Below are 57057 nucleotides of genomic sequence, written 5' to 3'. Positions count from 1 at the left end.
TCTCCCAGCCCACCATCAGCACCCACATCCGCAACCTAGAGGAGGAGCTGGGTACCTGCCTTATCATCCGCACCAAGCGGAGCGTGGACGTGACTCCCAGAGGCCAGGAGCTCTACGAGTGCGCCTGCACCATTCTCAGCCTGCGGGACAACCTGATCCGCCGCTGGGCCTCCAACGAGAGCAGTATCATCCAGCTGGGGGCCTCCACCATCCCCTCGGCCTACATTCTCCCGGAAATTCTCCCCGCCTACGGCCAGGAACACCCGGAGAGCTACTTCATCATCCACCAGAACGACAGCCGGGGCGTGGCCGAGGGTATCCTCAACGGCAGCTTTGACCTGGGAATGATCGGCATGAAGTACGACCACGAGGACCTGAACTGCATCCCCTTCTACCGGGACCGGATGGTGCTCATCACCCCGGTCAACCCCCATTTCCTGGCGCTGAAGGAGCAGGACTCCCCCCTCCCCCAGCTGCTCCGGGAGCCCATCATCCTCCGGGAGCAGGGCAGCGGCAGCAAAAAGAGCGCCGAGTTCTTTCTGGACAGCATGGGGATTGCCGAGGAAGAGCTGAAGGTCACCGCCCGCATCAACGACCAGGAGTCCATCAAAAACCTGGTGGCCGGCGGGCTGGGCGTGTCCATCATCTCCGAGCGGGCCGCCCACAACTTTGTGCTGGAGAACCGGGTGCTCCTCTTCGATCTGCCCGACAGCGTCTCCCAGCGGTACCTCTATTTTGTCATGAAGCGGAATTATGTCCTCGGTGAACATATCAAGGCCTTCATCTCTCATGTACAGCGGTACTACGCCCTGAACGGCGCGCTCTGAGTACCGCCCTCAGCACAGCACCCCCATCCCGGTGAACACTGCGGTTCATCAGGATGGGGGTGCTCTGTTCTGCTTTCGGTCAGTTCATGTTGGCAAAGCGCTCCACCGCCTTGGTGAAGCTGGCGATGGTCTTGTCCGCGTCCCCGTGCTCAATGCCGTCCCGGACGCAGTGCTTGATGTGTCCCTCCAGCACCACCTGTCCCACCCGGTGAAGGGCCGACTTGGCGGCGTTGATCTGGGCCAGCACGTCCTCACAGGGGATATCCTCATCCACCATGCGGTCAATGGCCTGCACCTGACCGAGAATCTTTTTCAGGCGGCGGTGCAGATTTTCCGCGTCCATGCACTGTCTCATATGCGTACCTCCCTATACCCGTACTGGTATTTTCCCCTATTATCCAATGATTCCGCCCCACTGTCAAGGCCGGATGTTCTCTCCCAGCCTCGGCGGAATTTTTTCCAGTTCCCCTCTTGACAAATCAAGTTAGCTGTTGTAAACTCAATCCGTTCCAACGGTTAGCACAAGCTAATCTTTGTTTTGAATGAACCTAACAGCCGGGAGGAGCGTTTATGATGCCGCTTACAATGGTAAAAGCCGGTGAGACGGTCACCATCCGGAAAATCACCGGGAAGGATGAAATCCGCCTGCATCTGGCGGAGCTGGGCTTTGTTGTGGACGGTACGGTCACGGTGGTCAGTGAAATCGCCGGCAACCTGATTCTTCGGGTCAAGGACAGCCGGGTTGCCCTGGACAAGACCATGGCCAACCGAATCATGATTTGAGAGGAGCAGGGATATGAGAACACTCAGGGACGCAAAGGTGGGCGATACCGTCACCGTCGCCAAGCTTCACGGCGAGGGCGCCGTCAAGCGCCGCATTATGGACATGGGTATCACCAAGGGGGTGGCCATCCACGTGCGGAAGGTGGCTCCGCTGGGGGACCCCATGGAGCTGAATGTGCGGGGCTATGAGCTGAGCGTGCGCAAGGCGGACGCGGAGATGATTGAAATCCAGTGATGTGTGTTGTCTGAGCACCGGCGGCGAAGGCCGCCTGTTTTTCGGCAGTATAGTTAGCATATGCTAATGGAAAGGGAGTAACAAGATGGAGTACAAAATCGCGCTGGCGGGCAACCCGAACTGCGGCAAAACCACGCTGTTCAACGCCCTGACCGGCTCCAGTCAGTATGTGGGCAACTGGCCCGGCGTCACCGTGGAGAAGAAGGAGGGCAAGCTGAAGGGCCACAAGGATGTGGTCATTCAGGACCTGCCCGGTATCTATTCCCTCTCCCCCTACACCCTGGAGGAGGTGGTGGCCCGGAGCTACCTGGTGGGTGAGAAGCCGGACGCCATCCTCAACATCGTGGACGGCACCAACATCGAGCGCAACCTGTACCTCACCACCCAGCTCATCGAGCTGGGCATCCCGGTGGTGGTGGCGGTGAACATGATCGACCTGGTCCGCAAGAACGGCGACAAGATCGACCTGGACCGGCTGGCCAATGCCCTGGGCTGCCAGGTGGTGGAGATGAGCGCCCTGAAGGGCGAGGGCGGCATGGCCGCTGCGGAAAAGGCCCTGGAGCTGGCCAAATCCCACCAGTCCGGCGAGCTGCCCCACGTGTTCACCGGCAGCGTGGAGCACGCCATTGCCCACATTGAGGAGTCCATCCAGGGCAAGGTGGACGACCGGTATCTCCGCTGGTACGCCATCAAGGTCTTTGAGCGGGACGAGAAGGTTCTGGAGCAGCTGGGTCTGTCCCCTGAGCTGAAAAAGCACCTGGAGCTCCACATCACCGACTGCGAGCACGAGCTGGACGACGACGCTGAGAGCATCATCACCAACCAGCGCTACGCCTACATCAGCTCCGTGGTGGACAAGGCGGTGAAGAAGAAGCACGCCGCCCATAGCCTGACTGTGTCCGACAAAATTGATAGAGTGGTGACCAACCGCATCGCCGCTCTGCCCATCTTTGTGGCGGTGATGGTGCTGGTGTACTCCCTGGCCATGGGCAGCTGGACCGTGTCCATCGGCACCCGCCTCACCGACTGGGCCAACGACGGCCTGTTCGGCGACGGCTGGTTCCTCCCCTTCACCGCCGACGTGGACGCCTGGGACGAGGCCTCCGGCGCATTTGAGGAGGCCTCCGGCATCATCGAAGGCTACGAAGCCGGCAAGAGCGAGGTCTACTTCTACGACGACGAGACCGGCGAGACCACCGTGGTGCCCGTCACCGAGGAGGCCTATCAGGAGGCCCTCACCGTGGCCGAGCCTGACCCCAACGACTACGGCACCTGGGTGCCCGGCATCCCCGTTCTGGTGGAAAATGCCCTCACCTCCGCAGGCACCAACCCGGTGCTCAAGGGCCTGATTCTGGACGGCATCATCGCCGGCGTGGGCGCGGTGCTGGGCTTTGTGCCCCAGATGCTGGTGCTCTTCCTGCTGCTGTCCATCCTGGAGGACGTGGGCTACATGGCCCGCATCGCCTTCATCATGGACCGGATTTTCCGCCGCTTCGGCCTGTCCGGCAAGAGCTTCATCCCCATGCTAGTGGCCACCGGCTGCGGCGTCCCCGGCATTATGGCCTCCCGCACCATTGAGCAGGAGCGGGACCGGAGAATGACCGTCATGACCACCGGCTTCATCCCCTGCGGCGCCAAGATGCCCATCATCGCCCTGTTCGCCGGCGCTCTGTTCGGCGGCTCCGCCTGGGTGGCCACCTCCGCCTACTTCATCGGCGTGGCCGCGGTGATCATCTCCGGCATCATCCTGAAAAAGACCCGGATTTTCGCCGGTGACCCCGCCCCCTTCGTCATGGAGCTGCCCGCCTACCACGCCCCCGCCGCCGTCAACGTGCTGCGGGCCACCTGGGAGCGGGGCTGGTCCTTCATCAAGCGGGCCGGCACCGTCATCCTCCTCTCCTCCATCATCCTCTGGTTCCTCCAGGGCTTCGGCTTTGTGGACGGCGTGTTCCAGATGGTGGAGGACAACAACGACTCCCTGCTGGCCAGCGTGGGCCACACCGTGGACTTCATTTTCGCGCCCCTGGGCTTCGGCACCTGGCAGGCCACCGTGGCCACCGTCACCGGCCTCATCGCCAAGGAGAACGTGGTCTCCACCTTCGGCGTGCTCTATCCGGGCAACCTGAGCCTGGAGATCGCCACGGCTTACAGCGCCATCGCCGCCTACTCCTTCATGATCTTCAACCTGCTGTGCGCCCCCTGCTTCGCCGCCATGGGCGCCATCAAGCGGGAGATGAACAACTGGAAGTGGACCCTGGGCGCCATCGGCTACATGTGCGGCTTCGCCTATGTGGCGGCCCTCATGGTCTACCAGCTGGGCGGCCTGCTGACCGGCGCTGTGTCCTTCGGCGTGGGCACCGTGGTGGCTCTGGTTCTTCTGGCCGGGCTCATCTACCTGCTCCTGCGCAGAAACAAGTACGAGGACCGTCCTCTGGGCGCCCGTGCTGTCAGCGCGGCGGCCAAGTAACTTACATATCTCTGCGGCGGACGGCCTGAACTGTCCGCCCCGGCCACTCCCAGAAAGGAGCTGTTCACTATGGCAGATATCATCATCGGTCTCATCATCGCGGCGGTCTGTGTGGCCATCATCGCCAGAGGCATCCACAACCGCCGCCAGGGCAAGCACAGCTGCTCCGGCTCCTGCGGCAGCTGCGGGTGCGGCTGCGGCGGCTGCGCCTCCTCCGGCACATGCCACCCGGAACACTCTGCCTCCAAATAACCGACCTATGAAAAACCCGGCGCTCCAGACTGGAGCGCCGGGTTTTTATGTTTTATTCCTGGGAACTGGCTCCGCAGATGGCCAGCACAAAGGCCCTCAGAGCGTTCATCCGCTCCGCCTCGTCCTCCGGCCAGGGGATGTCCCCCATGTGGTCGGCCAGCAGAACGGGTACCTTGTAGTTGTATACCTCCTGGGCCACCTCCATCTCCACGCCGTCCACCGTGTGGTCGGGGCCGCCGTTGACAATGATGCCCTTCAGGTTGGGCAGCTTGTCCAGCTCCCCGGCGGTAATGCTGTGGGGGTAGAGGGCGCTGTCCACGCCCAGGGATTGAATCTCCTTCAGCAGCCGCTCATTCTCCCGGCTGCCCAGGTTCAGCACCGCAATCATATCCCGCGCCATGGGGATGACCTCCTTATCTGTTCTCTCCGGTCCGGTCCCACTCCACGGCCACCCACTGGGCATTGGGCACGTTGAACCGGTAGAGAGTCTTGTTGTCAAAGGGCACCCCGGCCTGCCAGCCCAGCACCGCTCTGATAACCCCACTGTGGCACACCGCCAGGGCAGTCTCCCCCGGCCCGGCGGCAATGGCGTCCAGGGCGGGGAGAATCCGCCGCAGGGCGTCCCCAAGGGACTCCCCACCGGGCGGCGCCACCTTCATCCGGTCCTCCTGATAGGCCTGGTACTCCTCCGGCCACATCTCGTCCACCTCTGCCCAGGTGTGGCCCTCCCACACGCCGAAGCTCACCTCCCGCAGGTCCTCCGCCGGGATGGGGGTGAGCCCCAGATGACGGCAGACAATCTCCGCCGTCTCAAATGCACGGCGCTTGGGGCTGGCGTAGCAGACGTCGATTTTTTCCCCGCTCGCCTCCAGACGGCGGCTCAGCTCCTCCGCCTGGCTTCTGCCCTTGTCGTTCAGATCCGTATCGCTGGCGCCCTGAATCCGGGTGGCGGCGTTCCAGTCCGTCTCCCCGTGTCTGGCCAGTAAAATTCTCATGGCTTCTCCTCCTGTTCTTCTCCTCCGGGCGCAATGCCCCTCTCCTTCCGTCCCTCCACACGGGACAGATACACGCCGCCGTGGTGGACCCGGTTATAGGCCACCCGGGTAACCGTACTGTTAAAGCCCGCCTCTGTGTTGCTGTTGGGGAAAACCAGGTTCTTGGCCCCCGAGGTAATGGTCAGCCGGATGCGGTGGCCGGGCAGGAAGCAGTTGGACACCTTGGTGGTGCGGATACGCAGGCAGTACCGCTCCCCCGGCTCCATCATTTTGGCCTGGGCAAAACCATCCCGGTACCGGGCGGACAGCACGCCGTCGGCCAGCCGGATGGACCGGCCCGCTTCGTCCACATCGCAGATTCGGACCACAAAGTCCGTGTCCGGGCAGTCAGAGGACACATAGAGCACCACCGTAAAGTCGCCGGTCAGAGTCACCGGTTCCGTCAGGGGCGGCGTGGTGTAGCAGAGCATGTCCGGCCGGTGCTCCTCCTCCGTATAGTCCTCAGGCACGGCCAGCTCATTCTCCGACATGTCAATGATATGGCGGGCGGGGTTCCGGGGATCGTAGTGGTAGCCGTCCTCCCCCTCCGCCGGGGGCTCTGCCGTCAGCAGGCCGTCCCCATCGCTGGTGTTGGCGCTGCCGCCGCTGGTGAGGTAGCGCACCCACGGCTCACTGTCGGGCAGAGGCCAGTTTTCCGCCGTCTTCCAGCACTCCTCCCCCAGGGTATAGTAATCCACACAGGGCATCTGCTCCGCCCCGTTCTCCCTGCCTTTGAGCCAGTGGTCCAGCCAGCGCAGAAAGATGAGGTCGATATCAAACCGCAGCGCCTCGCCGCCCAGGTGAAGGCTGTGGAGGTCGTACCGGGAGTTGCCGCTGTGCTGCCAGGGCCCCAGGATGATCTTCCGCCGGCCCGCGGGGTAGCGTGCCGTCAGGTCCAGCGCCTCGGTGGTGCCCATGCCGTTGTCGTCAAACCAGCCGGAGACAATCAGGGCGGGCACATCGGTTATCCCCTCTCCCCGTGCCCTCCAGTCCCCTCTGGCCCAGTAGGCATCCAGGTCCGGATGGGCCAGCTCCTCGGTAAAGAAGGGGATGTCATACCCGAGCGCCCGGCGCGGGATCTCCTCCAGGGGCCGCACGTCCAGCACCGCGTCCCAGTCGTCCCGCTCCATCAGCTGGGGGGACCACTCCCGCCGGGACACGCCGAAGTTCCACGCCATGCTCCCCGAGGAGAGGCAGCCGCCCCGCCGGGGCAGGTCCCCAAAGGGACTGCCCGCGCACACCACGCTGACCAGCGCCTTCAGGTGGGGGTTGCCGCTGGCTGCCGCCGCCCACTGGACGTACCCCAGATAGGACCCGCCTATCATACCCACAGAGCCGTCGCTCCAGGGCTGGGCGGCAATCCAGCTGATGGTGTCGTCCCCGTCCTCTGTCTCGCAGCTGTTGGGACGCCAGTCGCCGCCGCTGGCGCTGCGGCCCCGGGTGTCCTGAATCACCACTCCATAGCCCCGGTGGGCGTACCGCTCGTAGAGCGGCAGGTCCCCCTCCTTGCCGTAGGGCGTGCGCACCAGAACCGTGGGGAACGGCCCCTCCCCCACCGGCAGCAGCACAGATGCGGACAGCTCCACCCCGTCCCGCATGGGCACCCGCAGGTTTTCCATGGTCCGGATGGGCAGGATGGGCTCCGGGAACAGGGTGCTCCACTGTCTGAGAATGGTGCGGTCCTCATAGCCCTCCTCCGCCAGAATGTGAATCCGTTCCCGGCTGGGCCGGAGGAAGGCCACCACCCGGCCGTCCTCCACCAGGGCGTTGTTGGGCCATTTCACATCCCGCTGGTAGTAGTACCGGCCGTCAGCGCTGCAAAACCGCTCTCCGGCCGTTGTCCGCACCTCCGGTTCCCCTCTGGTGAGCAGCCCGTCGTACTCCGGCAGGCGGCCCAGCAGGAGGGGCAGATCAAATCCGGCGACAGTCCTGCATCGGGCAGCGTCTGCCGCCGTCATAGGCCGCAGCGGCGAAAATTCCGCCGTGGCCGGGTCCAGCAGGGCGCAGAGCAGTTCCCCTTCCCGCTGCACCACCCTGGCGCAGCAGATGCCCGATGTATACAGCTTCCAGGTCCTCACAGCCAACTCCCCCTGATACAGGTATTCTCTCCGCCGCCCGGGGCGGCCGGTTTCATCCGCTTTGAGCACCTTGCAAGGGCCTACGCCCCGCAAGCAGATATTATTATAACATACCGGATACCGGGCTGAAAAGCCGGTTTCCGGCACTGAACAGACAGGCGCCCGGCGGAACTGTTCCGCCGGGCGCCTGTCTCCCGAAACACTTCTTTTACAGCATCCGCTTCAGATACCGTCCCGTATAGGACGCCTCGCAGGCCGCCACTTCCTCGGGCGTGCCGGTGATGACAATATTTCCGCCGCCATCTCCGCCCTCGGGGCCCAGGTCGATGATGTGGTCGGCGGTCTTGATGACGTCCAGGTTGTGCTCAATGACCACAACCGTGTTGCCCACCTCCACCAGCTTCTGGAGCACCTCGATGAGCTTGTGGACGTCGGCGGTGTGGAGGCCGGTGGTGGGCTCGTCCAGAATATAAATGGTCTGGCCGGTGCTCCGCTTGGACAGCTCAGTGGCCAGCTTCACCCGCTGGGCCTCGCCGCCGGACAGGGTGGTGGAGGGCTGGCCCAGCTTGATATAGCTCAGGCCTACCTCGTACAGGGTCTGGAGCTTGTTGTAGATGCGGGGCAGGTTCTCGAAGAAGGGCAGGGCCTCCTCCACGGTCATGTCCAGCACCTCATAGATGTTCTTGCCCTTGTAGCGCACCTCCAGAGTCTCCCGGTTGTACCGCTTGCCCTTGCACACCTCGCAGGGCACGTAGATATCGGGCAGGAAGTGCATCTCAATCTTGATGAGGCCGTCGCCCTGGCAGGCCTCGCAGCGGCCGCCCCGCACGTTGAAGGAGAACCGGCCCGGGCCATAGCCCCTGGCCTTGGCGTCCTGGGTGGAGGCGAACAGGTCCCGGATGTCGTTGAAGAGTCCGGTGTAGGTGGCCGGGTTGGAGCGGGGGGAGCGGCCGATGGGGGACTGGTCGATGTCGATGACCTTGTCCAGGTACTGCTCTCCCTCAATGCCCCTGTTCTTGCCCGCCCGGAGCTTGGCCCGATTCAGGTCGGCGGCCAGCTTTTTGTAGAGAATCTCGTTGACCAGGCTGGACTTGCCCGAGCCGGATACGCCGGTGACGCAGGTGAAGGTGCCCAGGGGGATGGACACGTCGATATCCTGCAGATTGTTCTCCGCCGCGCCCCGGATGGTGAGCACCTTGCCGCTGCCCTTCCGCCGCTCCGTGGGCACGGGGATCTTCTTCCGGCCGGACAGGTAGTCGCCGGTGATGGAGCCGGGGGTATTCATGACCTCCTCGGCGGTGCCCGCGGCCACCACATTGCCGCCGTGGACGCCTGCGCCCGGACCGATATCCACAATATAGTCGGCGGCTCTCATGGTGTCCTCGTCGTGCTCCACCACCAGCAGGGTGTTGCCCAGGTCCCGCAGGTGCTTCATGGTGTCCAGCAGCATGTCGTTGTCCCTCTGGTGCAGGCCGATGGAGGGCTCGTCCAGAATGTAGAGTACCCCCATGAGGGAGGAGCCAATCTGAGTGGCCAGCCGGATGCGCTGGCTCTCGCCGCCGGACAGGGTGGCAGCGGAGCGGCTCAGGGTCAGGTACTGGAGGCCCACACTCTGGAGGAAGCCCAGACGGCTCTTAATCTCCTTGAGGATGCGCTCGGCAATGAGCATCTGCTGGTCGGTGAGGGTCAGGTGGTCGATGAAGTCCAGGGCGTCGGTCACCGACTTGCGGCAGAACTCGTCGATGTTGATGCCGCCCACCGTCACCGCCAGGGACTCCTTGCGCAGACGCCGGCCGCCGCAGTCGGGGCAGGGCCGCTCGCTCATGCACTCCTCCAGCTCCCGGCGCACCGCGTCGGACTGGGTCTCCCGGTAGCGGCGCTCCAGGTTGTTGCACACGCCCTCAAAGGCCTGGTACAGCGTGCCCTGGCCCCGCTCCCGGTCATAGGTCAGCTTCAGCTTCTCCCCCTTGGTGCCGTAGAGGATGATATCCATCACCTCAGGGGGCAGGTCCTTCACCGGGGTGGTCAGCTTGAACTTGTACTGCTTGGCCAGGGCGTCAAAGTACATCCGGGAGATGGAGTCCCCCTTGATGTTGTTCCAGCCGGAGGCGGTGATGGCCCCCTCCAGAATGGACAGGTCCTTGTTGGGGATGACGATGTCCGGGTCCACCTTCAGCTGGGCGCCCAGACCGGTACAGGTGGGGCAGGCGCCGAAGGGGTTGTTGAAGGAGAACATGCGGGGGGTCAGCTCCTCGATGGAGATGCCGCAGTCCTCACAGGCGTAATTCTGGGAGAAGAGGATGTCCCGGTCCTCCCCTACCACGTTGATGATCACAATGCCCCCGGCCAGGTTGGAGGCCACCTCCACCGAGTCGGTGAGCCGCTGGGCGATGTCCGGCTTGATGACCAGCCGGTCCACCACCACCTCGATGCTGTGCTTCTTGTTCTTGTCCAGCTTGATTTCCTCGGTCAGGTCGTAGATGGACCCGTCCGCCCGGACGCGGACATAGCCCGACTTGCGGGCGTCCTCAAAGACCTTCTGGTGCTCGCCCTTCTTGCCACGGATGACGGGAGCCAGCACCTGGATGCGGGTGGCCTCGGGCAGGGTGAGGACCTGGTCGATGATCTGGTCGATGGTCTGCTGCTTGATCTCCTTGCCGCACTTGGGGCAGTGGGGGGTACCCACCCGGGCCCAGAGCAGACGGAGGTAGTCGTAAATCTCGGTCACCGTGCCCACGGTGGAGCGGGGGTTCTTGGAGGTGGTCTTCTGGTCGATGGAGATGGCGGGGCTCAGGCCGTCGATGTAGTCCACGTCCGGCTTCTCCATCTGGCCCAGGAACATCCGGGCGTAAGAGCTGAGGGACTCCACATAGCGGCGCTGCCCCTCGGCGTAGATGGTGTCAAAGGCCAGGGAGGATTTGCCCGAGCCGGACAGGCCGGTGAGCACCACCAGCTTGTCCCGGGGAATCTCCACGTCAATGTTCTTCAGGTTGTTCTCCCGGGCGCCTTTGACGTAAATATGGTCCAGCATAGTCGTTGGTTCTCCTTTAAATTGCTCTGTACTCTATTATTCCGGGTTGGGCCGCGCTTACTCCAGCAGCGCCCGGAACACAATCACAAGGCTGGCCAGCAGAATGGCAGCACCAGCCGCACCGCAGAGGATACGCACCCCTTTGGGCGGCCTCTCATTGGTTGCCACAGCCAGAAGGGCCAGGGCGGTCAGTCCAACCGGCAGGGGCCACCAGACCGCCAGCAGGATGCCCAGGGTCTCCCCCAGGTTCTCACCGAGGAAATTCACGGCGCATCCTCCTCTCCCGCCACCATGCGGCGGATGCCGCCGGTTAGGAGGGAGATGTTCTCCTCCTGAAAGACCGTGTCACGGCCGGTGTGGATGCGGTCCATGTACCAGCCCAGCCGCTTCCCCCTCTTCAGAGCGCACACTCCCGCCGCACGGCGGAAGGAGGCGTTGTCCGAGGGGTAGAATCCAAAGCCCCGCACCACCTCCACCGTCTTTCCGCTCTGGGGAAGAAAGGCCCTCTCAATCCGGGCCAGGGCGGCCTCCTCCTTCTTCAGGGCGGCGGTGGGGTAGAACTGGATGGAGCTGCCGTCGGACACGCAGTCGAAGTTGAGCACCAGCTTCTCCTCCTTCACCCGCCTGTGCATACGGGCAAAGGCGGCGGAGCCCAGCATGCCCCGCTCCTCGTTGTCGAAGAACACGAAGCAGGCCTTATCCCGCAGCTCCGGCGACAGAGTGAGGGCACTCTCCAGCAGGGTAACCACGCCGGAGGTATTGTCGTTGGCGGTGTGCCGGTTGGCCTTTCCGAAAAACACCCACCAGATGCAGAACGCACACACCAGCCAGCCGGGCAGCATAGTCACCAGGGTTGGCAGCTCCGCCATATACCCAATCAGCGCGGAGCAAAAGGCGACCACCGCCACCGCAAAAAACATCGCCGCCACAATCAGCAGCTGGTAGAGAAGGTACACGCCCATGTTCCGGGGCGTGATGAAGTTTGGAAAGGGCAGCACGGCCTGGGTGTCATAGTGGGCGGTGAAGAGCACCTCCGCCTTCTCCGGGTCTCCGGCGATGACGTTGGTACCCGAGAAACGTCCGCTCTCCTCGGTGACGGTCCAGCCCGCTCCCTCCAGCTCCCGGCGCAGCCAGGCCCGGAAGGCCCGCTTCTGCCCTGAGGACTTGCGGATTTGGAACTCTGACAATACCTTTTGGGACTGCTCGGTCATGAATCGGCCTCGCTTTCTCTCTTTCAGCCTGTCTTGCGGGGTTATCCCTCGCCCCGCAGCTTGATGATCTTGTCTCTCAGAATGGCGGCGTACTCCAAGAGGCGGCGGCCCTCTGCGGAGGGCCTGTGCGCTTTGCGCGCCGCCTCTTCCGGGGGAAACCAGTTCCCCCCGGATGCCCCCCATGGCCTCCGGCGGGGTTAGCCCTCGCCCCGCAGCTTGATAATCTTGTCTCTCAGAATGGCGGCATACTCGAATTCCAGCATCTTGGAGGCCTCCTTCATCTCCTTCTCCAGCTTGGCGATGGCCTCCAGGCGCTGCTGCTTGGTCATCTGCTTCTGGCTGAAGTCGAACTTCTTGGTCTCCTCCACCTCGCCGGACAGCTCGATGAGGTTGCGCACCGACTTGACCACCGTCTTGGGCACGATGCCATGGGCCTTATTGAAGGCGTCCTGCTTCTCCCGGCGGCGCTCGGTCTCATCGATGGCGGCCCGCATGGAGGGGGTAATCTTGTCGGCGTACATGATGACCAGGCCGTCGGCGTTTCGGGCGGCACGGCCGATGGTCTGAATAAGGGAGGTCTCGCTGCGGAGGAAGCCCTCCTTGTCCGCGTCCAGGATGGCCACCAGGCTCACCTCAGGCAGGTCCAGGCCCTCACGCAGCAGGTTGATGCCCACCAGTACGTCGAACACGCCCAGGCGCAGGTCCCGGATGATCTCCTGCCGCTCGATGGTGTCGATGTCGTGATGCATATAGCGGACCTTGATGCCCGCGTTTTTCAGGTAGGCGGTGAGGTCCTCGGCCATCCGCTTGGTGAGGGTGGTGACCAGCACCCGCTCCTTCCGCTCGGTACGGGCGTTGATCTCGCCGATGAGGTCGTCGATCTGACCCTCCACCGGGCGCACCTCGATACGGGGGTCCAGCAGGCCGGTGGGCCGGATGACCTGCTCCACCACCTGGCCGGAGCGGGTGCGCTCGTACTCGCCGGGGGTGGCGGAGACGTAGATGACCTGGTTGACCCGCTGCTCGAACTCATCGAACTTCAGGGGACGGTTGTCGTAGGCGCAGGGCAGGCGGAAGCCGTAGTCCACCAGGGTGGTCTTGCGGGCGTGGTCGCCGTTGTACATGGCCCGCACCTGGGGCAGGGTGACATGGCTCTCGTCGATGAACAGGAGAAAGTCCTTGGGGAAGTAGTCCAGCAGGGTGTGGGGCGGCGTACCGGCGGGACGGCCCTCAATGACCCGGGAGTAGTTCTCAATGCCGGAGCAGTAGCCCAGCTCCTGCATCATCTCGATGTCGTACATGACACGCTGCTTGAGCCGCTGGGCTTCCACCAGCTTGTTCTCCCGCTCGAAGAAGGCCACCCGCTCCTCCAGCTCTTTATAAATCTCGCCGATGGCGGCGTCCATCTTCTCCTTGGGGGTGACGTAATGGGTGGCGGGCCAGATGGGCACGTGGTTGAGGATGCGGATGGGGGTGCCGGTGACGGCGTTAACCTCGCTGATGCGGTCAATCTCGTCCCCGAAGAACTCCACCCGGATGGCGGAGTCCTTCCAGTAGGCGGGGTAGATCTCCACCGTGTCGCCCCGGACCCGGAACATGTTCCGCTCAAAGGCGATGTCGTTGCGCTCATAGCGGATCTCCACCAGCCGCTTGAGAAGCACGTCCCGCTTCATCTCCATGCCCACCCGGAGAGAGACCATCATCTTGGCAAAGTCCTCGGGCTCGCCCAGGCCGTAGATACAGGACACGGAGGACACCACAATCACGTCCCGCCGCTCCAGCAGGGCGCAGGTGGCGGACAGCCGCAGGCGGTCAATCTCGTCGTTGGTGGCGGCGTCCTTCTCAATGAAGGTGTCTGTATGGGGAATATAGGCCTCGGGCTGGTAGTAGTCGTAGTAGGAGACAAAATACTCCACCGCGTTGTTGGGGAAGAACTCCTTGAACTCGGCGCACAGCTGGGCGGCCAGGGTCTTATTGTGGGCCAGCACCAGGGTGGGCCGCTGGAGCTTCTCGATGGTCTTGGCCATGGTAAAGGTCTTTCCGGAGCCGGTAACGCCCAGCAGGGTCTGCTCCTGGAGCCCCAGCTCCACGCCGTTGGCCAGGGCCTCAACGGCCTGGGGCTGATCGCCCGCGGGCTTGTATTCGCTGACTACCTCAAATTTGGGCATACCATCACCTCGTACATCCATTCTATCAAAACGTATGTTCTATTGCAACCTCTGTTTATAGTATTTCCATCAGAAAGCCGCTGTCCCGCATGGATACCATATCGTCATCCACAAAAATCAGATGGTCAACAAGAATCACGCCCACCTGACTGAGGAGATTGCGGAGGTAGAGGGTGGTCTGCCTGTCCTCGTCGGATGGCAGCGCCAGACCGGACACATGGTTGTGGGCCAGAATGACCCGGGCGGCATTGTGGTTGAGTGCCGCCTCCACAATGGACCGTGCGGTAATCTCGGCGGCATTCACGTTCCCCTCTCCCACCTTGGGGCAGCCCAGGTACTTGCCCTTGCCGTCCATGCACAGGAGAAAGACCATCTCATTCCGCGCACCGTAGAACAGCGGCGCGAACACCTCGCGGGCGGCCCGGGTGGAGTCCACGATATCCTCCACGCTGGTGCGGGACGCGCCGTACCGCCTGCCCAGCTCCTTGACGGCCCGGAAGAGCACCGCCGCCCGCTCCCCTATCCCCTTCACCTGGGCCAGGGCCTCGGGCTGGGCATCCAGCACGCCCTGAAGGGAGCCGAACCGGTCCAGCAGATCGTGGGCCAGTGGATTTGTGTCCTGCCTGGGCAGCACGTAGAACAGCAGCAGTTCCAGCACCTTGTGGTCGGGAAAGGACTCCGGCCGGGCCATAAACTCCCTCCGCAGCCGTTCCCTGTGTCCCGTATGGTCCGCCATGTTCTTCCCTCCTCCCCCCTGTGATCGGACGCACAAAAATCTCCGCGGGGAATTGCTCCGCCCGCGGAGGTGTCTGTGCCTGCCCTCAGGCCCGGGCGCCGTACTCAGCCAGATAGGCCTCCATCCAAAATGCGGGTTTTCCTGCGGGAAAACCAACGCGCTTACGCGCCGCATTTTCCGGGGAGAACCAGTTCCCCCCGGATACCCCCCATGCGCTCCGCGGGGGAAAGGGATGCTCAGGCCCGGGCGCCGTACTCGGCCAGGTAAGCCTCCATACGGGCCTTCATGTCGTCGTTGATATACACCTTGCCGTCCACCGGATTGTTGTGTAGAAAGGCGATGACCTCGCGGACGGTGACGATGGGGAATACCCGGATGCCGTGCTGCTCCCGCAGCTCGTCCAGGGTGGTCTTGTCGCCGGTACCCCGCTCCATGCGGTCCACGGACACCACCAGGGCGGTCAGGTTCACGTCGGCCACGTGCTTGAACAGCTCGATGGTCTCACGGACGGCGGTACCGGCAGTGACCACATCCTCCACAATGACCACCCTGTCCCCGGCCTGGGGCTTGTAGCCCACCATGGATCCGCCCTCGCCGTGGTCCTTGGCCTCCTTGCGGTTGAAGCAGTAGGGCAGGTCACGGCCGTAGTTGCGGTACAGGCTGGAGGCAGCGGCCACCGCCAGTGGGATACCCTTGTAGGCGGGGCCAAAAAGGCAGTCCACGCCGTCGGGCAGGTTCTCCTGGATGCAGGCGGCGTAATAATCGCCCAGCTTGGAAGCCTGGGCGCCGGTCTTATAGTTGCCGGTGTTGATGAAGTAGGGGGTCTTGCGCCCGGACTTGGTGGTGAAGTCGCCGAAGGTCAGCACGCCGGAGCGCACCATAAAGGTAATAAATTCTTCTTTGTAAGTCATGGTAAATCCGCCCTTCCTGAAATCAGTCGAAATATTATACCACCGGAAAGCCATGTTCACAAGTATGAATTGGGTGAAATATCTCTCCACGCCAAAAGCACCCCAACCATTACGCAGTATCCGTGCTGCCTAACGATTGGGGTGCGTTTTTCGACGAAATTGGGTGTTACTCGTTCTCCACGGCCACGTCGAAGGCGGGCCGCTGGGCACCGCCGGTGGCGGCGGCGCTGGCAGCCCGGAACTTGCTCCGGCTGGCCTTCAGCTCCTCGTAGGCCTCGCCGATGGCCTCCTCGGTGCGGCGGAGGGCGTCCTCGCAGTAGTCGTTGGCCGACTTGCGCAGCTCTCTGGCCCGCTCCTCGGTCTGACGGAGAATCTCGCTGGACTTCTGCTTGGCACGGGCCATGATCTCCTCCTCGGAGAGCATCTGCCGGGCCTGGTCCTCCGCCTGCTTGCGGATCAGGTCTGCCTCACGCTTGGCGGAGGCGATATAGTCGGTGCGGGCCGCGATGAGCTTCTTGGCCTCGTTCAGCTCCATGGGGAACTGGGCCTTGATGTCATCCAGCAGGTCCAGAGCCTTGTCCCGCTCGATGATACACTTCTCGCTGGACAGAGGCACACTCTTGGCCTCGTCAATCAGCTCATAGAGCATGTCCAGCAGTTCTTCCACGCCAGTCGCCATTTATCCGTTCCTCCTGCTTTTCATCTTTTCGTTCACGTCGTCAATAATCTCCCGGGGGACAAAGTCGGACAGATCCGCTCCGTAGTAGGCCATCTCCTTCACCACGCTGGAGCTCAGGTAGGTGTACTTGGCGCTGGAGGGCAGGAACATGGTGTCCAGCCTGGGATTGAGCTTTCGGTTGATGAGGGCCATCTGAACCTCCTTCTCATAGTCGGACACGGCCCGCAGGCCCTTGACCACCACGCAGGCCCCCACCCGTTTGGCGTATTCCGCCAGCAGGCCGGAGGACCGGTCCACCTCTACGTTGGGCAGGCGGTCCACCACCCTGTGGATGAGCTCCACCCGCTCTTCAGGGGTGAAGAGTCCCCTGTTTTCCTTCTCGGAATTCACCATCACGCAGACGATGAGCTTATCAAAACAGACCGCCGCACGTTTGATTACGTTCAGGTGGCCCAGTGTAATAGGGTCGAAGCTGCCGGGATATACCGCTGTTTTCACTGGAATCTCTCCTTGCTTTGGGGAAGCGTTATATGGTGCGCCGGTACAGCGTCACCTTAATCTTGCCGTAGCGGTACTCCCGCCCCTTCTCATAGGGGGCGCTGAACTCGGGCAGAACCTGTTCCGCCCCGCTTTCGCAAACTATTATACCATTCTCGGACATGATGTCAATCTTTGCGATAACCTCCAGCGCCCGTTCCAGCAGACCGGAGGCGTAGGGCGGATCCAGAAAGACCAGGTCAAACTTCTCCCGGCAGCCGGTGAGGAAGGCGATGCTGTCACCCTGCACCACCTTGCCCCGGGCCTCAAAGCCGCAGGTCTTCACGTTCTCCCGGATGACAGCGGCGGCTTCCTTCCGCAGGTCCACGAAGGTGCACCGCGCCGCGCCCCGGGACAGGGCCTCGATGCCCAGCTGGCCGGTGCCGCCGAAGAGGTCCAGCACATTCCGCCCCTCCACGTCAAACTGTACGATATTGAAAATGGACTCCTTCACCTTGTCGGTGGTGGGCCGGGTCTCCATGCCGGGCAGCTCCTTAAGCCGCCTGCCCTGGGCCGTTCCTGTAATAACACGCATGGTCTCTCATCCTTTCCCGTCCTCCGGTTTGGACTCCTGAGTCCCCCGGAAATAGTCGTAGACGGCCTTGGCCGTGTTCCTAGGCACCGCCGCCTCCAGCTCTTCCAGGGTGGCGGTCTTGATATTCTTGACGCTTTTGAAGTGTTTCAGCAGGTCTGCCCGGCGTTTTTCGCCCACGCCGGGGATTTTGTCCAGCACCGAGCCCTTCACCCGCCGATTCTGCTGCTGGCGGTGGAACTCGATGGCAAAACGGTGGGTCTCCTCCTGAATCTGGCCGATGAGAGAGAACACCGCCTGATTGGCCTGGATGCCAATCTCCCGGCCCTCCGGCGTGACCAGGGCACGGGTGCGGTGCCGGTCGTCCTTCACCATACCGAACACCGGGATGGAAAGCCCCAGGGTCTCCAGCACCTTCACCGCCACCTTGGCGTGGTTCTCGCCGCCGTCGATGAGGAGCAGGTCGGGCAGATCCTTGAATTTCTCGTCCCCGTCCAGATAGCGGCGGAAGCGGCGGGTGAGCACCTGCTCCATGGAGGCGTAGTCGTCGGGGGCGTCCATGTCCTTGAGCTTGAAGCGGCGGTAGTCCCGCTTCAGGGGCCGGGCGTTCTGGTAGACCACCATGGAGGCCACGATGTCGTCGGCCCCCTGGTTGGAGATGTCGTAGCTCTCCATCCGCATGGGCGGCTTGTCCAGCTTGAGCATCCTGGCCAGCAGCTCCAGCAGCTTGGAGGTCCGCTCCTCCTTGGTGGTCCAGCGAGCCACCTCTTCCTCCGCGTTCTTATTGGCCAGACGGATCAGGTCCATCTTGGCGCCCCGCTGGGGGGTGACCAGGTTCACCCGGCGGCCCGCATTCTCGGACAGCAGCCGGGCCAGGGGCACCTCGTCCTCAATCTCACAGGGCAGGAGAATCTGTCTGGGCAGCTGATTCCGCTCCCCGTAGTACTGCCGCACCAGGGCGGAGACCACGTCGGCGATCTCCTCCTCCATGGGCGTCTCCATCAGGTCCCAGTCCTTGGCGGCCAGCTCGCCGTCCACGTAGTGGAGCACCACAAAGCAGCTCTTGGCCGTGCCCCGGTAGAAGCCCACCACGTCGGTGTCCGCCAGGCTGCCCGCCATCACCTTCTGCCGTTTGCCCAGCAGCTCAATGGCACGGTACCGGTCCCGCAGTTCGGCGGCCTTCTCAAACCTCAGCTCCTCGGCGGCCTGTTCCATCTCGGCCTGAAGCTCCTCCCCTACCTCCTTGAACTGTCCCTCCAGCAGCCGGATAGCCTGGTCGATGGCGTCCCGGTACCGCTCCTGGGGCATGCCGAACCGGCAGTAGCCGTCGCACAGACCCATGTGGTAGTTCAGGCAGGGCCGCTCCTTGCCGATATCCCGGGGGAACTTCCGGTTGCAGGAGGGCAGCTTGAGAGCGGCCCGGAGGGCGTCGATGATGCCCTGGGTGCTGCCCCGGCTGCCGTAGGGCCCGAAGTAGCGTGCCCCGTCGTCAGCGGCCTTGTTGGCCAGGGAGAAACGGGGGTAGTCCTCGTTGACGGTGAGGCGGATATAGGGATAGCCCTTGTCGTCCTTGAGGAGGATGTTGTAGTGAGGCTGGTGGCGCTTGATGAGGGAGCTCTCCAGCACCAGGGCCTCAAATTCGCTGTCCGCCACGATGACGTCGAAGTGGTCAATCTGGCTGACCATGGCCCGGGTCTTCTCCGTATGGGAGGCCAGGTCGGCAAAGTACTGGCTCACCCGGTTCTTCAGGGCCTTGGCCTTGCCCACATAGATGACCACATTGTGCTTGTCCTGCATGATATACACGCCCGGCTTCAGCGGCAGCGCATGTGCTTTTTCTTTCAGTTCATCAAATGTCATGGGTGTTGATTCCTGCCCTCCTCTGTCTGCCAGGCTTCCTTCATGCCCTGCCGCTGGGTGCGTCAGCGCCCCGGCGCTCTGCGCCGTCCAAGCGTTTTGCGGAGCAAAACCTTGATGCCGGGGCGATTCACTCGCCCCGTGCAGATAATATCATTTCCCGGGTCCCCAAATGCGCCCGCGCATTTGGGACAGGGCATGGGCTTTTTCTTTCAATTCATCAAATGTCATACGTTGCTGTTCCTGCCCTCCCTGTCTGCCGGGCCTGTTCCGCGGATAAAAAAAGCGCCGCAGTATGCGGCGCTTTTTGTCGGATGGTGTTACTCGGAGAAGTTGGACGCGATCAGCTCCACCAGAGCTTCGACCGCCTCTTTCTCATCGGGGCCGTCGGCGATGAGGTTGATGGAGGTTCCCTTCACGACGCCGAGGGAAAGTACACCCAGCAGGCTCTTCGCGTTCACCCGGCGCTCTTCCTTCTCAACCCAGATGGAGCTCTTGAACTCGTTGGCCTTCTGGATGAAGAATGTGGCGGGTCTGGCGTGCAGGCCGACCTGATTGTTTACGACTGCCTCTTTCATATACATAAGCGTTTCCCCCTAAGATGCGTTTATGAAGTCGCATACTCTCCTGTATAGAATATCAAATTTGTGCCAAACCGTCAATGACATTTTACACAAAATCCGTGTTCCATTCTCTCTCAATTGACGGAAGGGGAAGTTTGACGGAATTTGTACGTTTTTGTGCGGACACTGTCTTTCAGGTAAGGACAATTTACCTTACCGCAGTTCAGCCACTGTCACGCCGTCTTCTCCTTCGCCATAGCGGCCGGGCCGGAAGGACTTCACATACCGGCTGCGCTTCAGGTGCTCCCGCACCGCCTTGCGCACCGCGCCGGTGCCCTTGCCGTGGATGATGGTGACGGTCTCCAGCTTGGCCAGCATGGCGTTGTCCAGGAAGCTGTCCAGGGCGGCCACAGCCTCGTCGGTCATCATGCCCCGCAGGTCCACCTCCGAAGAGGCGCCCACGGTGCGCAGCTGCCGCTCCGCCCGGTGGATGATCCGCTGGGCCTGCTTCTTGCTGCCGTCCTCCTCGGTGACGCGGACCTCGTCCTGCTTGGCGGTGATTTTCAGGATACCCGCCTGGAGCTGGAGGCTGCCGTCCTTGTTGACAGCCAGCACCTGGGCCTTGGTGCCGCCCATCTTCACCAGCTCCACCGTGTCCCCCGCCTGTGCGGGACGGGTAGGCAGCGGCGCGGGCTCCTCGGGACGGGCGCCCAGGGCGTCCTCCGCCTGGTTGAGCCGCTGGCGCAGCCCCGCCCGCTCCTCGTTCACCTTCTGCCAGTCCTCTTCCTTCCGCTGGCGGCGGCGCATTTCGTTGAGCTCCTTGAACACGCTGTCGGCGGTGTTCCGGGCCTCGTCCAGAATGGCTCTGGCCTCCGCCTGGGCCTTCTCCACCGCCTTGGCCCGCTCCTTCTCCAGCTTGTCCCGGTACTCCCGGGCTGTGCGGGCGGAGTCCTCCATCTCCCGGCGCAGCTTCCGGGCCTGGTCCTTCTCCTGCTCCATCTGCTGGCGCTGCTGCTCCAGACGGGTGATCACGTCCTCAAAGCGGACGTTTTCCGCGTCAATACGGGCGGAGGCCTTGTCGATGACCTCCTTGGGCAGGCCCAGCCGCTCGGAGATGGCGAAGGCGTTGGACTTGCCGGGGATGCCGATGAGGAGCCGGTAGGTGGGGGCCAGGGAGTTGACGTCAAACTCACAGGAGGCGTTCTCCACCCCGGCGGTGGTCATGGCGTACACCTTCAGCTCGGCGTAGTGGGTGGTGGCGGCCACCAGGGCCCCCAGCTCCCGGGACTGCTCGATGATGGCGGCAGCCAGGGCCGCGCCCTCGATGGGGTCGGTGCCCGCGCCCAGCTCATCGAAGAGGATGAGGGTCTTGTCGTCCGCCTCATTCAGAATGCCCACGATGTTCACCATGTGGGAGGAGAAGGTGGAAAGGCTCTGGGCAATGGACTGCTCGTCACCGATGTCGGAGAGCACCCGGTCGAAAATCATCACCGTGCTGTCGTCCGCCACCGGGATGTGGAGGCCGCACTGGGCCATCAGGGTCAGTAGGCCGATGGTTTTCAGCGTGACGGTCTTGCCGCCGGTGTTGGGGCCGGTGATGACCAGGGTGTCGAAGTCCCCGCCCAGGTACAGGTCGTTGGCCACCGCCTTGTTGGGGTCCAGCAGGGGGTGCCGGGCCTGCCGCAGGCAGATGCCGCGGCTGACAATCTTGGGCTCCCCGGCCCGCATGCGGTAGGACAGCTTGGCCCGGGCGAAGATGACGTCCAGCATAATCAGCAGGTCGTAGTCCTGGGCGATGTCCTCCTTGTGGGCGGCGCAGTCGGCGGACAGCCCGGCCAGAATCCGGTCAATCTCCTTCTCCTCGTCGGCCTGGAGCTCCCGCAGCTCGTTGTTGGCCTTCACCACGCCCATGGGCTCGATGAAGAAGGTTCCGCCGGAGGAGGACACGTCGTGGACCAGACCGGGCACGTCGTTCTTGCACTCGGAGCGCACGGGCACCACGTACCGGTCGGAGCGCATGGTGATGATGGGCTCCTGGAGGTACTTGGCCTGGGAGGAGGAGATGAGCTTTTGTAGAATGTCCCGCACCTTGGCGGAGGTGGCCCGGATGTGCCGCCGGATGGAGGCCAGCTCCGGGCTGGCCGAGTCGGCAATCTCGTTCTCCCCCAGGATGGAGCCGGTGATTTTGTCCTCCAGGAACCGGTTGGCGGTGAGGGAGGCGAAGAGATGGTCAATGCAGGTCTTGCCGTTGTTCTCACCGGCGGCGTAGTCCCGGGCGGAGCGGGCCGCCCGGAGAACGGCGGCAATGTCCAGCAGCTCCCTGGTGTTGAGGGCACCGCCCATGTCCGCCCGCTGGAGGGAGGCCGCCACCGGCTTCACCCCGGACAGGGACGGGCTGCCCCGCAGGGCGGTCATATTCACAGCGGCGGTGGTCTCGGCCTGGAGGCGCTGGACATCGTCCGCGTCGGTGAGGGGCCGCAGGGCCATGCATCGCTCCTTGCCCTCCTCGGTCACCGCCTGCTCGGCCAGCCTCTCCAGCACCCGGGGCAGCTCCAGGGTGTGAATGGATTTTTCAAATAAGTCGGTCATAGAACATACCTCACGGAAATTTCCTTTGTGCTTCTTATCATGCAGACATTATCATACACCATTTTTCCAGACTTATCTACCCCCGGCTCAAAGGGCAAAAAGCAGCGGCGGAGCAATGCTCCGCCGCTGCTGCAATTGTTTTATCGATTTTCCACCCAGGCACAGAACCGGTTCCACAGCTCCATGGCCTTGAATTTGACCACATATCCCTCATTTTCGCCGGTAATGAGGGAAATTTCATCCTCGCTGAAGCCCGCCGAAGCAGCTGTCTCCGCCGTGGTCTCGGTGACCGAGCCCAGGCACAGGGGCGGAAACACCACGCACCACCAGTTCTGTCCGCCGCCCTCGCCGATGACGATGCGCAGGGCGGTGTACTCCCCGGCGGGCAGGGCGAAGTCCTCATACTCCTTGGTGGGGAACCACACGTCCTCCTCCAGGGAGGCGGTGACCGGGTAGTCGTACCCGGCCTCTCCCACAGTCTCCGCGCCTGCGGCCGCCAGGTCGCCCAGCCGGGCCGTGATGGCGGCCTCCGCCTCCTCACGGGTCAGCCCCTGGTCAAACAGGTCCCCGGCCTCAGAGAGAATCCGGTCCCGGACCTGGAGCTTGAGCGCCTGGTCCGCCGGGTCGTCGGAGTTGGCGATGACGTGGAGCCGGATGACCTTGTCCGCCAGGGCGGACTGCTCCGCGCCCAGGGCGCCGCCCGCCAGCGCCGCCACCGCCACGCCCAGCAGCAGGGCCAGCTCCCACCGCTTGAGGGTATGGCTGCCAGCTTTCTTCTTCCGTTTCAACACAGGATACCACCATCCAATATGTAACAATTTTGTATGTACCAGTTATCCGGCACGGTCTTATTCTGGCCGGAAGCATCCGAACTTATACACTTCACAGGAAAAACGGGTAAAATTTGTGTAAAAAATCCCTTGTAAATCACACATTCAGTGGTACAATAAAGCTTCGTCCCTATAAGGAATTTTGTGTGTATGAAAGGAGAAGGGCGTGGAGATGGAGGAGCAGACCCAGGTCAAATGCGCCGAACGGGAACAGCCCACCCAGAACAAACCGCTGTTCAGCCGTCAAATGCTGGTGCGACTGATCATCCCTCTGGTAATTGAGCAATTTCTTCTGATGTCCGTGGGTATGGCGGACACGGTGATGGTCACCACGGCCGGTGAGGCCGCTGTGTCGGGCGTCTCCCTGGTGGACAACATCAACACCCTGATGCTTCAGATTTTTGCCGCCCTCAGCACCGGCGGCGCGGTGGTGGTGTCCCAGTACCTGGGCCGCAAGGAGCCCCACCACGCCAAGACCGCCGCCAAGCAGCTGCTCTACGCGGTGACGGTGCTCTCCTCGGTGATTATGATTCTGTGCCTCATCTTCCGGGAGCACCTGCTCTTCCTGATCTTCGGCAGCATCAACGATGATGTCATGGAATCCGCCGTGGTCTACTTTATCTCTACCGCCCTGGCCTACCCCTTTATGGCGCTCTACAACGCGGGCGCCGCCCTGTTCCGCTCCATGGGCAACTCCAAGGTGTCCATGTTCAACTCCCTGATTGTCAACATCGTCAACATCGCCGTCAACGCCATCCTGATTTTCGGCTTCGGTATGGGCTCCCTGGGCGCCGGCATCGGTACCCTCACCTCCCGCATTGTGGCGGCGGTGATCATCCTGTTCCTGCTCCAGCACAGAGACTGCGTCCTGCGCATTGAGCACATGTTCCGCCCCGAGTTCCACTGGGTCATGGTGCGGCGCATCCTCACCATCGGCATCCCCACCGGTCTGGAGAACGGCCTGTTCCAGGTGGGCAAGCTGGTGGTGCTCAGCCTCATCACCTCCTTTGACGCCGGGGTCAACCTGGCAGTGGTGGGTTCCGCCGTGGCCGCCAACGCCATCGCCAACAGTGTGGCCGGCGTCATCAACGTGCCCGGTCAGGCCATCGGCCTGGCCATGGTCACCGTGGTGGGCCAGTGTGTGGGCGCACAGCAGCTGGACCAGGCGGTCCGGTACACCCGCAAGCTGATGATTATGACGTACATCTCCATGGGTACCATGGCCGTGATTCTCTTCTTCGGCGCGGGCTGGCTGGTCACCCTCTTCAACCTGAGCGCTCCGGCTGCCGCCATGGCCGCCCAGGTGCTGCGGTGGAACTCCGTGTTCGTCCTGTTCTTCTGGCCCATGTCCTTTACCCTGCCCAATGCCCTCCGGGCCGCGGGCGACGCCATGTTCACCATGAGCGTGTCCCTCATCTCCATGCTCGCCTGCCGCATTGTCCTCAGCTATGTGCTGGGCGCCGATGCCGTGTTCGGTATCCCCATGATGGGCCTGCACCTGCTGGGCGTGTGGGGCGCCATGTTCTGCGACTGGATCGTCCGGGGCAGCCTCTTCCTGGTCCGCTTCTGGCGCGGCAAGTGGAAGCAGATTCAGCTTATCTGACAGCGCCGTTCAGACCGGCCGCCTCATACAGAGAGGCGGCCGGTTTTTTGTCATTTTTTTCTTGTTGTGCCGCTGTGCATATTTGCTGCTGTTTTCGGTGATGCTATCCTCGGAATCCAATCTGAGGAGGTCTCTTCGCGATGATTATCGATAAAATTGCCCTGATCCTCGCCATCGTAGGCGGACTCAACTGGGGCAGCATCGGCATTTTCGGATTCGACCTGGTGGCTTTCGCCTTCGGCGGCTCCGACAGCGCCATCTCCCGGGTTGTCTATACCCTGGTGGGCCTGGCCGCCGTGTGGTGTATTTCCCTCCTGTTCCGGGACCGGGACACTGCCGACGAGAAAGCCTGAAAAAAACGGAGAAGCACAGACTTGCTGTGCTTCTCCGTTTTTTGTGTGAGATGGCTTACCGGCACGCGCCGTGGTAGACCTCCAGAATCAGGCTGCGCATCTCCTCCCGGCTGGGCATGCGGGGCGTAAAGGGCGTGCACACGTCGGCAAAGGCCTTGTCCACCAGAGCATCCAGCTTGGACATCACGTCCGCCTCGTCCTTCACCACCTCGCTCATGGTCTCGGGGACGTTGATTCTCCGGCGCAGCTTCATCACCGCCTCCAGCAGGTCGGTCTCCCCCACCAGGGCGGCCAGCTCACGGTAGCGTTTGGCGGTCTCCGGATTCTCCTGGTTAAAGCGGATGCCGTAGGGCAGGACAATGGCGTTTGCCAGGCCATGGGGCACGCCGTACTCGGCGCCGAAGGTGTGGGCAATGGAGTGGACAATGCCCAGGGCGCAGTTGGAGAAGGCGATGCCGCCCATGCAGGAGGCAGCCAACATGTTGGCCCGGGCCTCCAGGTTGTCCCCGTGCTCATAGCACTCGGCCAGGTTCTCATAGCCGTACCGGAAGGAGGCCATGGCCATGGCGTCGGAGTAGGGGTTGGCCTTGGGTGTCACATAGGACTCGATGGCGTGGGTCAGGGCGTCCATGCCGGAGGAGGCCGTCAGGCTCTTGGGCATGGTGGTGGTAAAGATGGGGTCCAGCACCGCCACGTCGGGCACCAGACGCCCCTTCATGCAGCGAATGGAGTACTTTTTCTTTTTCACCGTGTCCTTGATGAGGGCCGCCCGAGTAGCCTCGCTGCCGGTACCCGCAGAGGTGGGAATGCAGCACAGCCTGGCCTTGACCCGGAGGTCCTTGATCTCGTTGGGGGGCATCACGTCCTCCAGCTCCTTGTACTCCGGGTTCTCATAGAACACCCACATGGCCTTGGCCGCGTCCATGGCGGAGCCGCCGCCAAAGCCGATGACCCAGTCGGGCGCAAAGTCCGCCATGTCCGCCGCGCCCTTCAGCACGGTCTGGAAACTGGGCTCCGGCTCCACATCTGTGTAGAACCGGCAGGTGAAGCCCGCCCCCTCCAGCACATCGGTGACCATCTTCAGCTGGCCCAGCTCCTGCTGGATGGTGCCGCTCATGACAATATAGGCCCGCTTCCGCTCCCCCGGCAGATCTGCCAGGGCCTTGACCGCGTCCTGGCCGCAGTACATATGCCCGCAACCCAGCTTAATACCATACATGGGAATGCCTCCTTTTTAGTCGTAGACAATACAATTTTTGATGACCGCGCCGGAGGCGTGCTCCCGGATGGCGACCTCCAGCTGGTCCAGGGGATACTCGTTCTGAATAAAGTCCTCCGCCGAGATGACCCCCAGCTTCAGCAGCTCCAGCGCCGCCGCCACATGGGCGGGCGTGGTGTGGTACACGCCCTTGATGGTAATCTGGGAGTAGTGGAGCAGGGTGGCGTCCACGTGGAGTACACTGCCCGACTTGGTGCCGCCGAAGAGGAGCACAAAGCCCCCCTTCCGGGCCATTTTCACGCTGGTCTCCCACACCTGAATGAGGCCGGTGGCCTCAATGACCACATCGGCGCCCCGCTCCCCGTCGGTGAGGGCCCGGACGGCGGCCACCGTGTCCTCCACCCCGGTCAGGTTCAGCGTCTGCCAGACGCCCAGGCGGCGGGCCGTCTCCAGGCGGCCGGGCACCATGTCGGTCACCAGCACTTTTGCCCCCCGGAGCACCGCCAGCCGGGCGAACATCAGGCCGATGGGCCCCGCACCGTTGACCACCACAAAATCCCCCAGGGCGATGGGGCAGTTCTCAATGCCGTAGACCGCGCAGGAGAAGGGCTCCATCAGGGAGGCCGTCTTGTGGGAGAGGCTGTCCGGGATGACGAACATGTTCTGCTCCACAATGGGCGCCGGGACCTTGACATACTCCGCATAGGCGCCCCGGCAGTAGGTCAGCGTCTCGCACATAGAGGGCTGGCCGTGCTTGCAGTAGTAGCAGTGTCCGCAGGGGGCGGTATTGTGGCAGGCCACCCGGTCCCCCTCCTTCACATGCTCTACTCCAGCGCCCACGGCGGCCACCACGCCGGAGAACTCATGTCCATAGGGATGGGGCGGCTTGAGGAGCGGGTAGCCCCGCCTGAAGTTTTTCACATCCGTGCCGCAGGTGGTGGAGATCCGGTTTTTCACCAGCACCTCCCCCGGCCCGGGGTCGGGGATGGGCTGCTCCACAATGCGGATGTCCTCCACGCCGAACAGCATGGCCTGCTTCATGGTTCCGTTCATCTGCTGACCTCCCTGATTGAGAAGTATGTCCGCAGGCGGAAACCCGCCTGCGGACACCATTCGGGCTCACGCCCCGTTACGCGCTCAATAGCCCACCGTATCCTTGGGCTCGCCGGGCTTCTTGGCCTGGCCGTAGCTCTGCATCCGCACACGGACGGCGGCCATCTCCTCGCCGGTGAGGACGGCGGGTGTGCCCACCGCCATGCAGCGCCACTGCATCTCGGCCACAAACTCCATGTTCACAGCCAGGGAGAAGGCCTTGGCCATGTTGGGGCCGCAGGTCACCAGGCCGTGGTTGGCCAGCAGGAGGGCCTTGCTCTCCCCCATGGCCTTGCCCACGTTTTCGGCCAGCTCGGGGGTACCGAAGGTGGCGTACTCGGCGCAGGGCACCTCGTCCACACCGGCGCCGGAGATGACGTAGTGGACGGCCTTCAGGGGCTGACGGAGGCAGGCGAAGGTGGTGCAGTAGGTGGAATGGGTGTGCACCACGGCCCGGGCCTCGGGGTGGTGCTTGTAGACGGTGGCGTGGAGGTTATGCTCGCTGGAGGGCTTGCGCTTGCCCTCGATGATGTTGCCCTCCAGGTCCATGATGACGATGTCCTCGGGCGTGGTGTCAAAATAGCCCAGGCCGGAGGGGCCGATGGCCATATAGCCGGTCTCAGGGTCGTAGCAGGACAGGTTTCCGCTGGTGCCCTTGGACAGGCCCTGGCTGCTCATCTGCTTGCCGAACTCCACAATATCGTTGCGTTCCTTTTCCATCAGCATGGCGCATTACTCCTTTTCATCTTGATACGGTATCCATTTGGCAGACTTATTTCAGGTTTCTCAGGTTGACCACCATGTCGCTCTTTCCGGTGGCCCAGTAGTCCAGAATCACCCTGGCCAGCAGCAGCGGGGACTTGGGCAGGGCGTCCACCACGTTGCCGGCGGTATGGGGGGTCATGGTCAGGTTGTCCAGCTCCAACAGCGGGTCTCCGGCGGGGACGGGCTCGTCCCAGAACACGTCCAGGGCCGCGCCACCGATGGTCTTGTTCCGCAGCGCCTCCACCAGGGCGTCCTTGTCCATCACGCCGGCACGGGAGGTGTTGATGAGGTAGGCGGTGGGCTTCATCCAGCCCAGCTGCTCCCGGCCGATGCTGTTCTTGGTCTCGGGGGTAAGGCGCATGTGGAGGGAGACGATATCCGCCGTGCGGAACAGCTCCTCCTGGGATACCAGGGTGACGGGCAGCCCGGCGGCGTCCAGGCTCTCCTGGCTGACAAAGGGGTCGTAGGCGATGACCTTTTTCATGCCGATGCCGGCGCCCTTCCTGGCCACCAGCTTGCCGATGTGGCCCAGGCCTACCACACCCAGGGTCATCTCGCACATAGAGGTGGTGTAGCCGCTGTTGACATAGTCCTTGCGCCAGTTGCCCTGCTTGATGGCCGCATGGGCCCGGGCGATGTTCCGGGTCTCGGCGAACATGAGGCCGATGGCAAAGTCACTGGTGCACTCGGCGTTGCGGATGCAGTGGACCACCGGGATGTTCCGCTCCGTGGCAGCGGCCACGTCCACATGCTCCATGCCGCCCCGGCAGGTGCCGATGAGGGTCAGCTTCCTGCCCGCGGCGATCAGGTCGGCGGGCACCGGGCAGAAGTGGGTGAGCAGGATATCCGCGTCGGCAATCTCCTGATAGGCCTCGTCGGGCACCTTCTCTGCCGTGGGGCCGTTCTTCTCCAGGTTCAGGGAGCGGTGCTGAAACTCCTGGCGGCTCTCACAGGGCCACTCCACCGCCTCGACCGTGTGCTCTCTGTCTCCGGCGATGGTGTGGGCGGCCTCCACCAGCAGCTCGCAGGGGACCACAATGTCTCCAATAACCAAGATTTTCAAAGCAGTTTCCTCCATTCGGGCTTTTTGAAGGAGGCATCCGCTTCGCCGCTGGACAGCGAAACGGATGCCTCCCGGCGTTTTGCTTCGTTATGCGGCTGCGGTGGGCGTATCCTTCACGGTGCCCAGGGCGCAGCGCTCCAGGTAATCCTGAACGCGGACCTTGTTCTTCTTGAAGAGGACGAACAGCACCACGTAGACAGCCACCACGGCGGCGATGATGATGGGATTCATGGTCAGGAAGGCCATGGTGATCACGCCGGCGGTGCAGTTGGACATGATGAAGCCGATGATCAGGGTGCCGCCGGCCAGGGCGGTGATGGCGGCCTCGAAGCCGGCGCCAGCGGCCACCTCGGTGAAGGTAGCGGTCCAGTAGGAGGCCATGGCCAGCTTGGCGCAGAACACGATGCAGGCCATAATCCAGGACTTGAGGATGTTGCCGTTGGAGAGGCTGACGGGCACCTCAACCATATAGGGCAGGGAGGGCAGCACCATGACGGGCACTACCACGTTGCCGGGCAGGATGAAGGCCATGAGGACGGCGAAGGGGATGACCAGCAGACCGGTGGTCAGGGTGGCGGCCTCGCCATAGCCCAGAGCGTCGTTGACGGCGATGATGAACTCACGGTTCTGGCCGTATTTGCTCTTCTTCAGCTTCTTGCGGGAGTAGTCGGTGAGGGCGGTGAAGCCGGAGGCGAAGAGGCCGGCGATCTTGGGGAAGATGGCCATGACGGCGGCGCAGGTCACGGTGACGTTGGCAACCTGACCCCAGGCAGCCATGGTGTTCAGGCGGGTGATGTTGCCCACCACGCCCAAGATGATGCCGACGATGAGGCCGATGTACATGGGCTCACCCAGGAAGCCGATCTTCTTCTTGATGGCCTCGGGGTCCACGCGGACCTTGTCCAGACCGATCTTGCCCAGCAGGATGTTGAGGACCAGGTACATGGGCGCGTCGCCCATGTGGTGGGGCGCGGTCATGGCGCAGTTGGGATAGTGGTAGTAGGTGGACCAGCGCTTCTGCATCACCTCAGCGATGAGGAGGGTCACCAGGTTGATGAACAGCATCAGCACAAAGGCCATCACCAGGTTCTGAGAGAGCTGATAGAGCATGGAGCCCCAGACAATGATGGAGTAGTTGTTCCACAGGTCGGAGGGCATGAAGATGTCGGTCACCTTCACCAGCCAGAGGATGATCTGGAAGAGCAGGCCCACGCCGATGAAGGCCATGCCGATTTCCGTGGAGTAGGCCACGCTGGCCACAGCCTGCCAGCCGATATCCAGCGCGGGCAGGTTGAGCCCCGTGCTCTCTACGATCTGCTGCACCAGGGGGGAGAGAATGGCGCCGAAGGCGTCGGTGACAAAGGCCATGCCCTTCAGGCCGACGCCCACCAGCACGGCGGAGGCAAAGGACTTCTTGAGGGGCGTGCCGAAAATCATGCAGATGACAAAGATGATGATGGGCACGGTGATATAGTTGCCAAAGGTATCAAAAAAGCTCTTCAGCCAGTCGAAAAACACAATTCCCGCTCCCTTTCTGTTTTAAATTAGGGGTCTGTCTTTCGGATTCAGGGACAGCTGCTCTTACAGGTCCAGCTTGCCCACCACGTCCATGAGCTCTTCCACGAATTCCTCCTCGTTGATACCCACCAGAAAGCCGGTGGCGTTGAGGACGGGGATGCCGTAGATGTCCTCCACGGGGCTGGTGTAGGCGATGAGGTCGTAGCCTCCGCTCTGCACCGCCAGCGCCACGCCGCCGGGCGCCACCTCGGTGGCCTCCATGGCGTAGCCCTTCTCGCTGAGCACATCCTCCAGCTTGGAGGAGAGCATGGCGGAACTCACGGTACCGGAACCGCACACGGACAGAATCTTGACAGGTCTCATTTCTGGTTCGCTCCTTTCAGATTTTGCTTACTCTTCGTTGAGCACGGACAGGCTGGAGAGAATCTCCGCCTTATCCCTGGAATCCCTCAGCCGCCGGAGCAGGTCCCCGTCCTGGATGATCTTCATCATCTTCTTCAGCATGGCGACCTGGCGCTTGGAATCCTGTACCACCAAGGGCATAATCACCTCGCAGGACAGCTTGGTGTCCTTCTGCCCCATCATGGCGAACTCCACCGGCTTCCGGGGAATAATCACGCCCACCGCGGGTTTGTTCACCAGGGCGTTGTTGGTGTGGGGTATGGCCAGGTTGATGCCCTTTCCGGGCAGGCCGGTGGGAAACCCCTTCTCACGTTCCGCCACGGCATCGCCGTAGCCCGGCTTTACATAGCCGTACTTCTCAAACAGGCCGGCCATCAGACGGATGCAGTCCTCCGCGGTCTCCACATCAGCGTCCAGCACCACCAGCCGTTCATCAAGCAGGGTAGCGATTGTCTTCATCTCCCAACGTATTGCGATGTATCACGCAGCCTCCGGAGCTTCGTTTCTGGTGTAAGAATAGCACAGGCCTACGGAGGAAAAAAGGCCAAGTTCTTTCACAACATGCACACCTAAATTTGCAAAAATGTGAGCCGGTTTGTGTGAAATATACGACAAGCTCCGTTCGTCAGCTCACAACGATGAGCACCGCCGCAAAGGTGGCCACAGCACCGGCCAGCACCCGCACAATCACCGTGGTGCGGCGCAGGCCGATGGCCTGATATCGCTCATAGCTGGCAAACACATAGGGGAACACCGCTGCCAGCACGCCGATGCCCAGCATGGGCAGATACCGCCAGCGGGTATCCGGCATCAGGCCGAAGAAGAAGAGATTGGCCACCACCAGCACCGCCAGGGCCAGATAGAAGGGCATGCGGAACCGCTTGTCCCGCTCCACAAAGGCCTTCACATGGCCAAAGCATTCCTCACAGCAGCAGGGCAGCTCGTGCCGGGCCTCCGGGTTGATAATATAGTCCCGGCTGTCCGTCATCTTCGCGCACCAGAGGCATTTCTCCAGCTGTACAGCTTCCTTTTTCCCGGTGTTTTTCATGACCTTCCTCCCGTCAGCGGATGGCATACTGGTCCAGAAGGCGGCAGGCGTCCTCCACGGTCTCCTGCTCCCACAGGGCGTCGGGCAGGCCGGACAGGGCGGCATAGTCCGCCTGCTGCACCATATACTTCACCTTCCCCGCCTGGGCGGGCACAACGGAGAACTCGTCCAGCCCCATGGCCAGCAGCAGAGGCAGCAGCCGCTCGTCAGAGGCCGCCTCGCCGCACATGCCCACGGGGATACCCGCCTTGTGGCCGTTGCGTATCACGGTGTGAATGGCCCGGAGCACGGAGAGATTGCAGGGCGTGTAGAGATACTGCACCCGCTCGTTCTGCCGGTCGGTGGCCGTGGTGTACTGGATGAGGTCGTTGGTGCCGATGGAGAAGAACTCCGCCTCTTTCGCCAGCTTGTCGGAGAGGAGCACGGCGGCAGGGGTCTCCACCATAATGCCCAGGGGTACATGCTCCGCATGGGGCAGGCCCCGGGCATCCAGTTCCGCCATGGCCTGGGCGGTGAGGGTCTTGGCCTCCCGCAGCTCCTCCATTGTAACGATCATGGGGAACATGATCTTCAGATTACCGTGGGCAGATGCCCGGAGAATGGCCCGCAGCTGGGTGAGGAAGATCTCCTTCCGGTCCAGGCACAGGCGGATGGCCCGGTAGCCCAGGAAGGGGTTGCTCTCCTTGGGCAGGTCCATATAGCCCAGCTGCTTGTCGCCGCCGATGTCCAGCGTGCGGATGATGACCTCCTTCCCTGCCGCCGCCTCGGCTACGGCGCGGTAGGCCTGGTACTGGAACTCCTCGGAGGGGTAGTCCTGCTGGCCCATGAAGAGAAACTCCGTGCGGAACAGGCCGATGCCGTCGCAGCGGTCGGGCCGGAAGGCTCTGGCGCTCTCGCTGTCGCCCGAGTTGACGCACACCTGGACCCTGTGGCCGTCCCGTGTGACGGCGGGCATGGCCGCCGCCTGGGCATACCGCTCCGCCATGGCCTTCTGTGCCTCATCCGCGGCGGCAAACCGGGCGGCCATCTCCCCGTCGGGCTCCACTGCCGCCCAGCCCTCGTCGCCGTTGAGATAGATCTGCTCCCCCGACCGGGCCGCAGACAGGATTCCTTCGCAGCCCACCACCGCCGGGATGCCCAGCGTCTTGGCCAGAATCACCGCGTGGGAGGTGACGCCCCCCCGCTCGGTGATGAAACCTCCCAGCTTGGACTTGTCAATCCGGATGGTATCCTCCGGTGTCAGGTCCTCGGCCATCAGAATCACAGGGCCGTCTCCCTGTACCTCCACCGCGGAGGAGACCCCGTTGAGCCGCCGGATCAGCTCATCGCACACGTTGCGGATGTCGTCGGCCCGGGCCTTCATGTAGGGGTCCTCCATGGCGGCAAACTTGGCGCACACCTTGTCCCGCTCGGCGGCCACAGCCCAGTCGGCGGCCACGCCCTCATTCTTCACCTGCTTCATAGGCTTTTTGAAGAAGAAATTGTCCCGGGCAATGACGGCGTAGGCCTTCATAATGGCGGAGGCCTCCTCCCCATTCTCCTTCGCGGTCTTCTCCTTGAGTGCGTCCAGCTCGGCGGCATAGGCGGCCCGGATGGCTTCAAACCTGGCGATCTCCCCCTCCGGGTCGGCCGTCTCCCGCTTCTCGGGCACAATGGCCGCCCGGCTCAGCACCAGCGCGGGCAGAAGAGCCTGGCCTCTGGCGCCGGAAAGTCCCTTAAACTCTTTCATGGCTGTTTTCCTCCTTAGGGTGACTGTAAAGCTGCTTCACGCCGTCCACGTGGCCCGGCGTGCTGAAGTACTGATAAATCTCCTGGAGGGTGTTCCAGTGGGTGTACCGGTCCACGGTACTCAGGCACAGGATGACCCCTGCCCTGGCCCCATCCCGGCACACCACCCCCTCCCGAGAGACCAGGATGCGCACATCCACCTTGGCGCCCACCTCGCCCTGCATGGGGCAGTGGACCAGCACCGCGTCGGGGTGGAAGCGGTACATCTGTACCTTCCGGTTGGTGAGCAGGTTGCGCATCTTGTCCGCCAGCCGTTCGCCCTGGAGCCGCTCCGCGCCCAGCAGCACCGCCTCGCCCCAATCGGCATCCTCCGGCAGGGGTACGATGTTCTCCGCCCGCAGCTTCTCCACAAAGGTCTCCGCGGTCTGGGGTGTGCTGCGTCCGCCGTCCCGCCGCTCAAAGTAGCGGAACAGGTCAAAGTAGAGCCGCTCGCTCTGTATCTCACCGGATGTGTTCTGCTCCACCATACGGATGATATCCTGAATCAGCTGGTCGTGGCGGGCGATGGTGCGGTTGGTCTTGAGCACGTCCATGATCTTCCGCTGGTTGGTCTCCGTCAGGATGGGGCCGGTCTGCACCAGCTTGGCACACTGCTGCTGGGGCCCCAGGGGCACCAGGGAGACCACCAGGGCGTAGTCGTCCAGCTCCCACTTGCGCACCCGGTCCACCGTGATGACGCTGTACCGGAAGGACAGGCCGAAGAGGTTCTGCAGCTGCTCCTTCACCAGCGTGGCGGTGGCCATATTGCCCGCGCCGATGATCAGCACCTCCTCCGCCGCTGTGGTCTCGGTCTGGGAGAGGAACTTCTCGTTCAGGTTGCTGGCGAAGTAGACGCACAGATAGGACAGCTCATCCTCCGAGATGTCCTTGAGGAGCTTGCTGTCAATCTCCAGCATGGCCCGGCGGGTGAAGTCGTACACCGCCGGATACATCCGCTGAATGTCCTTCACCAGCGGGTTCTTGTCCATGATGCCGTACTTCAGCCGGTAGTACATGGGCCGGATATGGTGGCTGAGCTGGCCGTGGAGCCGCTCCCGGTTGGGGAAGGTGATGCAGGCGATGCGCTCAAAGTTGTAAATCAGCTGCTCCGCCAGGGCGGCGATGTAGCTGTCCTCCTCCTCCTGGGTGGCAAAGTCGGTGGTCTGGATGCCCAGGAAGAGGGAGGTGATGTAATAGGTCTCCTTGGGGGAGATGCCCATGCCCAGAATCCCCAGCTTCTGGGCTGAGAACTCCACGGAGCGGTAGGACAGGGTTTTCATCAGGGCGAACTGCTCGTCCCCGCTCATGTTGATCTCGTGGCCCTTCCGGCTACGGATCCAGGAGGCCTGGATCATCATGCTCTCAAAGCCGCTCTCATTGAGGAAGCAGTCGCCCTTGATGTCGGACTCATACTGCTTGATGAGGCAGCGGCACAGCTCCAGGAAGTCGATGTCGTTGCCGGTGAGGGCCACCATGCTCTGCTGGAGAAAGCTCTTGACGGCGGAGGTGCCCTCCGGGTTGTTCAGCTTGCGGAACTGGGCCCACAGCAGCTTGCGGATGGTGGCCTCCTCGCCCTCAATCTGATAGCCCACCTTGATGGCGCTGTGCAGGCTCAGCCCCCACTCGTCCAGCTCCTCCCGGATCATCTTGATGTCGGCCAGGGCGGTGTTTTTGCTCACGTCAAAGGTCTCCATCATGCGGTTGATGGTGACCACCTCGCTGGCCAGGGAGATATAGAGAATCTCCATGGCCCGGCGCTCGGCGACGGAGAAAAAGTAACTGCTGTTCTTGCGCAGCTGGCGGTCCAGGGCCGCCCGGTCGGAGATCTCGGCCCGGATGCGCTGCCCGCCAATCACCAGGCGGCCCATCCGGTACTGCGCCAGATAGTCGTTGATCTTCTCCACGTCATAGTAAAAGGTCCGTTTGGCAATGCCCAGTATCTGAAGCAGGTAGGTGGAGGTAAGTCCCTGTTCCGCATCCAGCAGACTGCGCAGGATGTAGGTCTGTCGGCTCTTTAATTCCACTTGCGCTCCCCCATTCCTTTTGTCTCGTCAGTCGGGCAGGTTGTGCAGCAGCGCGGAGACAGCCTGGGCCGCCTCCTGCTCGTCGCTTCCCTCCACCTGAAGCAGGACCTCCATGCCGGGCAGTATGCCGCCCGAAAGTACGCTGATGATGCTCTTGGCGTTGATCTCGTCGTCCTCATGGACCAGGATAATGTCGCTGTCGTACTTGCTGCTGACCTCGACCAGCTCGGACGCCGGCCGGGCGTGCAGGCCGCTCTGATTCTGAATGGTGATTTTTTCCTCGTACATAATGGGTTCCATCCTTTCTGCTGTGCTGTTTTTCCTATTAAAAGATGCAGCTTTTTGATTGACCTCATCTTAGCACGTCGCCCTCCTGTTGAACATTACCAAATCAATGCGTGTTATTTTTCAGACATTGTGCAAAAAGCATACCTCCCTTTCTTCAGGCACAATTCTTACACATTTCCAATCAAATATTTAAAAAATGGAGCCATGGTCTTCCCATGGCTCCAGTTCGCTTACCGAGCCCTATTTCTTCTGCTCCAGCCACTTCTTCAGCTGCTCCGCCATGGCCGAGGAGCCCTGCTCCTCCCGGCGGTCCTGCTGCTCCAGGTAGCGGCGCACATCTCCCTTGCCGGCGGACCTCTCCGAGCGGCGCTTCTTGAAGTCGCTCAGCTTCTCCCGGTAGCCGCACACACAGGCGAACATCTGCTTCTCCCCCTCGCCCCGCAGCTCCATCTTCTTGTGGCAGTTGGGACAGCGGGCGTTGGTGATCTGCTTGACGCTGCGGCGGTAGCCGCATTCCCGGTCGGGGCACACCAGCATCTCCCCCCGCTTGGTCCTGACCTTGAGCAGGTACTTGCCGCAGTCGGGGCAGGGACTGCGGGTCTGGTTGTCGTGGTGGTAGGACGCGTCGCTGGCCTTCACCTCGCTCACCAGCCGGGCGGCGTAGGACCGCATCTCCCCCACAAAGGCGTCCTCCTTCTCCCTGCCCTGGGCAATGTCCCCCAGCCGCTTCTCCCATTTGGCGGTGAGCTGTGCGCTGCGCAGGTCTGCGGGAGCCAGCTCCACCACCTGGATGCCCTTGGAGGTGGGACAGAGTTCCTTGCCCCGCCGCTCAATGTAGAAGGCGGAGAAGAGCTTCTCGATGATGTCCGCCCGGGTGGCCGGGGTACCCAGACCGCCGGTCTCCTCCAGGATACGGGACTGCTCCGCATCCTTCACCTGGGCCTGGGGGTGCTCCATGGCGGTGAGGAGGGTGGCCTCGGTGTACCGTTTGGGCGGCGCGGTCTTGCCCGCGTTGATCTGCAGCCCGGTGAGGGAAATCTTGTCCCCCTGGTTCAGGGGCGGCAGGTTCTGCTCTGTGTCCTCGTCCTCCGCTGTATTCTCGTCCTCCTCCAGGGCGAAGCGGCTGTACGCCGCCTTCCAGCCCTGGTCCTTCACAATCTTGCCCCGGGCGGTGAAGGTCTCCCCGTCCACCGTCATGGTCAGGCGGATCTCCTCATAGGTGAAGGGCGGCAGCAGCACCGCCAGGAACCGGCGGACCACCAGGTCGTAGATGTTCCGCTCCGGCCCGGTGAGCCGCCACAGGTCGGGCTGCTCCTCGGTGGGGATGATGGCGTGGTGGTCGGTGACCTTGGCGTTGTTGACCAGGTATCGGGTCTGGAGGGGGCGGCCGCGCATAATCTGCTGGGCCAGAGGCTTGTACTCGTCCACCATCACGCTGCGCAGCCGCTCCGGCAGGGTGGGCACCACGTCGTCGGAGATATAGCGGGAGTCGGTGCGGGGGTAGGTGAGCACTTTGTGAACCTCGTAGAGATTCTGCATGATGGACAGCGTCTCCTTGGCGGAGTAGGCGTACTTTCGGTTGGCGTCCCGCTGGAGCTCGGTCAGGTCGTAGGCCGGGGGCGGCGGGGTCTGCTTCCAGGTCCGCTTCACCTGGGTAAGTACGCCGGTCCTGCCCTCCAGCCGCCTGGCCAGGTCCTCGGCCTGGGCACGGTCAAACATCCTGGCCTGGCCCTTCTTGTCCCGCCAGGTGGCGGTGAAGCCTGGGGTCTTGGCCGCCAGGGTGAAGAAGTCCTTGGGTACGAACCGGCGGATCTCCTGCTCCCGGTCCACAATGAGGGCCAGGGTGGGGGTCTGGACCCGTCCGGCGGAGAGCTGGGCGTTGAACTTGCAGGTGAGGGCCCGGGTCACGTTCAGGCCCACCAGCCAGTCGGCCTCGCTGCGGGCCCGAGCGGAGCGGAACAGGTTGTCGTACTCCGATGCCGGGCGCAGGTGGGCGAAGCCCTCCTTGATGGCCTTGTCGGTCTGGGAGGAGATCCACAGCCGCTTGGCCGGCTTCTTCCAGCCAGCCTTCTCCATGATCCACCGGGCCACCAGCTCGCCCTCACGGCCCGAGTCGGTGGCGATGACCAGGTCGGAGATATCTCCCCGGCGCATGAGGGCCTGGACGGCCCGGAACTGGCGGCCGGTCTGGGGGATGACCTGGGTCTTCATCTTCTCGGGCAGCATGGGCAGGGTGAGCATGTCCCACTTGGCCCAGGCCTTGTCGTACTCCTCCGGGGGCGACAGCTCCACCAGATGGCCCAGGGCCCAGGTGACCACGTATCGGTCTCCCTCCAGGCAGCCCTCTCCCTGGTGTTTGCAGCCCAGCACCCGGGCCAGCTCCCGGCCCACAGAGGGTTTCTCTGCCAGTACCAGCGTCTTGGACACCGTCCTCACGCTCCTTTTCAATGCATAGATAAAAACAGTATAGCCCGGCGGAGAGAAAAAGGCAACGCCGAGTCTCTCCGCCGGGCTTCGTATACAGGAAAAGCCGCCCCAACCGGGACGGCTTTTCCGACGTATTTATGCAATGACTTCGCCCTTGAAGATCACATTCCGGATGGACAGGTCCTTGTTGAGCAGCACCACATTGGCCCACTTGCCACACTCCAGGCTGCCGCACCGGCTGTAAATGCCGATGGCCCGGGCCGGGTTCACTGCTGCCGCCCGCACCGCGTCGGCCAGGGGGATGCCGAAGGACACGGCGGTGCGCATGCAGTCCATCAGGTCGGTGACCGAGCCGGCCAGGGTGCCGTCGGCCAGGGTGGCGTACTTGCCCTTCTTGATGACCGGCTGGCCGCCCAGGGAGTAGTCGCCGTCGGCCATGCCCGCCGCCCGCATGGTGTCGCTTATCAGCACCACACGGTCCGCGCCGAAGAGCTTGAACACCGACCGCACCACGGAGGGGTGGATGTGGATGCCGTCGCAGATCAGCTCCACCCGGCAGTCCGGCGTGTCAAAGGCCGCGCCCACCACGCCGGGGGCCCGGTGGGTAAAGGCCGGCATGGCATTGAACAGATGGGTCACGTGGCTGGCGCCCGCCGCAAAGGCGGCCATGGCGGTGTCGTAGTCGGCGGTGGTGTGGGCGATGGAGATGCGCACCTCGCCGGACACCTCACGGATGAAGTCCATGGCGCCCTCCACCTCAGGTGCAATGGACACCAGCTTCACCAGTCCGCCGGACACCTCCTCCAGCCGCCGCAGCAGCGCCACGTCGGGCCGCTGGATCCAGTCGCCGTTCTGGGCGCCCTTCTTGGCCATGGACAGGAAGGGCCCCTCCAGGTGGATGCCGCACAGGCTGGCGCCCGGCTTCTCCGCCTTCCGGTGCTCCGCCGCCACGGCGCACATCTTCTCCAGATCCTCGGGCAGCAGCGTCATGCCCGCGGGGCAGATCTGGGTCACGCCACGGCTCAGCTCATACTCGGCGATGGCGGCCAGGCCGTCGGCGTCTCCGTCGGAGAAGTCGTGGCCCACCGCGCCGTGGAAATGGATATCCGTCAGGCCGGGGATGGCGTAGCATCCCTCGGCGTTCAGCACCTCGCCGCCGCAGTCCCGGTCGGTCAGCTTGCTGCCGTCCACATACAGGTCCCGGTTGACAAAGGTGCCGCGGGCCTCAAATACCTGTGCGCCTGTAATTTTCATTGTGTATTCCTCCTTGCGCCACCCGGCGCGTGTGTCAGTTGCTTACAGCTTGGACAGGGCCGCCTTGTCCGCCACCAGGGTCACATCGGGGTGGAGCTGCAGGATGGATGCGGGCAGCTGGGGATTCACGGGGCCCTTCACCATGCCGTACACGGCATCCGCCTTGTCGGCGCCGCTGGCCACCATCACAATCTTCCTGGCACCCATGATCACGCCGATGCCCATGGTCAGAGCCTGACGGGGCACCTCGTCCTGGGAGGCGAAGAAGCGGGCATTGGCCTCGATGGTGCTCTCGGTCAGGTCCACCACATGGGTGGGCACCACGAACTCATCGCAGGGCTCGTTGAAGCCGATGTGGCCGTTGCGGCCCACACCCAGCAGCTGCAGGTCGGCGCAGCCCAGGCTGCGGACAAAGGCGTCGTACCGGGCGCACTCGGCCTCGGCGTCCTCGGCCAGGCCGTTGGGCACGTGGGTGCACTCGGGACGCACGTCGATGTGGTCGAACAGGTTGTGCTGCATGAAGTAGCGGTAGCTCTGGTCGTGGGCGCCGGACAGGCCCTTGTACTCGTCCAGGTTCACGGTGGTCACGCCGGCAAAGGAGATCTTGCCCGCCTTGTACCGCTCCACCAGGCCCTTGTAGGTGCCGATGGGAGAGGAGCCGGTGGCCAGGCCCAGCACGCACTCGGGCTTCACAATCACCTGAGCGGCAATGATACGGGCCGCCTTCTCGCTCATCTCATCATAATTCTCTGCTGCATAAATGCGAATCATGGTATTTTTCTCCTTTTCATCATTGTCCCTCGCCCAGCCGGGCGCTTTCTCACGTTCTATTCTAGCCTGCGCCGCCTGTTTAGGCAAGGCCATATTCTGCTTATTTTTTATCCAATCGTCTTTCTCCTGTTTTCTCCCGCCGGCCAATCCAGATTTTTGTTGACAGCGTCGTCGGAATGTGGTATTCTCACATCAGTTAGTTTTAGCTAACCAAGAAGAGGCACAACGCCTCTTTTCTTTCCGCAGTTAGTTAGCTTGCGCTAACGAAAAAGGAGGCATATGGAATGGCACACCCTCAGTTTGAACGCTCCGTGGTCTACCACTGCGCTCCGGCGCTGGTGGGGCTCAAGCCCGCCTGTCTCATCTCCCTGTCGGCGGCGGAGTACCCCGACCTGCCCAGACTGGCCGGGGGTTACTCCCGGCTGCTGGAGCACCGGGGCATCCGGCTGGAGGTGCTGTGCCGGTGCCGCAGGCGCTTTCTCCTGCTGGTCTACCGGCCCGTGCTGCTGGAGCGCTGCCTCTCCTCCCCCCGGGTGGCCGGGCTGCTGGAGAAGGCGGGCTATCCCGCCGGTGCCTCCCCCGCTGCCCTGCTGCGCCGCCTCAGCGGCCGGATTGCCGCAGGCGGCGGCTTCCCCCACGAACTGGGCCTGTTCCTGGGCTATCCCCCCGAGGACGTGGTGGGTTTTATGACCCACGGCGGCAGCGGCTGCCGTCTGTGCGGCGAGTGGAAGGTCTATCAGGACGTGGAGGGGGCCAGGCGGCAGTTCCGCAAGTTCGCCCTCTGCCGCTCCGCCCTGTGCGCCCGGCTGGAGCGGGGCTGTTCCCTGCTGAGCCTGCTGGGCGCGGAGCAGCGCCCGGCGGCATAAAATCGGAAGTTCTCTCAAAATTCAAGGAGGTTTTTCTTATGAGCAAGCTTGCAGTCATCTATTGGAGCGGCACCGGCAACACCGAGGCCATGGCCCAGGCCGTGGCGGAGGGCGCCCGGAAGGCCGGGGCCGACGTGTCCCTCTTCTCCGTCGCCGAAATTTCCGCCGCCGACGCCGCCGGGTACGACCGCCTGGCCCTGGGCTGCCCCGCCATGGGCGCCGAGGTGCTGGAGGAGGGGGAGTTTGAGCCCTTCTTCCAGGACCTGTCTGCCAGCCTGTCCGGCAAGCCGGTGGCCCTCTTCGGCTCCTACGGCTGGGGCGACGGCCAGTGGATGCGGGACTGGTACGACCGCACCGCCGCCTGCGGCGCCGCCCTCCAGGGCGATGAGGGCCTCATCTGCAACGAGATGCCCGACGACGACGGTCTGGCCGCCTGCCGGGACCTGGGCCGAACCCTGGCGGGCTGAGAAAGGAGGTGCCGGAAGCCATGGAACTCTCCCAGACCGCATGCCGCTACCTGCTCACCATCTATGAACTCAGCGGCGGCTTGGACGCCGTGCGCTCGGTGGACGTGTCCCGGCGGCTGAACGTGGCCGCCTCCAGTGTGGCCCATATGCTGGGCATTCTGGACCGGGAGGGCATGATTGAGCGGCGGCGCTACGGCCGGGTACGGCTCACCCCCGACGGCCTGCGCTCCGCCAACCGGCTCTACACCGACCGGATGCTGCTGGAGACCTACCTGCGGGAGCACCTGGGGGTGGACGGCGACACCGCCCGGCTGGACGCCGACCGGTGCCTGTGCTGCCTCTCCCCCGCCACCCGGGAGCTGATGAGCGAGATGGTCCTCTCCGGCACCCCCATGCCCTCGGTGCTCTTCCGCCAGGCCATGTGCTCCTGACCGCCCTCTTGACAAATGTCCTTTCTTGGGCTAAAATAGACGCAATCACATTGCAAAAGGCGAGGAAGGGAAGAAGGCGCGGTAAGTCCCGCTCAGAGAGCCGGTGGTTGGTGCGAACCGGTGCGAGGGCGCCGCGCGGATACTGGTCCCTGAGCCGTCCGCCCGAACCGCAGTAGGGCGGAACGTCTGGCCCCGTTACCGGCCACGGCCTTGTTGGAGGCCAATGAGCGTCTGCCGGAGACGGCAGGCGGAAGCAGGGTGGTACCGCGTATTATACGCCCCTGACCTAATTGTTTTAGGTCAGGGGCGTTTTTTCGTCCCCTGGCCGCAGACCATAAGGAGGTCACTGTCATGAAAAAAGCCTATGAAAAGTACATTCCCTTCGTTCCCCTGAAGATGGAGCACCGTTCCTGGCCCGACAAGCAGATCACCAAGGCCCCCATCTGGTGCTCAGTGGACCTGCGTGACGGCAATCAGGCCCTGGTGGACCCCATGAACCTCCAGGAGAAGCTGGAGTACTTCCACACCCTGGTGGACATCGGCGTGAAGGAGATCGAGATCGGCTTCCCCTCCGCCAGCGAGACCGAGTACGAGATCTGCCGGGAGCTCATCGAGGGCGGCCACATCCCCGACGACGTGACCATCCAGGTGCTGGTCCAGGCCCGGCCCCACCTGATTCAGAAGACCTTTGAGGCCATCCGGGGCGCCAAGCATGTCATCCTCCACTTCTACAACTCCACCTCCACCCTCCAGCGCAAGGTGGTGTTCCACATGGACATGGACGGCATCACCAAGATCGCCACCGACGCGGCCAAGCTCATCTACGAGCTGTCCCAGCCCGTCATTGCCGAGGGTATGGACCTGCGGTACGAGTACTCCCCCGAGTCCTTCATGGGCACCGAGATGGACTACGCCGTGGAGATCTGCCAGGCGGTCATCGAGGCCATCCACGCCACGCCGGAGAAGAAGATTATCCTCAACCTGCCCACCACGGTGGAGAACTGCATGCCCAACTACTTCGCCGACGAGCTGGAGTACTTCATCTCCAAGCTGCCCAGCCGGGACAGCGCCATTATCTCCCTCCACCCCCACAACGACCGGGGCTGCGGCGTGGCCACCGCCGAGATGGGCCTGCTGGCCGGCGCGGAGCGGATTGAGGCCACCCTGTTCGGCAACGGCGAGCGCACCGGCAACGTGGACATGGTCACCCTGGCCATGAACATGTACACCCAGGGCGTGGACCCGGAGCTGGACTTCTCCGACATCAACAAAATCAAGGCCATGTACGAGCGCTGCACCAAGATGAAGGTGGGCGAGCGGCAGCCCTACGCCGGTGAGCTGGTGTTCACCGCCTTCTCCGGCTCCCACCAGGACGCCATCAACAAGGGCACCGCCTACATGGAGGAGAGCGGCAGCGAGTACTGGGAGATCCCCTACCTGCCCATCGACCCCGCCGACGTGGGCCGCCAGTACGAGCCCATCATCCGCATCAACTCCCAGTCGGGCAAGGGCGGCGCCGCCTACGTCATGCACCACAACTTCGGCTTCGACCTACCCAAGGCCATGCACCCCGAGTTCGGCCACATCGTCCAGGTGGAGACCGACCGGGTGGGCACCGAGCTCAAGCCGGAGCGCATCTACGAGCTGTTCCGGGAGAACTACATCGAGGCCACCGCGCCCTACCAGCTGGTGCGCCACTCCTTCGCTGAGTTCACCGACGAGGACGGCCACTCCCACGTCACCTTTGCGGGCACCATCCGCCACCACGACAGCACCTTCCAGGTCAACGGCTCGGGCAACGGCCCCATCGACGCCTTCTTCAACGCCATCCACGGCCAGAAGATGGACCGCTTCACCTTTGTGGACTACAAGGAGCACGCCATCTCTGACGGCTCCGACTCCATGGCCGTGGCCTACATCCAGCTGCGGGACCAGGAGGGCAAGGACCACTTCGGCGTGGGCATCTCCCACAACATCAACCTGGCCCCCCTCAAGGGCATCCTGTCCGCCATCAACCGGGCGGTCAGCGGGAACTGAATGGAATAAAAAAACGACCCGCCGTTCAAACGGCGGGTCGCTTTTTTATGTGTGTTATACCACCTGGGTCAGGAAGGTATCCCGGTAGGACGCCGACAGCTCCTCCCAGGCGGAGTGGGCGGCGGCGGGGTCGTCGAAGAGGCCGAACACGGTGGGGCCGGTGCCGCTCATGCAGGCGCCCAGGGCGCCGAACTGAATGAGGGCGTTGCGGATGGAGAGCACCTCCGCCCTCCGCCGGGCGGGGAGTACGTCCTCAAACACGTTGTACAGCCGCCGGGCCACCCCCTCCAGGTCCTGCCGCTTCAGCGCCTCCAGCATCCCCGCTGTGTCGGGGCGGCAGCGGAGCTTCATGCTGTCAATGCGGCCGAAGAGCTCGGGGGTGGACACCGGGAAATGGGGCTTGCACAGCACCACATGGCACTCCGGCAGCGGGGGCAGCGGCGTGAGCCGCTCTCCCCTGCCCTCAGCCAGGGCGGTGCCGCCCAGGACGCAGTAGGGCACGTCGGAGCCCACCCGCGCTCCGATCTCCGCCAGCTGTTCCACCGGCAGGTTGACCCCTGTCATCTGGTTCAGGGCGCGGAGCACCGCGGCGGCGTCGGTGCTGCCGCCGGCCATGCCGGCGCACACCGGGATACGCTTTTCAATCCGCAGGGCCAGTCCGCCCAGGTCCGTGCCGGTGGCCTCGCAGAACCGCAGGGCGGCGGCGGCGGCCAGGTTCCGCTCGTCATTGGGCAGAAACTCGTTGTCCGTCTCCACCGTCAGCCCCCGGCCGGTGCCCGTCTCCAGGGTGATGGTGTCGTGAAGGGACACGGACTGCATCACCATCCGCAGGTCGTGGTACCCGTCCGGCCGGGCTCCCAGCACGTCCAGGGTCAGATTCAGCTTGGCAAAGGCGCTCACTTCCATTGTGGCCATACCGTTTTTCCTCCGCAAAGAGCGGGGGCGGCAATCCGCCGCTCCCGCTCCTGTTATCTGATTTTCCGCGCCTCCAGATAGAAGCGCTTCTCGTTTGCCTCCCCCATGGAGAAGGTCTTGCGGGGCAGCACCCCGTCGTGCAGGATGATGGAGAACAGCCGCTCCTTGTCCATGGCGGGCATCAGGAAGGCCAGATTCCCCGGCCGTGCGGCCAGCTCCCGGGCCACGTCCGCGCCGTGGATGTAGTCCATGCGGCAGCGGTGGTTGATGGCATAGTCATCCAGGAAGGGCTGGAGGGTCCCCACCGGCAGGCGGGAGGTGGGGTGGGGCACCGTCACCACGCCCGCGCCGTCCCGGTGGACGAAGGACAGGGAGTGTCCCTCACCCGGCCCCAGGTGGGCCCCCGGGAAGGCGACCAGAAGCTGCCGGATGACGTCGTCCGGCTCCACGCCGAAGAGCACCCGGTGGATGGGCCTGAACTCCAGGGACTGGTCGTGGAGGTTGACCAGCTCGCACATGGCGTACCGGGCGGGCAGAGAATCCCACCGCTCCGGGGGCGTAAGCCGCTTCTGCCGCTCGTAGCACTCCTTGGCGGTGGCCAGGGAGTGGTTGCCGTCTCCCACGGCGAAGAGCAGAGGCGCTCCGCTGCCGCTGCCGTACCGCAGGCGGAAGGCGGCAGGATCGGCCAGGGCACGGAGAGCGGAGGCCACGGCGGCCTTCTCACGGTCCCCCAGCAGCCAGCCCTTCACATGGCCGCCCTGCTCCATCAGGTCAAAGTCGTACAGTACCTCCAGATCGTCCCTGGCAGCGGTGAGGGGGTCCATGATGGTGCGGTCCGGGTCGTCGGCCAGGAGCATGGCGTGGGGCAGCTCGATGGGCGCGTTCTTCCGCACCGCCACCCGGGGCGGGATGCGGCTGAGCACGGTGCCCTCGGTGCCCCGGATCAGGGTGCCGGAGCCCGGCTCATAGTCGTACTGCTCCAGGTCCACCATGCCCAGCAGTCCCCGGCGGGTCCGTCCGCCGGACAGGGTGCGCTCCACGTAGATCATGGCGTCAGGCAGGGTGCGGAACCGGCCCTCCCGCAGGTAGCGGGTCATGGTGTTGTTTACGTCCATGATGTCGGTCTCCACATCCGGCCCCTCCAGGCAGCTCTCGGGCAGGATGAGCCGCAGGGCGGACGGGGCGGAGCCCACATACTCCTCCACCCGCTGCCAGTACTCCGGCTGGGAGGTGTACTGGTCGCAGGGCGCCACCGACCACTTGGAATACTCGCAGTCTTTGGGCAGAAGGATGTCGGCCGGAACAAAGGGCAGTCCCTCAAAGCGTTTGTCCATGTCTCTCACTCACTTTCCGCCGGTGGTCCGGCCCCGGTCAGTCCATGGCGCTGCGGATGGCTGCAAGCAGGTCGCCAAACTCCTCGTAGGCGGGAATCTGGGGATAGTCGGCCTTGATCTGCTCCGTGCTGCGGAACAGGAACCCGGCCTTGCTGGCCTGGATCATGCCCAGGTCGTTGAAGCTGTCGCCCGAGGCGATGGTGTCGTAGCCGATGGACTGGAGGGCCCTGACGGTGGTCAGCTTGGACTGGGGGCAGCGCATTTTGAAGCCGGTGATCATGCCGTCGGGGGCCACCTCCAGGGTGTTGCAGAACAGGGTGGGCCAGCCCAGCTTCTTCATCAGGGGCTGGGCGAACTGCTCAAAGGTGTCGCTGAGGATGATCACCTGGGTGAAGTTGCGCAGCTCGTCCAGAAACTCCTTGGCTCCGGGCAGCGGGTCGATGGTGGCGATGGTGTCCTGAATCTCCTTCAGGCCCAGGCCGTGCTCCTTCAGCACGCCCAGACGCCAGTTCATCAGCTTGTCGTAGTCGGGCTCGTCCCGGGTGGTGCGCTTGAGCTCGGGGATGCCGCTGGCCTCGGCAAAGGCAATCCAGATCTCCGGTACCAGCACACCCTCCATATCCAGACAGGTAATGTACATCTCTGCGTCCCCTTTCTCTGGGTTGATAGATGCCGCGCTCAGTTCCCGGCGGCGCGGGCCTGCTTCTTGCGCAGGTTGGTGAGGAAGTTGTCCATGCGGGTCAGGGCCTCGGCGATGTCCTTCATGGAGGTGGCGTAGCAGCAGCGGATGAAGCCCTCGCCGCCGGGGCCAAAGGCGGTGCCCGAGATGACGGCCACCTTCTCCTCCATCAGGAACCGCTCACAGAACTCGTCGGAGCTCAGGCCGGTGGAACGGATGTCGGGGAACACGTAGAAGGCGCCCTTGGGCTCAAAGCAGGGCAGGCCGATGCGGCGCAGGCCCTCCACCAGGTAGCGGCGGCGGCCGTCGTACTCCTCCCGCATGCGCTCAATGTCCCGGTCGCCGTTGCGCATGGCCTCCACGGCGGCGTACTGGCTGACGGTGGGGGCGGACATGATGCCGAACTGGTGCAGCTTGAGCAGCTGCTTGATGATCTCCTTGGGGCCGCAGACGTAGCCCATGCGCCAGCCGGTCATGGCGTGGCTCTTGGAGAAGCCGTTGATGACGATGGTCCGCTCATACATGTCGGGAATGTTGGCGATGGAGGTGTGGTGCATGCCGTAGGTCAGCTCGGAGTAGATCTCGTCGGAGATGACCATGATGTCGGTGCCCCGCAGCACCTCGGCAATGGCCTCCAGGTCGGACCGCTCCATCACCGCGCCGGTGGGGTTGTTGGGGAAGGGCAGCACCAGGGCCTTGGTCTTGGGGGTGATGGCCTTCTTCAGCAGCTCGGGGGTGAGGCGGAACTCGTCCTCCGCCCGGGTCTCCAGCAGCACGGGGGTGCCGCCGGCCATGGAGGTCAGGGGCCCGTAGCACACAAAGGAGGGCACGGGGATGATGACCTCGTCGCCCGGATTGATCAGGCACCGCAGCGCCAGGTCGATGCCCTCGCTGCCGCCCACGGTCACCACAATCTGGCTGGCAAAGTCGTACTTCAGGTTAAAGCGGCGCTCCAGATAGGAGGCAATCTCCCGCCGCAGTTCGGCAAGGCCGGCGTTGGAGGTGTAGCGGGTGCGGCCTTTCTCCAGAGAGTAGATGCCCGCGTCCCGGATGTGCCAGGGGGTGACGAAGTCGGGCTCGCCCACGCCCAGGGAGATGGCATCCTTCATCTCTTCCAGAATATCGAAGAACCGGCGGATGCCGGAGGGCTGGACCTCCTGAATCCGCTGGGACATAATCTGCTCGTAATTCATACGAAAATAAACTCCCTTTCTCCCGGCGCCTGCTTCTCAAAGATCAGGTGCTTTTCTTTGTATTTTTTCAGAATGAAGTGGGTAGCCGTGCTGGTGACGCCCTCCAGAGAGGCCAGCCGGTCGCTGACAAAGGAGGCCACCTCCCGCAGGGTGTGACCGGAGATAATGACCGTAAAGTCAAAGGCGCCGCTCATCAGGTACAGCGCCTCTACCTCCTCATACTGATAGATACGCTCGGCAATGCGGTCAAAGCCCTCCTCCCGCTGGGGAATGACCTTCACCTCAATCAGTGCGGTCACGTCCTCCCGGTCGGTGGTGTTCCAGTCCACAATGGCCTGGTAGCCCAGAATGACCTTGTCCTCTTCATATTTCTTAATGGCGGCTTTGACTTCCTCCACCGTCATGTTTGCCATCGCGGCCAGCTGCTCGTGGGTAAGGGTGCAGTCCTCCTCCAAGAGCTGGAGCAGCTTTGTCATGCAGATCTCCTCCTGTCGGTGTTCATGTTTCGCCTGCCGGCCGGCGGCAGGCGCGGAGCTGTTCTCCGCTTAATATTCCTATTATAATGCCTGCGGGGCAAAGCCGCAAGAGGAGCCGCGGTCTTTTCCGCTTTCCTCTTCCGCACCTTATAATATATATGCTTCCGCAGCTTTCCCGGCAGACCTGATTTTAGGCCTGCTGCTCCGTGCCGTCAAGACTGTTTCACACATTTTCCAGCTTGTCCAACCATTTCTTTTTCACCCCTCCCGCCGCCATAATTTCTCTGCCGAATGATAGAAGAGACTCCCCCGGAAGGGTCAAAATTTTGTCTATTTTCCAGTGGAAATTCCTGTGCCAAAGTGCTATGATGAGGTGTAATTGATGCATAGCTAAGTATTTGCGCGTTTTGTTTTTCCGACAGAAAGCGCACCCGGAGGTGACAGTACAGTATGGAAACGGAATACATTGATCTGGTCAACCGAATCATCGCCGCGGAGCATACCGCCCAGGAGATCGCCCGTGAGGCACAGGAGAAGCAGCAGTCTCTGGACGCCGACCTGGAGCGGGACATCGCCCATATGCGTGAGGACTATTTCGCCCGTGCCAAGCACCGGATTGAAACGGTGGAAAAGGCCGAGCGGAAGGGTGCTGAAGAGGACATCGCAAAGCTGGACAAGCGTCTCAAGGACGCCATGGACAAGGTGGAGCGGGCCTATCAGCAGAACAAAGACCAGTGGGTGGACACGCTCTTCCTCAGAATTGTGGGCGGCCGGTCCTGATGCGCCCCGCACCCCTATCCTACGGGCGCAGAAAGGAGTGGTCGTGACATGATCGACAGCTATATGCGATACGGTGCCCTTGCCGCAAAGGTAAAGGCCCTGTACGGCAAGCGCCTTCGTTTTTCTGACTTTGAGCACATGGCGGGCCTGCCCAACGAGCAGAGCATCCTGGACTATCTGCGCACCCAGCCCGGCTGGTCTGCCGCGGTGTCCGCCGCTCTGTCCGCCATGAATTCCTCCGGTTATGTGGGCCGCATGGAGCTGGAGGATGCCCTTCGCCTCCAGGTCTGGCGGGAGTATGAGGGACTCAACCACTTCATCCCCCGGCCTGACAAAAATCTGGTGGCCTTTCCCCTGCGGCAGGCGGAGCTGCTGGCCATTCTTGGCACGCTGCGCCGCCTCAAGTCCCACGGACGGGTCCGGGAGGGTGTTCTCAACCTGCCCAACCTGTCCTTCAAGGTGAATCAGAAGGCGCTCGCCGCCTGCAAGGATTACAACGGACTGCTCGCCGCGGTGCAGGACAGCATCTACTACGAGCCCCTGCTCCACATCCGGCCCGACAATCCGGACACCCTGCCTGATTACACCACAACGGAGGCCCTCCTCCGTTCCACCTACTTCTCCCACATCTACCGCATCATCTACAAGTCCTACACCGGCGAGACCAAGTCGGTGCTGCTCAAAGGTATGGGTGAACGGGTGGACCTGCTCAACATTATCCATATTCTCCGCCTGAAGACCTACTTCCCCGGCGACGACCAGTATTACTCCGCCCTCTTCCCCATCAACTACAAGCTCAGGCCGGAGAAAATCAAGGCCATGTGCGACGCCTCCGACGTCTCACAGGTATTCGCCGTTCTTCAGGACACCCCCTACGCCGGACGCTTTACCTCTCTGGACGTAGCCGGTGTGGAGGATTGCTACCGCCGTTCCTTCTATACCTTCAACAAGCGGCAGCTGGTCTCCGGACCGCCCTCCATCTACACCGCCGTTTCCTATCTGAATGTGAAGTCCACCGAGCTGAAGGCTCTGGTGAACGTCATCGAATCGGTCAAATACGGCGCCCATTACGACGAGTCCTTCGCCCGTCTGGTGGGCGAATAAACCACCCGTGAAGATTGAAAGAAAAGGGAGATGGTCTGATTGTCAGTCATCCCGATGAAGTTACTCACCATTGCGGGACCCCTGGATCAGTTTGACACAGTGGTGCGTGAGTGCGTCATCAACCAGGAGTTCCACCCGGAAAACACCCTTCAGACAATGAAGGACGTCAAAGGGCTGCGTCCCTTTGAGATGAACAACCCCTATACCGCCCTTCTCCGCCGGGCCGAGCAGGTGGCGGACGAGGCCGGTATCCCCCTGGAGTACGAGCCCTTCGAGTCCGCTCTTGGGGACGACCCCGCCACCTTTGCCGACTACTTCGACACTCTGGAGAAGCGGGTCAACGACCTGACCCAGAAGCGGGAGGACCTGCTGCAGGAGGCCAAAAACTGCCGCAACCTGGTGCTCCAGCTGGACAAGCTCAAGGGCGTTGCCGCCAACCTTGAGGACCTGTGGAACCTGGACTTCTCCCGGTTCCGGTTCGGCTACATGCCCCGGGAGACCTACGACAGCTTCCAGCAGGCGCTCAACGAGGATGACACCATCCTCTTCTTCCCCACCAGCATTGAGCCCAAGCTGGTCTACGGCGTGTACTTCACCACCAAGGCGGCCCACGAGAAGGTGGACACCCTCTTCAACTCTCTCCACTTTGTCCGGCTGCACATCGATACCCACGCCCACGGCTCTGCCGACCAGGCCATCATCGAGCTGACCGCCGAGGCGGAGGCCGCTGAAAAGGCCGCCGAGCAGGCCAGGCAGGATATCTTCGGCCTCAAGCCCGCCGAGCACGACCGGCTGCTGGCCGACTACTGCTACCTGCGCTACATGAACGACTCCTACGATATGCGCCGCTTCGCGGCCCATTCCCGTGAGACTTTCTACCTCATGGGCTGGGTGCCCAGCGACAAAATCGCGGAGATTCAGGCCAAGCTGAGCAAGTTTGACCGGCTCTCCTGCGTGGTGGACAATGCGGGGGATATCTCCGACCTGACGCCCCCCACCAAGCTGAAAAACTCCTTCCTGGGCCGGGCCTTCCAGCCCTTCCTGGAGATGTACGGCCTGCCCGCCTACAACGAGATCGACCCCTCCATCTTCATGGCCATCACCTACTGCCTGTTCTTCGGCATCATGTTCGGTGACCTGGGCCAGGGCCTGTGCCTGGCGCTGGTGGGCATTGTGCTGTCCAAGTGGAAGAAGATGTGGCTGGGCAACATCATCACCTGCTGCGGCCTGTCCGGCGCGGTGTTCGGCTGTATCTACGGCAGCGTGTTCGGCCTGGAGGAAATCCTGCCCGGCTTCAAGATCATGGAGGAGAGCGTGCTCTCCGGCATGGGCGAGGTCAGCAACGTTCTTCTGCTGCTGGTCATGTCCATTGTGCTGGGCGTGATTATGCTGGCCTTTGTCATGGTGCTCAACATCATCAACGGCATCCGTCAGCACAATTTCGAAAAGATTCTCTTCGGGCCCAACGGCGTGGCCGGCATGGTGTTCTACCTGGGCCTTATCGGCGCGGCTGTGTCCACCCTGATTTTCGGCGTGAACCTGTTCGTGCCCGCCTATATCCTTCCCGTCATCGTGCTGCCTCTGGTGGTCATCCTCTTCAAGGAGCCCCTCTCCCTCATGCTGGAGGGCAACCCCGAGTGGAAGGAAATCCAGATCGGCGGCCTCATCGTCACCGGTTTCTTCGAGCTGTTTGAAACCTGCCTGTCCTTCCTCACCAACACCCTGTCCTTCATGCGTGTGGGCGCCTACGCCATCACCCACGTGGGCCTGATGCTGGTGGTTCAGATGCTGGCCAACATGGCCGGCGGCCTGGCAAGTCCAGGCGGCATCATCGTCATGATCCTGGGCAACCTGTTCGTCATGGGCTTTGAGGGCCTGCTGGTTGGCATCCAGGTGCTCCGTCTTGAGTTCTATGAGCTCTTCGGCCGCTTCTATGACGACGGCGGCGTGGCTTATCAGCCCAAGATCATCGACTACACGTCCCGCAGCGCGGCCTGAGCGCCGTCCGGACGGGACAATCAGCATCTTTTATTCCGCCCAATGGGCTGAATATAGGTTCCAAGTGATTTTAGGAGGTCTATAACAATGAAATACCTGGTTCTTCTTCTGGCTACCTTTGCCGTTTTCTGCCCCCTGTTCCTCATTGGCATCCGCAAGTACACCGGCAAGCGGGCCAAGAACGCTCTGATGGCCAATGTCTGCTCCTTCTTCGGCTGCCTGGTGCTGTGCACCGTGGTGGGCATCGGCGGTGCCGCCGGCGCTGCCGACGTGTCCGTTGAGGCCGCTACCGCCTCCGCCAACGGCATCATGATGGGTCTGAAGTACATCGGCGCCGCTCTGGCCGTGGGCCTGTCCGGCATCGGCGGCGGTATCGCCGTGGCTTCCTCCGCTTCCGCCGCTCTGGGCGCCATCTCCGAGAACGACAAGGCCTTTGGTAAGGCCCTGATCTTCGTCGGTCTGGCCGAAGGCGTGGCCCTGTACGGCCTGATTGTGGCCCTGCTCCTCCTGTTCACCTAATACGACAGGCGACTGTTCACCCCGGCCGGCCCGTCCCAATGGGCGGTGCCGGCCAAATCCTCCCCCCGCGCGGGAGCCGGCACAGTCACCCTGCCCCGGCTTCCGCCGCTGTCCGCCTCCCCGGCGGGCGGCGGCGGGGTCCTCCATCCGCCGGAGGTTTTATTTCCTGACTGCGCGCCGAAAGGCGCATGGAGGTCTGTATGAAGTATTTTGTTATCACTGACAGCACCGATACCCAGGTGGGCCTGCGTCTGGCGGGTATCGAGGGCGTGGTGGTCCGCGAGATCCCCGAGGCCCGCAAGGCCATTCAGACCGCGGCGGCCGACCCGGAGATCGCCGTCCTCCTGGTGACGGAGAATCTGGCGGCCAAGTGCTCCGACCTGCTGGAGCCCCTCAAAATGAGCTGCCATATTCCTCTGGTGGTGGAAATCCCGGACCGGCACAGCACCGGCCGTTCCTCCGACTCCATCACCCGTTATATCCGCGAGGCCATCGGGGTCAAACTTTGACCTGTGTCCTCCTCTTTTAACCAAAGGAGGTTTTCTCTTCATGCCTGAATTTAACAAAAAGCTGGACCACTTTACGTCCACCCTTCTGGCCGAGGCCACCGCGGAGACCGACCGTGTCCTCGGTGAGGTCAAGGCCCAGCATGACGCTTCCTACTCCGCCGCCGAGGACAAGATTCTGGCGGAGACCTATCACTACATCCGCACCGAGGTGTCCCGCATCCGCAGCGAGGAGGGCCGCAAGGTCTCCCGTCACATGCTGGACAACAAGAAGGCCCTCTATCTCCGCCGTGAGGAGATTGCCCGGGAGGTCTTTGAGGCGGTGCGGGACCGCATCGTCGCGTACAGCGCCACCCCCGAGTACCGCAAGCGGCTGACCGAGGTGGCCCGTCAGACGGTGGACACCCTCAAGGGCGCCGGTGACATTGTCATCTGCCTGCGCCCCGAGGACATGGACCAGTCCGACGCCATCGCCGCCGCCCTGGACGGCGTGAAGGTGGAGTTCAAGGCCGACAACCGGATTCTCATGGGCGGCCTGACTGCCTCCTCCCCCTCCCTGGGCCGCCGGGTGGACGCCACCTTCGGCACCGCCATGGAGGAGCTGAACGGACATTTTGCCGAGATCTTCGGCCTGTCCCTGTCCGACGATCTGACCGAGACCGTGGAGTAAGACCGCGTCCCCGGTCCCTGATTACCTGTTTGTTGTGAGGATGATACTATGAGCCAATACGTTATCAAGGGCGTCAACGGCCCTGTTGTCACCGTCGTCGGCGGCCAGGGTCTGGCCATGATGGACATGGTGCACGTGGGTAATGAGGGTCTGATTGGCGAGGTCGTAGGCGTGAGCGGCGGCGTGACCACCGTGCAGGTCTACGAGGATACCGCCGGTCTGGCCCCCGGTCAGCCCGTCACCGCCACCGGCGCGCCCATGTCCGTCAAGCTGGGCCCCGGCCTGCTGAGCAATATCTTCGACGGCATCGCCCGTCCCCTGAACGTCATCGAGGACAAGGCCGGCCCCTTCATCACCCGGGGCATCAACATCTCCGCCCTGGACGAGGAGAAGCTGTGGGACGCCACCGTCACCGTCAAGGTGGGCGACACCATCCGTCCCGGCACCGAGTACGCCTTCTGCCAGGAGACCTCCCTCATCAAGCACCGCTGCCTGGCTCCCGCCGGCGTGGACGGCAAGGTCACCCGCGCCCTCCCCAGCGGCAGCTACAACGTCAATGAGGTTCTGGTGGAGGTCACCGACCTGTACGGCCGTGTGCACAAGCTCTGCCTGGCCCAGGACTGCCGCATCCGCACCCCCCGGCCCATGGCCGAGCGTCTGCCCATCTCCCGGCCCCTCATCACCGGCCAGCGCATTATCGATACCCTCTTCCCCATCGGCAAGGGCGGCGCCGCCGCCATCCCCGGCCCCTTCGGCGCCGGCAAGACCATGACCCAGCACCAGCTGGCCAAGTGGTCTGACGCCGACATCATCGTCTACCTGGGCTGCGGCGAGCGCGGCAACGAGATGACCCAGGCCCTGGAGGAGTTCTCCGAGCTGCTGGACCCCAAGAGCCACCAGCCTCTGATGAACCGCACCATCCTGATTGCCAACACCTCCAACATGCCCGTGGCCGCCCGTGAGGCCTCCGTCTACACCGGCATGACCATCGCCGAGTACTACCGCGATATGGGCTACCACGTGGCCCTGATGGCCGACTCCACCTCCCGCTGGGCCGAGGCTCTGCGTGAGATCTCCGGCCGTCTGGAGGAGATGCCCGCTGAGGAGGGCTTCCCCGCCTACCTGGCCTCCCGTCTGGCCGAGTTCTACGAGCGCGCCGGCTACGTGAAGACCCTGGAGGGCAAGGAGGGCAGCGTCACCGTCATCGGCGCCGTCTCCCCCCAGGGCGGCGACTTCTCCGAGCCCGTCACCCAGAACACCAAGCGTTATGTCCGTACCTTCTGGGGCCTGGACCGCGCGCTGGCCTATGCCCGTCACTTCCCCTCCATCAACTGGCTGACCTCCTACTCCGAGTACGCCGCCGACCTGAAGCCCTGGTATGACGCCAACGTGGGCCCCGACTTCGTGCCCTGCCGCAACAAGGTGGCCAACCTCCTCCAGGAGGAGGCCTCCCTGATGGAGATCGTCAAGCTCATCGGCGCGGACATCCTGCCCGAGGACCAGAAGCTGGTCATTGAGACCGCCCGTCTCATCCGCGTGGGCTTCCTGCAGCAGAACGCCTACCACGATATCGATACCTACGTCCCCCTGGAGAAGCAGCTGAAGATGATGCAGGTCATCCTGCGCCTCTACGAGGGCGCCAAGGCCCTTCTCACCCGCTCCATTCCTCTCTCTCAGCTCAAGGCCACCGGCATCTTTGAGACCCTGACCAAGATCAAGTACGAGGTCGCCAACGACCAGCTGGAGAAGTTCGCCGAGTACGACAAGCTGGTGGACGAGGCCCTGGACACCGTGGACAAGGCCAACCGCTGAGACGAGATTTTTGAGGTGATTTTATGCGCATGGAATATATCGGCCTGTCCGAGCTGTCCGGTTCTCTGATCGCCCTTCAGGGCGTGGAGGACGTGGCCTACGACGAGATGGCCGAAATCACCCTGGAGAGCGGCGAGCGCCGCTACGGCCGCGTCATCATGATTGACGGCGACAAGGTCATTCTCCAGGTCTTTGAGGGCACCAAGGGCATCTCCCTGGAAAATGCCCGCACCCACTTCACCGGCAAGCCCATGGATATCGCCCTCTCCCACGAGATGCTGGGCCGTATCTTCGACGGCGCCGGCCGGCCCATTGACGGCCTGGGCGAGATCTACCCCGAGCAGCGCCGCAACATC

General features: G+C 63.0%; 55 protein-coding genes and 1 other annotated feature (2 of these 56 cut by a window edge). Of the genes, 19 read left to right on the top strand and 36 right to left on the bottom strand.

All coding sequences use genetic code 11. The features are described 5' to 3' along the window. Positions 1 to 827, top strand: partial view of a selenium metabolism-associated LysR family transcriptional regulator gene (locus tag ACOX7T_RS03745; protein WP_433440017.1) — the 3' portion only. It extends 79 nt beyond the left edge of the window; 827 of the gene's 906 nt are visible here — the last part of the coding sequence; its start codon lies beyond the left edge, outside the window; its stop codon occupies positions 825 to 827. 79 nt (positions 828 to 906) lie between these two features. On the opposite strand, the gene ACOX7T_RS03740 is transcribed toward ACOX7T_RS03745, so the two are convergent. After that, positions 907 to 1182, bottom strand: a complete 276-nt coding sequence (locus ACOX7T_RS03740) for a metal-sensing transcriptional repressor (protein WP_433440015.1) — start codon at positions 1180 to 1182, stop codon at positions 907 to 909. Between the two features lie 215 nt (positions 1183 to 1397). Here ACOX7T_RS03740 and ACOX7T_RS03735 point away from each other — a divergent pair, with 215 nt between their 5' ends. The 4 genes from ACOX7T_RS03735 (at position 1398) to ACOX7T_RS03720 (ending at position 4564) form a co-directional block, all read left to right on the top strand. Continuing rightward, entirely contained in the window at positions 1398 to 1610 is a 213-nt protein-coding gene (locus ACOX7T_RS03735) for a FeoA family protein (RefSeq protein WP_433440013.1), read from the top strand. A 13-nt stretch (positions 1611 to 1623) separates the two neighbouring features. Next, positions 1624 to 1845, top strand: a complete 222-nt coding sequence (locus tag ACOX7T_RS03730) for a FeoA family protein (protein ID WP_006574061.1) — start codon at positions 1624 to 1626, stop codon at positions 1843 to 1845. A gap of 85 nt (positions 1846 to 1930) precedes the next feature. After that, positions 1931 to 4312, top strand: coding sequence for a ferrous iron transporter B (gene feoB / locus ACOX7T_RS03725; protein ID WP_433440010.1), 2382 nt, complete (start codon positions 1931 to 1933; stop codon positions 4310 to 4312). 69 nt (positions 4313 to 4381) lie between these two features. After that, the gene (locus tag ACOX7T_RS03720) at positions 4382 to 4564 is read left to right on the top strand and encodes a FeoB-associated Cys-rich membrane protein (protein WP_433440008.1); all 183 of its coding nucleotides are present in this window, start codon (positions 4382 to 4384) and stop codon (positions 4562 to 4564) included. A 52-nt stretch (positions 4565 to 4616) separates the two neighbouring features. Here the strand turns inward: ACOX7T_RS03720 and ACOX7T_RS03715 are convergent, their stop codons facing one another. The 16 genes from ACOX7T_RS03715 to ACOX7T_RS03640 all read right to left on the bottom strand — a co-directional run bounded on the left by ACOX7T_RS03715 (position 4617) and on the right by ACOX7T_RS03640 (position 23281). Further along, the gene (locus ACOX7T_RS03715) at positions 4617 to 4964 is read right to left on the bottom strand and encodes a glutamine amidotransferase-related protein (RefSeq protein ID WP_433440006.1); all 348 of its coding nucleotides are present in this window, start codon (positions 4962 to 4964) and stop codon (positions 4617 to 4619) included. 13 nt (positions 4965 to 4977) lie between these two features. Then, the gene (locus ACOX7T_RS03710; RefSeq protein ID WP_433440004.1) at positions 4978 to 5559 is read right to left on the bottom strand and encodes a histidine phosphatase family protein; all 582 of its coding nucleotides are present in this window, start codon (positions 5557 to 5559) and stop codon (positions 4978 to 4980) included. Further along, positions 5556 to 7676, bottom strand: coding sequence for a CocE/NonD family hydrolase (locus ACOX7T_RS03705; protein WP_433440002.1), 2121 nt, complete (start codon positions 7674 to 7676; stop codon positions 5556 to 5558). Before ACOX7T_RS03705 ends, ACOX7T_RS03710 begins: the two co-directional genes overlap by 4 nt. A gap of 208 nt (positions 7677 to 7884) precedes the next feature. Further along, positions 7885 to 10707, bottom strand: a complete 2823-nt coding sequence (gene uvrA / locus ACOX7T_RS03700) for an excinuclease ABC subunit UvrA (protein WP_433440000.1) — start codon at positions 10705 to 10707, stop codon at positions 7885 to 7887. A gap of 57 nt (positions 10708 to 10764) precedes the next feature. Beyond that, complete coding sequence (locus ACOX7T_RS03695; protein WP_433439998.1) at positions 10765 to 10974, bottom strand: hypothetical protein; 210 nt, start codon at positions 10972 to 10974, stop codon at positions 10765 to 10767. Then, entirely contained in the window at positions 10971 to 11918 is a 948-nt protein-coding gene (locus ACOX7T_RS03690; protein WP_433439996.1) for a M28 family peptidase, read from the bottom strand. Before ACOX7T_RS03690 ends, ACOX7T_RS03695 begins: the two co-directional genes overlap by 4 nt. Positions 11919 to 12115: 197 nt before the next feature. Next, entirely contained in the window at positions 12116 to 14086 is a 1971-nt protein-coding gene (gene uvrB / locus ACOX7T_RS03685; RefSeq protein ID WP_433439994.1) for an excinuclease ABC subunit UvrB, read from the bottom strand. Positions 14087 to 14141: 55 nt separating this feature from the next. Further along, on the bottom strand, positions 14142 to 14822 hold the full coding sequence (locus ACOX7T_RS03680; protein WP_433439992.1) for a JAB domain-containing protein: 681 nt from the start codon (positions 14820 to 14822) through the stop codon (positions 14142 to 14144). Between the two features lie 236 nt (positions 14823 to 15058). Next, the gene (gene pyrE, locus ACOX7T_RS03675; protein WP_433439990.1) at positions 15059 to 15733 is read right to left on the bottom strand and encodes an orotate phosphoribosyltransferase; all 675 of its coding nucleotides are present in this window, start codon (positions 15731 to 15733) and stop codon (positions 15059 to 15061) included. Between the two features lie 166 nt (positions 15734 to 15899). Beyond that, positions 15900 to 16412, bottom strand: coding sequence for a hypothetical protein (locus ACOX7T_RS03670; protein WP_294533789.1), 513 nt, complete (start codon positions 16410 to 16412; stop codon positions 15900 to 15902). After that, entirely contained in the window at positions 16413 to 16910 is a 498-nt protein-coding gene (coaD, locus tag ACOX7T_RS03665; RefSeq protein WP_433439988.1) for a pantetheine-phosphate adenylyltransferase, read from the bottom strand. A gap of 28 nt (positions 16911 to 16938) precedes the next feature. Continuing rightward, complete coding sequence (gene rsmD / locus ACOX7T_RS03660; RefSeq protein WP_433439986.1) at positions 16939 to 17484, bottom strand: 16S rRNA (guanine(966)-N(2))-methyltransferase RsmD; 546 nt, start codon at positions 17482 to 17484, stop codon at positions 16939 to 16941. A gap of 6 nt (positions 17485 to 17490) precedes the next feature. Further along, complete coding sequence (uvrC, locus tag ACOX7T_RS03655) at positions 17491 to 19341, bottom strand: excinuclease ABC subunit UvrC (RefSeq protein ID WP_433439984.1); 1851 nt, start codon at positions 19339 to 19341, stop codon at positions 17491 to 17493. 317 nt (positions 19342 to 19658) lie between these two features. Next, the gene (locus ACOX7T_RS03650; protein ID WP_295369689.1) at positions 19659 to 19922 is read right to left on the bottom strand and encodes an HPr family phosphocarrier protein; all 264 of its coding nucleotides are present in this window, start codon (positions 19920 to 19922) and stop codon (positions 19659 to 19661) included. 192 nt (positions 19923 to 20114) lie between these two features. Continuing rightward, positions 20115 to 22490: an endonuclease MutS2 gene (locus ACOX7T_RS03645; protein ID WP_433439982.1), complete on the bottom strand. Its 2376-nt coding sequence runs from the start codon at positions 22488 to 22490 to the stop codon at positions 20115 to 20117. Between the two features lie 140 nt (positions 22491 to 22630). Beyond that, complete coding sequence (locus ACOX7T_RS03640; RefSeq protein ID WP_433439980.1) at positions 22631 to 23281, bottom strand: stage II sporulation protein R; 651 nt, start codon at positions 23279 to 23281, stop codon at positions 22631 to 22633. A 211-nt stretch (positions 23282 to 23492) separates the two neighbouring features. On the opposite strand from ACOX7T_RS03640, the gene ACOX7T_RS03635 reads away from it, so the two are divergent. Further along, a complete protein-coding gene (locus ACOX7T_RS03635; protein WP_433440119.1) occupies positions 23493 to 24923 on the top strand; it encodes an MATE family efflux transporter in 1431 nt (476 codons plus the stop codon). 140 nt (positions 24924 to 25063) lie between these two features. Further along, positions 25064 to 25276: a DUF378 domain-containing protein gene (locus ACOX7T_RS03630; RefSeq protein WP_433439978.1), complete on the top strand. Its 213-nt coding sequence runs from the start codon at positions 25064 to 25066 to the stop codon at positions 25274 to 25276. Positions 25277 to 25331: 55 nt separating this feature from the next. On the opposite strand, the gene ACOX7T_RS03625 is transcribed toward ACOX7T_RS03630, so the two are convergent. The 14 genes from ACOX7T_RS03625 to nagB form a co-directional block, all read right to left on the bottom strand. Beyond that, on the bottom strand, positions 25332 to 26495 hold the full coding sequence (locus tag ACOX7T_RS03625) for an iron-containing alcohol dehydrogenase (protein ID WP_294533814.1): 1164 nt from the start codon (positions 26493 to 26495) through the stop codon (positions 25332 to 25334). A gap of 15 nt (positions 26496 to 26510) precedes the next feature. Continuing rightward, positions 26511 to 27548 (bottom strand): alcohol dehydrogenase catalytic domain-containing protein, encoded by a 1038-nt coding sequence (locus ACOX7T_RS03620; RefSeq protein ID WP_294533818.1) that lies wholly within the window; start codon positions 27546 to 27548, stop codon positions 26511 to 26513. Between the two features lie 84 nt (positions 27549 to 27632). Next, positions 27633 to 28313 (bottom strand): class II aldolase/adducin family protein, encoded by a 681-nt coding sequence (locus ACOX7T_RS03615; RefSeq protein WP_294533820.1) that lies wholly within the window; start codon positions 28311 to 28313, stop codon positions 27633 to 27635. Between the two features lie 46 nt (positions 28314 to 28359). After that, positions 28360 to 29415, bottom strand: coding sequence for a 2-hydroxyacid dehydrogenase (locus ACOX7T_RS03610; protein WP_294533822.1), 1056 nt, complete (start codon positions 29413 to 29415; stop codon positions 28360 to 28362). 87 nt (positions 29416 to 29502) lie between these two features. Continuing rightward, positions 29503 to 30933, bottom strand: a complete 1431-nt coding sequence (locus ACOX7T_RS03605) for a PTS galactitol transporter subunit IIC (protein WP_433439975.1) — start codon at positions 30931 to 30933, stop codon at positions 29503 to 29505. A gap of 63 nt (positions 30934 to 30996) precedes the next feature. After that, complete coding sequence (locus tag ACOX7T_RS03600) at positions 30997 to 31296, bottom strand: PTS fructose transporter subunit IIB (protein WP_294533830.1); 300 nt, start codon at positions 31294 to 31296, stop codon at positions 30997 to 30999. A 27-nt stretch (positions 31297 to 31323) separates the two neighbouring features. Then, the gene (locus ACOX7T_RS03595; protein WP_294533835.1) at positions 31324 to 31794 is read right to left on the bottom strand and encodes a PTS sugar transporter subunit IIA; all 471 of its coding nucleotides are present in this window, start codon (positions 31792 to 31794) and stop codon (positions 31324 to 31326) included. Positions 31795 to 31960: 166 nt separating this feature from the next. After that, positions 31961 to 32383: a hypothetical protein gene (locus ACOX7T_RS03590; RefSeq protein WP_294533837.1), complete on the bottom strand. Its 423-nt coding sequence runs from the start codon at positions 32381 to 32383 to the stop codon at positions 31961 to 31963. Between the two features lie 13 nt (positions 32384 to 32396). Continuing rightward, positions 32397 to 34112 carry a phosphoenolpyruvate--protein phosphotransferase gene (gene ptsP, locus ACOX7T_RS03585; RefSeq protein WP_433439972.1) on the bottom strand — a complete coding sequence of 572 codons (1716 nt, stop codon included), beginning with the start codon at positions 34110 to 34112 and terminating at the stop codon, positions 32397 to 32399. After that, entirely contained in the window at positions 34099 to 36174 is a 2076-nt protein-coding gene (locus tag ACOX7T_RS03580) for a BglG family transcription antiterminator (protein WP_294533843.1), read from the bottom strand. Before ACOX7T_RS03580 ends, ptsP begins: the two co-directional genes overlap by 14 nt. 27 nt (positions 36175 to 36201) lie before the next feature. Beyond that, positions 36202 to 36462: an HPr family phosphocarrier protein gene (locus tag ACOX7T_RS03575; RefSeq protein WP_294533846.1), complete on the bottom strand. Its 261-nt coding sequence runs from the start codon at positions 36460 to 36462 to the stop codon at positions 36202 to 36204. Between the two features lie 240 nt (positions 36463 to 36702). After that, positions 36703 to 38889 (bottom strand): DNA topoisomerase III, encoded by a 2187-nt coding sequence (locus tag ACOX7T_RS03570; RefSeq protein WP_433439969.1) that lies wholly within the window; start codon positions 38887 to 38889, stop codon positions 36703 to 36705. A gap of 135 nt (positions 38890 to 39024) precedes the next feature. Beyond that, the gene (nagA, locus tag ACOX7T_RS03565) at positions 39025 to 40143 is read right to left on the bottom strand and encodes an N-acetylglucosamine-6-phosphate deacetylase (RefSeq protein ID WP_433439967.1); all 1119 of its coding nucleotides are present in this window, start codon (positions 40141 to 40143) and stop codon (positions 39025 to 39027) included. Between the two features lie 42 nt (positions 40144 to 40185). Further along, entirely contained in the window at positions 40186 to 40911 is a 726-nt protein-coding gene (gene nagB / locus ACOX7T_RS03560; protein ID WP_433440117.1) for a glucosamine-6-phosphate deaminase, read from the bottom strand. A 287-nt stretch (positions 40912 to 41198) separates the two neighbouring features. Between nagB and ACOX7T_RS03555 the strand changes: the two genes are divergently transcribed. The 4 genes from ACOX7T_RS03555 to leuA all read left to right on the top strand — a co-directional run bounded on the left by ACOX7T_RS03555 (position 41199) and on the right by leuA (position 44715). Continuing rightward, positions 41199 to 41780: a DUF3793 family protein gene (locus ACOX7T_RS03555; RefSeq protein WP_433439965.1), complete on the top strand. Its 582-nt coding sequence runs from the start codon at positions 41199 to 41201 to the stop codon at positions 41778 to 41780. A gap of 38 nt (positions 41781 to 41818) precedes the next feature. Further along, entirely contained in the window at positions 41819 to 42247 is a 429-nt protein-coding gene (locus ACOX7T_RS03550) for a flavodoxin (protein WP_433439963.1), read from the top strand. Between the two features lie 20 nt (positions 42248 to 42267). Then, positions 42268 to 42678 (top strand): metal-dependent transcriptional regulator, encoded by a 411-nt coding sequence (locus ACOX7T_RS03545; RefSeq protein ID WP_433439961.1) that lies wholly within the window; start codon positions 42268 to 42270, stop codon positions 42676 to 42678. 53 nt (positions 42679 to 42731) lie between these two features. Continuing rightward, positions 42732 to 42964 (top strand) — a binding site (T-box leader). 65 nt (positions 42965 to 43029) lie between these two features. Continuing rightward, a complete protein-coding gene (gene leuA, locus ACOX7T_RS03540; protein ID WP_433439959.1) occupies positions 43030 to 44715 on the top strand; it encodes a 2-isopropylmalate synthase in 1686 nt (561 codons plus the stop codon). A 54-nt stretch (positions 44716 to 44769) separates the two neighbouring features. On the opposite strand, the gene ispE is transcribed toward leuA, so the two are convergent. The 5 genes from ispE to ACOX7T_RS03515 are packed head-to-tail and all read right to left on the bottom strand — an operon-like array spanning position 44770 to position 49312. Next, on the bottom strand, positions 44770 to 45630 hold the full coding sequence (gene ispE, locus ACOX7T_RS03535; RefSeq protein WP_433439957.1) for a 4-(cytidine 5'-diphospho)-2-C-methyl-D-erythritol kinase: 861 nt from the start codon (positions 45628 to 45630) through the stop codon (positions 44770 to 44772). A 53-nt stretch (positions 45631 to 45683) separates the two neighbouring features. Further along, complete coding sequence (locus tag ACOX7T_RS03530; protein WP_433439955.1) at positions 45684 to 46964, bottom strand: DUF1015 domain-containing protein; 1281 nt, start codon at positions 46962 to 46964, stop codon at positions 45684 to 45686. A gap of 37 nt (positions 46965 to 47001) precedes the next feature. Next, entirely contained in the window at positions 47002 to 47604 is a 603-nt protein-coding gene (thrH, locus tag ACOX7T_RS03525; RefSeq protein WP_433439953.1) for a bifunctional phosphoserine phosphatase/homoserine phosphotransferase ThrH, read from the bottom strand. A 38-nt stretch (positions 47605 to 47642) separates the two neighbouring features. Further along, positions 47643 to 48836: a pyridoxal phosphate-dependent aminotransferase gene (locus tag ACOX7T_RS03520; protein WP_433439951.1), complete on the bottom strand. Its 1194-nt coding sequence runs from the start codon at positions 48834 to 48836 to the stop codon at positions 47643 to 47645. After that, positions 48833 to 49312: an Lrp/AsnC family transcriptional regulator gene (locus tag ACOX7T_RS03515; RefSeq protein WP_433439949.1), complete on the bottom strand. Its 480-nt coding sequence runs from the start codon at positions 49310 to 49312 to the stop codon at positions 48833 to 48835. Before ACOX7T_RS03515 ends, ACOX7T_RS03520 begins: the two co-directional genes overlap by 4 nt. A 450-nt stretch (positions 49313 to 49762) precedes the next feature. Here ACOX7T_RS03515 and ACOX7T_RS03510 point away from each other — a divergent pair, with 450 nt between their 5' ends. The 8 genes from ACOX7T_RS03510 to ACOX7T_RS03475 all read left to right on the top strand — a co-directional run. Further along, entirely contained in the window at positions 49763 to 50092 is a 330-nt protein-coding gene (locus ACOX7T_RS03510; protein WP_433439947.1) for a hypothetical protein, read from the top strand. 48 nt (positions 50093 to 50140) lie between these two features. Then, positions 50141 to 51196, top strand: a complete 1056-nt coding sequence (locus ACOX7T_RS03505) for a V-type ATPase subunit (RefSeq protein WP_433439945.1) — start codon at positions 50141 to 50143, stop codon at positions 51194 to 51196. 39 nt (positions 51197 to 51235) lie between these two features. After that, complete coding sequence (locus ACOX7T_RS03500) at positions 51236 to 53194, top strand: V-type ATP synthase subunit I (RefSeq protein ID WP_433439943.1); 1959 nt, start codon at positions 51236 to 51238, stop codon at positions 53192 to 53194. Between the two features lie 87 nt (positions 53195 to 53281). Beyond that, complete coding sequence (locus tag ACOX7T_RS03495; protein WP_148317651.1) at positions 53282 to 53713, top strand: ATP synthase subunit C; 432 nt, start codon at positions 53282 to 53284, stop codon at positions 53711 to 53713. A gap of 200 nt (positions 53714 to 53913) precedes the next feature. Continuing rightward, positions 53914 to 54222 carry a V-type ATP synthase subunit F gene (locus ACOX7T_RS03490; protein WP_433439941.1) on the top strand — a complete coding sequence of 103 codons (309 nt, stop codon included), beginning with the start codon at positions 53914 to 53916 and terminating at the stop codon, positions 54220 to 54222. Between the two features lie 40 nt (positions 54223 to 54262). After that, positions 54263 to 54889 carry a V-type ATP synthase subunit E gene (locus ACOX7T_RS03485; protein ID WP_433439939.1) on the top strand — a complete coding sequence of 209 codons (627 nt, stop codon included), beginning with the start codon at positions 54263 to 54265 and terminating at the stop codon, positions 54887 to 54889. Positions 54890 to 54937: 48 nt separating this feature from the next. After that, the gene (locus tag ACOX7T_RS03480) at positions 54938 to 56701 is read left to right on the top strand and encodes a V-type ATP synthase subunit A (RefSeq protein ID WP_433439937.1); all 1764 of its coding nucleotides are present in this window, start codon (positions 54938 to 54940) and stop codon (positions 56699 to 56701) included. A 23-nt stretch (positions 56702 to 56724) separates the two neighbouring features. Further along, on the top strand, positions 56725 to 57057 hold the 5' portion of the coding sequence (locus tag ACOX7T_RS03475; protein WP_433439935.1) for a V-type ATP synthase subunit B. The gene runs 1095 nt beyond the window's last position; only the first 333 of its 1428 coding nucleotides appear in the window; its start codon is at positions 56725 to 56727; its stop codon lies off the right edge, out of view.

The sequence above is a fragment of the Pseudoflavonifractor sp. genome (assembly GCF_050943825.1).
GTDB lineage: Bacteria > Bacillota > Clostridia > Oscillospirales > Oscillospiraceae > Pseudoflavonifractor.
This window is presented reverse-complemented; position numbering and strand designations above follow the sequence as displayed.

Bases quoted from the DNA above. Each gene is read 5' to 3' on its own strand.
- ACOX7T_RS03740 (WP_433440015.1), bottom strand. From the start codon at position 1,182: ATGAGACAGTGCATGGACGCGGAAAATCTGCACCGCCGCCTGAAAAAG.
- ACOX7T_RS03735 (WP_433440013.1), top strand. From the start codon at position 1,398: ATGATGCCGCTTACAATGGTAAAAGCCGGTGAGACGGTCACCATCCGG.
- ACOX7T_RS03730 (WP_006574061.1), top strand. From the start codon at position 1,624: ATGAGAACACTCAGGGACGCAAAGGTGGGCGATACCGTCACCGTCGCC.
- feoB (WP_433440010.1), top strand. From the start codon at position 1,931: ATGGAGTACAAAATCGCGCTGGCGGGCAACCCGAACTGCGGCAAAACC.
- ACOX7T_RS03720 (WP_433440008.1), top strand. From the start codon at position 4,382: ATGGCAGATATCATCATCGGTCTCATCATCGCGGCGGTCTGTGTGGCC.
- ACOX7T_RS03715 (WP_433440006.1), bottom strand. From the start codon at position 4,964: ATGGCGCGGGATATGATTGCGGTGCTGAACCTGGGCAGCCGGGAGAAT.
- ACOX7T_RS03710 (WP_433440004.1), bottom strand. From the start codon at position 5,559: ATGAGAATTTTACTGGCCAGACACGGGGAGACGGACTGGAACGCCGCC.
- uvrA (WP_433440000.1), bottom strand. From the start codon at position 10,707: ATGCTGGACCATATTTACGTCAAAGGCGCCCGGGAGAACAACCTGAAG.
- ACOX7T_RS03690 (WP_433439996.1), bottom strand. From the start codon at position 11,918: ATGACCGAGCAGTCCCAAAAGGTATTGTCAGAGTTCCAAATCCGCAAG.
- uvrB (WP_433439994.1), bottom strand. From the start codon at position 14,086: ATGCCCAAATTTGAGGTAGTCAGCGAATACAAGCCCGCGGGCGATCAG.
- ACOX7T_RS03680 (WP_433439992.1), bottom strand. From the start codon at position 14,822: ATGGCGGACCATACGGGACACAGGGAACGGCTGCGGAGGGAGTTTATG.
- pyrE (WP_433439990.1), bottom strand. From the start codon at position 15,733: ATGACTTACAAAGAAGAATTTATTACCTTTATGGTGCGCTCCGGCGTG.
- ACOX7T_RS03670 (WP_294533789.1), bottom strand. From the start codon at position 16,412: ATGGCGACTGGCGTGGAAGAACTGCTGGACATGCTCTATGAGCTGATT.
- rsmD (WP_433439986.1), bottom strand. From the start codon at position 17,484: ATGCGTGTTATTACAGGAACGGCCCAGGGCAGGCGGCTTAAGGAGCTG.
- uvrC (WP_433439984.1), bottom strand. From the start codon at position 19,341: ATGACATTTGATGAACTGAAAGAAAAAGCACATGCGCTGCCGCTGAAG.
- ACOX7T_RS03650 (WP_295369689.1), bottom strand. From the start codon at position 19,922: ATGTATATGAAAGAGGCAGTCGTAAACAATCAGGTCGGCCTGCACGCC.
- ACOX7T_RS03645 (WP_433439982.1), bottom strand. From the start codon at position 22,490: ATGACCGACTTATTTGAAAAATCCATTCACACCCTGGAGCTGCCCCGG.
- ACOX7T_RS03635 (WP_433440119.1), top strand. From the start codon at position 23,493: ATGGAGGAGCAGACCCAGGTCAAATGCGCCGAACGGGAACAGCCCACC.
- ACOX7T_RS03630 (WP_433439978.1), top strand. From the start codon at position 25,064: ATGATTATCGATAAAATTGCCCTGATCCTCGCCATCGTAGGCGGACTC.
- ACOX7T_RS03625 (WP_294533814.1), bottom strand. From the start codon at position 26,495: ATGTATGGTATTAAGCTGGGTTGCGGGCATATGTACTGCGGCCAGGAC.
- ACOX7T_RS03620 (WP_294533818.1), bottom strand. From the start codon at position 27,548: ATGAACGGAACCATGAAGCAGGCCATGCTGTTCGGCGTGGAGGACATC.
- ACOX7T_RS03615 (WP_294533820.1), bottom strand. From the start codon at position 28,313: ATGCTGATGGAAAAGGAACGCAACGATATTGTGGAGTTCGGCAAGCAG.
- ACOX7T_RS03600 (WP_294533830.1), bottom strand. From the start codon at position 31,296: ATGAGACCTGTCAAGATTCTGTCCGTGTGCGGTTCCGGTACCGTGAGT.
- ACOX7T_RS03595 (WP_294533835.1), bottom strand. From the start codon at position 31,794: ATGAAGACAATCGCTACCCTGCTTGATGAACGGCTGGTGGTGCTGGAC.
- ACOX7T_RS03590 (WP_294533837.1), bottom strand. From the start codon at position 32,383: ATGAAAAACACCGGGAAAAAGGAAGCTGTACAGCTGGAGAAATGCCTC.
- ptsP (WP_433439972.1), bottom strand. From the start codon at position 34,112: ATGAAAGAGTTTAAGGGACTTTCCGGCGCCAGAGGCCAGGCTCTTCTG.
- ACOX7T_RS03575 (WP_294533846.1), bottom strand. From the start codon at position 36,462: ATGTACGAGGAAAAAATCACCATTCAGAATCAGAGCGGCCTGCACGCC.
- nagA (WP_433439967.1), bottom strand. From the start codon at position 40,143: ATGAAAATTACAGGCGCACAGGTATTTGAGGCCCGCGGCACCTTTGTC.
- ACOX7T_RS03555 (WP_433439965.1), top strand. From the start codon at position 41,199: ATGGCACACCCTCAGTTTGAACGCTCCGTGGTCTACCACTGCGCTCCG.
- ACOX7T_RS03550 (WP_433439963.1), top strand. From the start codon at position 41,819: ATGAGCAAGCTTGCAGTCATCTATTGGAGCGGCACCGGCAACACCGAG.
- ACOX7T_RS03545 (WP_433439961.1), top strand. From the start codon at position 42,268: ATGGAACTCTCCCAGACCGCATGCCGCTACCTGCTCACCATCTATGAA.
- leuA (WP_433439959.1), top strand. From the start codon at position 43,030: ATGAAAAAAGCCTATGAAAAGTACATTCCCTTCGTTCCCCTGAAGATG.
- ispE (WP_433439957.1), bottom strand. From the start codon at position 45,630: ATGGCCACAATGGAAGTGAGCGCCTTTGCCAAGCTGAATCTGACCCTG.
- ACOX7T_RS03530 (WP_433439955.1), bottom strand. From the start codon at position 46,964: ATGGACAAACGCTTTGAGGGACTGCCCTTTGTTCCGGCCGACATCCTT.
- thrH (WP_433439953.1), bottom strand. From the start codon at position 47,604: ATGTACATTACCTGTCTGGATATGGAGGGTGTGCTGGTACCGGAGATC.
- ACOX7T_RS03520 (WP_433439951.1), bottom strand. From the start codon at position 48,836: ATGAATTACGAGCAGATTATGTCCCAGCGGATTCAGGAGGTCCAGCCC.
- ACOX7T_RS03515 (WP_433439949.1), bottom strand. From the start codon at position 49,312: ATGACAAAGCTGCTCCAGCTCTTGGAGGAGGACTGCACCCTTACCCAC.
- ACOX7T_RS03510 (WP_433439947.1), top strand. From the start codon at position 49,763: ATGGAAACGGAATACATTGATCTGGTCAACCGAATCATCGCCGCGGAG.
- ACOX7T_RS03505 (WP_433439945.1), top strand. From the start codon at position 50,141: ATGATCGACAGCTATATGCGATACGGTGCCCTTGCCGCAAAGGTAAAG.
- ACOX7T_RS03495 (WP_148317651.1), top strand. From the start codon at position 53,282: ATGAAATACCTGGTTCTTCTTCTGGCTACCTTTGCCGTTTTCTGCCCC.
- ACOX7T_RS03490 (WP_433439941.1), top strand. From the start codon at position 53,914: ATGAAGTATTTTGTTATCACTGACAGCACCGATACCCAGGTGGGCCTG.
- ACOX7T_RS03485 (WP_433439939.1), top strand. From the start codon at position 54,263: ATGCCTGAATTTAACAAAAAGCTGGACCACTTTACGTCCACCCTTCTG.
- ACOX7T_RS03480 (WP_433439937.1), top strand. From the start codon at position 54,938: ATGAGCCAATACGTTATCAAGGGCGTCAACGGCCCTGTTGTCACCGTC.